General features: G+C 67.4%; 47 protein-coding genes and 5 pseudogenes (1 of these 52 only partly in view). 27 read left to right on the top strand and 25 right to left on the bottom strand.

Annotated elements, in window-relative coordinates:
- Positions 1–427, bottom strand: partial view of a single-stranded DNA-binding protein gene (locus OHB41_RS48515; RefSeq protein WP_266708623.1) — the 5' portion only. The gene continues 50 nt to the left of window position 1, outside the view; only the first 427 of its 477 coding nucleotides appear in the window; it begins with the start codon at positions 425–427; its stop codon lies off the left edge, out of view.
- A 73-nt stretch (positions 428–500) separates the two neighbouring features.
- Between OHB41_RS48515 and OHB41_RS48510 the strand changes: the two genes are divergently transcribed.
- Together OHB41_RS48510 and OHB41_RS48505 are read left to right on the top strand one after the other, a co-directional pair.
- Positions 501–713, top strand: a complete 213-nt coding sequence (locus tag OHB41_RS48510) for a hypothetical protein (RefSeq protein ID WP_266708621.1) — start codon at positions 501–503, stop codon at positions 711–713.
- A 442-nt stretch (positions 714–1,155) separates the two neighbouring features.
- The gene (locus OHB41_RS48505; RefSeq protein ID WP_266708619.1) at positions 1,156–2,499 is read left to right on the top strand and encodes an endonuclease domain-containing protein; all 1,344 of its coding nucleotides are present in this window, start codon (positions 1,156–1,158) and stop codon (positions 2,497–2,499) included.
- Between the two features lie 628 nt (positions 2,500–3,127).
- Here the strand turns inward: OHB41_RS48505 and OHB41_RS48500 are convergent.
- On the bottom strand, positions 3,128–3,535 hold the full coding sequence (locus OHB41_RS48500) for a helicase associated domain-containing protein (protein ID WP_266708617.1): 408 nt from the start codon (positions 3,533–3,535) through the stop codon (positions 3,128–3,130).
- Positions 3,536–4,288: 753 nt separating this feature from the next.
- Here OHB41_RS48500 and OHB41_RS48495 point away from each other — a divergent pair.
- Together OHB41_RS48495 and OHB41_RS48490 are read left to right on the top strand one after the other, a co-directional pair.
- Positions 4,289–4,525, top strand: a complete 237-nt coding sequence (locus OHB41_RS48495) for a plasmid mobilization protein (RefSeq protein ID WP_266708615.1) — start codon at positions 4,289–4,291, stop codon at positions 4,523–4,525.
- Positions 4,522–4,896, top strand: a complete 375-nt coding sequence (locus tag OHB41_RS48490) for a fic family toxin-antitoxin system, toxin component (RefSeq protein WP_266708613.1) — start codon at positions 4,522–4,524, stop codon at positions 4,894–4,896. Before OHB41_RS48495 ends, OHB41_RS48490 begins: the two co-directional genes overlap by 4 nt.
- A gap of 284 nt (positions 4,897–5,180) precedes the next feature.
- Here OHB41_RS48490 and OHB41_RS48485 read toward each other — a convergent pair whose 3' ends face one another.
- The gene (locus OHB41_RS48485) at positions 5,181–9,185 is read right to left on the bottom strand and encodes a LamG domain-containing protein (protein ID WP_266708604.1); all 4,005 of its coding nucleotides are present in this window, start codon (positions 9,183–9,185) and stop codon (positions 5,181–5,183) included.
- Between the two features lie 255 nt (positions 9,186–9,440).
- On the opposite strand from OHB41_RS48485, the gene OHB41_RS48480 reads away from it, so the two are divergent.
- Entirely contained in the window at positions 9,441–18,137 is an 8,697-nt protein-coding gene (locus tag OHB41_RS48480; RefSeq protein WP_266708602.1) for a ricin-type beta-trefoil lectin domain protein, read from the top strand.
- Between the two features lie 1,019 nt (positions 18,138–19,156).
- Here the strand turns inward: OHB41_RS48480 and OHB41_RS48475 are convergent.
- Positions 19,157–19,696, bottom strand: coding sequence for a hypothetical protein (locus tag OHB41_RS48475; RefSeq protein ID WP_266708600.1), 540 nt, complete (start codon positions 19,694–19,696; stop codon positions 19,157–19,159).
- Between the two features lie 97 nt (positions 19,697–19,793).
- On the opposite strand from OHB41_RS48475, the gene OHB41_RS48470 reads away from it, so the two are divergent.
- Positions 19,794–20,504, top strand: coding sequence for a PP2C family protein-serine/threonine phosphatase (locus tag OHB41_RS48470; RefSeq protein WP_526025116.1), 711 nt, complete (start codon positions 19,794–19,796; stop codon positions 20,502–20,504).
- 137 nt (positions 20,505–20,641) lie between these two features.
- On the opposite strand, the gene OHB41_RS48465 is transcribed toward OHB41_RS48470, so the two are convergent.
- Positions 20,642–21,553, bottom strand: a complete 912-nt coding sequence (locus OHB41_RS48465) for an IS3 family transposase (protein WP_266708596.1) — start codon at positions 21,551–21,553, stop codon at positions 20,642–20,644.
- Positions 21,550–21,879, bottom strand: a complete 330-nt coding sequence (locus OHB41_RS48460; RefSeq protein WP_123972376.1) for a transposase — start codon at positions 21,877–21,879, stop codon at positions 21,550–21,552. The genes OHB41_RS48465 and OHB41_RS48460 overlap by 4 nt, the downstream gene beginning before the upstream one ends.
- A gap of 581 nt (positions 21,880–22,460) precedes the next feature.
- Here OHB41_RS48460 and OHB41_RS48455 point away from each other — a divergent pair.
- Entirely contained in the window at positions 22,461–23,333 is an 873-nt protein-coding gene (locus OHB41_RS48455) for a helix-turn-helix domain-containing protein (RefSeq protein ID WP_266708591.1), read from the top strand.
- 751 nt (positions 23,334–24,084) lie between these two features.
- Complete coding sequence (locus tag OHB41_RS48450; protein WP_266708589.1) at positions 24,085–25,464, top strand: FG-GAP and VCBS repeat-containing protein; 1,380 nt, start codon at positions 24,085–24,087, stop codon at positions 25,462–25,464.
- 788 nt (positions 25,465–26,252) lie between these two features.
- Here OHB41_RS48450 and OHB41_RS48445 read toward each other — a convergent pair.
- Complete coding sequence (locus OHB41_RS48445) at positions 26,253–27,392, bottom strand: PucR family transcriptional regulator (protein ID WP_266708587.1); 1,140 nt, start codon at positions 27,390–27,392, stop codon at positions 26,253–26,255.
- Between the two features lie 86 nt (positions 27,393–27,478).
- Here OHB41_RS48445 and OHB41_RS48440 point away from each other — a divergent pair, with 86 nt between their 5' ends.
- The 3 genes and pseudogenes from OHB41_RS48440 to OHB41_RS48430 all read left to right on the top strand — a co-directional run.
- Positions 27,479–28,534 (top strand): ferredoxin reductase, encoded by a 1,056-nt coding sequence (locus OHB41_RS48440; protein ID WP_266708585.1) that lies wholly within the window; start codon positions 27,479–27,481, stop codon positions 28,532–28,534.
- 7 nt (positions 28,535–28,541) lie between these two features.
- A complete protein-coding gene (locus OHB41_RS48435; protein ID WP_266708583.1) occupies positions 28,542–29,660 on the top strand; it encodes a fatty acid desaturase family protein in 1,119 nt (372 codons plus the stop codon).
- 259 nt (positions 29,661–29,919) lie between these two features.
- Positions 29,920–30,423: pseudogene (locus OHB41_RS48430) on the top strand (transposase); the annotation flags it as partial.
- Between the two features lie 36 nt (positions 30,424–30,459).
- Here OHB41_RS48430 and OHB41_RS48425 read toward each other — a convergent pair.
- The gene (locus OHB41_RS48425) at positions 30,460–31,950 is read right to left on the bottom strand and encodes an ISL3 family transposase (protein WP_526025122.1); all 1,491 of its coding nucleotides are present in this window, start codon (positions 31,948–31,950) and stop codon (positions 30,460–30,462) included.
- Between the two features lie 170 nt (positions 31,951–32,120).
- Here OHB41_RS48425 and OHB41_RS48420 point away from each other — a divergent pair.
- Positions 32,121–32,834 (top strand): annotated as a pseudogene (locus OHB41_RS48420) (IS256 family transposase); the annotation flags it as partial.
- 1 nt (position 32,835) lies between these two features.
- Here OHB41_RS48420 and OHB41_RS48415 read toward each other — a convergent pair.
- Positions 32,836–33,129 carry a hypothetical protein gene (locus OHB41_RS48415; RefSeq protein ID WP_266708864.1) on the bottom strand — a complete coding sequence of 98 codons (294 nt, stop codon included), beginning with the start codon at positions 33,127–33,129 and terminating at the stop codon, positions 32,836–32,838.
- On the opposite strand from OHB41_RS48415, the pseudogene OHB41_RS48410 reads away from it, so the two are divergent.
- Both OHB41_RS48410 and OHB41_RS48405 read left to right on the top strand, forming a co-directional pair.
- Positions 33,088–33,267: pseudogene (locus OHB41_RS48410) on the top strand (ISL3 family transposase); the annotation flags it as partial. The gene OHB41_RS48415 and the pseudogene OHB41_RS48410 overlap by 42 nt on opposite strands.
- A 45-nt stretch (positions 33,268–33,312) precedes the next feature.
- A pseudogene (locus OHB41_RS48405) lies at positions 33,313–33,846 on the top strand (transposase); the annotation flags it as partial.
- A 73-nt stretch (positions 33,847–33,919) separates the two neighbouring features.
- On the opposite strand, the gene OHB41_RS48400 reads toward OHB41_RS48405, so the two are convergent.
- From OHB41_RS48400 to OHB41_RS48385, 4 genes are read right to left on the bottom strand one after another with little or no spacing between them, the layout of a single operon-like run.
- Positions 33,920–34,255, bottom strand: coding sequence for an integrase core domain-containing protein (locus OHB41_RS48400; RefSeq protein ID WP_266708579.1), 336 nt, complete (start codon positions 34,253–34,255; stop codon positions 33,920–33,922).
- Positions 34,236–35,654 carry an IS30 family transposase gene (locus OHB41_RS48395; RefSeq protein WP_526025121.1) on the bottom strand — a complete coding sequence of 473 codons (1,419 nt, stop codon included), beginning with the start codon at positions 35,652–35,654 and terminating at the stop codon, positions 34,236–34,238. The genes OHB41_RS48400 and OHB41_RS48395 overlap by 20 nt, the downstream gene beginning before the upstream one ends.
- A complete protein-coding gene (locus tag OHB41_RS48390; protein ID WP_266708576.1) occupies positions 35,651–36,358 on the bottom strand; it encodes an IS3 family transposase in 708 nt (235 codons plus the stop codon). Before OHB41_RS48390 ends, OHB41_RS48395 begins: the two co-directional genes overlap by 4 nt.
- Positions 36,346–36,636: a transposase gene (locus tag OHB41_RS48385; RefSeq protein WP_266708574.1), complete on the bottom strand. Its 291-nt coding sequence runs from the start codon at positions 36,634–36,636 to the stop codon at positions 36,346–36,348. Before OHB41_RS48385 ends, OHB41_RS48390 begins: the two co-directional genes overlap by 13 nt.
- Positions 36,637–36,746: 110 nt before the next feature.
- Between OHB41_RS48385 and OHB41_RS48380 the strand changes: the two genes are divergently transcribed.
- Positions 36,747–37,199, top strand: coding sequence for a DUF5959 family protein (locus OHB41_RS48380; RefSeq protein WP_266708572.1), 453 nt, complete (start codon positions 36,747–36,749; stop codon positions 37,197–37,199).
- 39 nt (positions 37,200–37,238) lie between these two features.
- On the opposite strand, the gene OHB41_RS48375 is transcribed toward OHB41_RS48380, so the two are convergent.
- The gene (locus OHB41_RS48375) at positions 37,239–37,928 is read right to left on the bottom strand and encodes a hypothetical protein (protein ID WP_266708570.1); all 690 of its coding nucleotides are present in this window, start codon (positions 37,926–37,928) and stop codon (positions 37,239–37,241) included.
- Between the two features lie 229 nt (positions 37,929–38,157).
- Positions 38,158–38,610, bottom strand: a complete 453-nt coding sequence (locus OHB41_RS48370) for a PASTA domain-containing protein (protein WP_526025115.1) — start codon at positions 38,608–38,610, stop codon at positions 38,158–38,160.
- A gap of 67 nt (positions 38,611–38,677) precedes the next feature.
- Here OHB41_RS48370 and OHB41_RS48365 point away from each other — a divergent pair, with 67 nt between their 5' ends.
- Positions 38,678–38,938, top strand: a complete 261-nt coding sequence (locus tag OHB41_RS48365; protein WP_266708862.1) for a hypothetical protein — start codon at positions 38,678–38,680, stop codon at positions 38,936–38,938.
- Between the two features lie 167 nt (positions 38,939–39,105).
- Here the strand turns inward: OHB41_RS48365 and OHB41_RS48360 are convergent, their stop codons facing one another.
- Positions 39,106–39,411 (bottom strand): hypothetical protein, encoded by a 306-nt coding sequence (locus tag OHB41_RS48360; RefSeq protein ID WP_266708568.1) that lies wholly within the window; start codon positions 39,409–39,411, stop codon positions 39,106–39,108.
- A gap of 85 nt (positions 39,412–39,496) precedes the next feature.
- Here OHB41_RS48360 and OHB41_RS48355 point away from each other — a divergent pair.
- Positions 39,497–40,734, top strand: a protein-coding gene (locus OHB41_RS48355; protein WP_266708566.1) for an IS3 family transposase whose coding sequence is annotated in 2 segments (ribosomal slippage) — positions 39,497–39,770 and positions 39,770–40,734 — 1,239 coding nt in all. Because the reading frame shifts where the segments join, the coding sequence is not laid out codon by codon here.
- Between the two features lie 197 nt (positions 40,735–40,931).
- Here the strand turns inward: OHB41_RS48355 and OHB41_RS52205 are convergent.
- Positions 40,932–41,402 carry a GNAT family N-acetyltransferase gene (locus OHB41_RS52205; RefSeq protein WP_323138634.1) on the bottom strand — a complete coding sequence of 157 codons (471 nt, stop codon included), beginning with the start codon at positions 41,400–41,402 and terminating at the stop codon, positions 40,932–40,934.
- Positions 41,403–41,971: 569 nt separating this feature from the next.
- Here OHB41_RS52205 and OHB41_RS48345 point away from each other — a divergent pair.
- The 4 genes from OHB41_RS48345 to OHB41_RS48330 all read left to right on the top strand — a co-directional run bounded on the left by OHB41_RS48345 (position 41,972) and on the right by OHB41_RS48330 (position 43,251).
- Positions 41,972–42,265 (top strand): hypothetical protein, encoded by a 294-nt coding sequence (locus tag OHB41_RS48345; RefSeq protein WP_266708564.1) that lies wholly within the window; start codon positions 41,972–41,974, stop codon positions 42,263–42,265.
- A 4-nt stretch (positions 42,266–42,269) separates the two neighbouring features.
- On the top strand, positions 42,270–42,719 hold the full coding sequence (locus OHB41_RS48340; RefSeq protein WP_266708562.1) for an HNH endonuclease: 450 nt from the start codon (positions 42,270–42,272) through the stop codon (positions 42,717–42,719).
- Between the two features lie 115 nt (positions 42,720–42,834).
- Complete coding sequence (locus tag OHB41_RS48335; protein ID WP_266708560.1) at positions 42,835–42,999, top strand: DUF8636 domain-containing protein; 165 nt, start codon at positions 42,835–42,837, stop codon at positions 42,997–42,999.
- Positions 43,000–43,002: 3 nt separating this feature from the next.
- Positions 43,003–43,251, top strand: a complete 249-nt coding sequence (locus OHB41_RS48330; protein WP_266708558.1) for a hypothetical protein — start codon at positions 43,003–43,005, stop codon at positions 43,249–43,251.
- Between the two features lie 826 nt (positions 43,252–44,077).
- On the opposite strand, the gene OHB41_RS48325 is transcribed toward OHB41_RS48330, so the two are convergent.
- Positions 44,078–44,554: a hypothetical protein gene (locus OHB41_RS48325; RefSeq protein ID WP_266708556.1), complete on the bottom strand. Its 477-nt coding sequence runs from the start codon at positions 44,552–44,554 to the stop codon at positions 44,078–44,080.
- 361 nt (positions 44,555–44,915) lie between these two features.
- Between OHB41_RS48325 and OHB41_RS48320 the strand changes: the two genes are divergently transcribed.
- The gene (locus OHB41_RS48320; RefSeq protein ID WP_266708554.1) at positions 44,916–45,248 is read left to right on the top strand and encodes a histone-like nucleoid-structuring protein Lsr2; all 333 of its coding nucleotides are present in this window, start codon (positions 44,916–44,918) and stop codon (positions 45,246–45,248) included.
- A 172-nt stretch (positions 45,249–45,420) separates the two neighbouring features.
- Here the strand turns inward: OHB41_RS48320 and OHB41_RS48315 are convergent, their stop codons facing one another.
- Together OHB41_RS48315 and OHB41_RS48310 are read right to left on the bottom strand one after the other, a co-directional pair.
- Positions 45,421–46,095 carry a nucleotidyl transferase AbiEii/AbiGii toxin family protein gene (locus tag OHB41_RS48315; RefSeq protein ID WP_526025114.1) on the bottom strand — a complete coding sequence of 225 codons (675 nt, stop codon included), beginning with the start codon at positions 46,093–46,095 and terminating at the stop codon, positions 45,421–45,423.
- Positions 46,092–46,334: a hypothetical protein gene (locus OHB41_RS48310; RefSeq protein WP_266708552.1), complete on the bottom strand. Its 243-nt coding sequence runs from the start codon at positions 46,332–46,334 to the stop codon at positions 46,092–46,094. Before OHB41_RS48310 ends, OHB41_RS48315 begins: the two co-directional genes overlap by 4 nt.
- Positions 46,335–47,166: 832 nt before the next feature.
- On the opposite strand from OHB41_RS48310, the gene OHB41_RS48305 reads away from it, so the two are divergent.
- Positions 47,167–48,531 (top strand): IS701 family transposase, encoded by a 1,365-nt coding sequence (locus OHB41_RS48305; RefSeq protein WP_266708550.1) that lies wholly within the window; start codon positions 47,167–47,169, stop codon positions 48,529–48,531.
- Here the strand turns inward: OHB41_RS48305 and OHB41_RS48300 are convergent.
- The 4 genes from OHB41_RS48300 to OHB41_RS48285 form a co-directional block, all read right to left on the bottom strand.
- A complete protein-coding gene (locus OHB41_RS48300) occupies positions 48,446–49,630 on the bottom strand; it encodes a hypothetical protein (protein ID WP_266708548.1) in 1,185 nt (394 codons plus the stop codon). The two genes, OHB41_RS48305 and OHB41_RS48300, sit on opposite strands and share 86 nt — an antisense overlap.
- 1,240 nt (positions 49,631–50,870) lie before the next feature.
- Positions 50,871–51,143, bottom strand: a complete 273-nt coding sequence (locus OHB41_RS48295) for a DUF3761 domain-containing protein (protein ID WP_266708546.1) — start codon at positions 51,141–51,143, stop codon at positions 50,871–50,873.
- Positions 51,144–51,337: 194 nt separating this feature from the next.
- Positions 51,338–51,547 carry a DUF6207 family protein gene (locus tag OHB41_RS48290; RefSeq protein WP_323138630.1) on the bottom strand — a complete coding sequence of 70 codons (210 nt, stop codon included), beginning with the start codon at positions 51,545–51,547 and terminating at the stop codon, positions 51,338–51,340.
- A gap of 110 nt (positions 51,548–51,657) precedes the next feature.
- A complete protein-coding gene (locus tag OHB41_RS48285; RefSeq protein WP_266708542.1) occupies positions 51,658–53,061 on the bottom strand; it encodes a tetratricopeptide repeat protein in 1,404 nt (467 codons plus the stop codon).
- 317 nt (positions 53,062–53,378) lie between these two features.
- Here OHB41_RS48285 and OHB41_RS48280 point away from each other — a divergent pair, with 317 nt between their 5' ends.
- The 4 genes and pseudogenes from OHB41_RS48280 to OHB41_RS48265 all read left to right on the top strand — a co-directional run bounded on the left by OHB41_RS48280 (position 53,379) and on the right by OHB41_RS48265 (position 56,975).
- Positions 53,379–54,683, top strand: coding sequence for an MFS transporter (locus tag OHB41_RS48280; protein WP_266708541.1), 1,305 nt, complete (start codon positions 53,379–53,381; stop codon positions 54,681–54,683).
- A gap of 196 nt (positions 54,684–54,879) precedes the next feature.
- A pseudogene (locus tag OHB41_RS52885) lies at positions 54,880–55,008 on the top strand (IS5/IS1182 family transposase); the annotation flags it as partial.
- Positions 55,009–55,222: 214 nt separating this feature from the next.
- The gene (locus OHB41_RS48270) at positions 55,223–55,672 is read left to right on the top strand and encodes a hypothetical protein (protein ID WP_266708540.1); all 450 of its coding nucleotides are present in this window, start codon (positions 55,223–55,225) and stop codon (positions 55,670–55,672) included.
- A 595-nt stretch (positions 55,673–56,267) separates the two neighbouring features.
- Entirely contained in the window at positions 56,268–56,975 is a 708-nt protein-coding gene (locus tag OHB41_RS48265; RefSeq protein ID WP_266708539.1) for a hypothetical protein, read from the top strand.
- Between the two features lie 208 nt (positions 56,976–57,183).
- Here the strand turns inward: OHB41_RS48265 and OHB41_RS48260 are convergent, their stop codons facing one another.
- The gene (locus OHB41_RS48260; protein ID WP_266708537.1) at positions 57,184–57,420 is read right to left on the bottom strand and encodes a hypothetical protein; all 237 of its coding nucleotides are present in this window, start codon (positions 57,418–57,420) and stop codon (positions 57,184–57,186) included.
- Positions 57,421–57,671 lie beyond the last annotated feature (251 nt).

Below are 57,671 nucleotides of genomic sequence, written 5' to 3'. Positions count from 1 at the left end.
AAGCGGAATCGGGTACTGACCTGGCCGTCGGCGTGGGCCCGCTCTGGGACGGCATGCCTTGGCCGTAGGCCTTGGTGACCTGGGCGGTCGCGTAGGTCAAAGAGGCTGCGACCTCGTCGGCGTCGATCTCCACGGTGATGCGGCGGACGCCCTCTTTGTCGTCGAAGGTGCGCTGCCTGAGCCGTCCGGTGACGATGACCCTCATGCCTCGGGTGAGGGACTGCGCGGCGTTCTCGCCGGCCTGGCGCCAGAGCGAGCAGCGCAGGAACAGCGGGTCCCCGTCGATGAATTCGCTGCGCTCGCGGTCGAACACGCGGGGAGTGGAGGCGATGGTGAAGGCTGCCACGGGGATGCCGGAGTTGGTGTGCCGCAGTTCGGGATCGGCGGTCAGGTTGCCTACCACCGTCACCAGCGTCTCGCCTGCCATGCCGTCACCCCTTGCCTCTTGCTGGAACATGCCACCGTATCGGCCCTGCGTGGGCGCTGGCACGATGACCGCTATGGCAAGCGAGGAGAACGACCTGGAGACGGCGGCCGTCGCACTGCGTGAGGCGCAAGCGGCGGTTCACCTGGCCCGCCGGAAGCTGACCGCGGTGGTGGTCAGCGCGTACCAAGCCGGGGAGCCGGCTGCCCGCATCGCTGAGCGTACAGACATGAACGTGATGGAGGTTCGGAACCTGCTGGCTGCTACTGGCACCTCGCGCCGCAGATGAGCATGGATGCGGAGTCTCGGACGCATACTCACACAGGACTACCAGCGGGCCGTCTGTCCGGGGCTGGGGCTCATCAAGGGCGAGATCGGCGCAGGGACGGTGTCCGGTGTGCGGTGTGTCCGTCTCGGTGCGCAAACAGACCGAGACGGTGTACTGCTCGCCGAAGTGCCGTACGAGCGCGTGGCGAAAGCACGGCCTTTCTCGTCGGTGATGACAGCGGCTTTGGCCCGGCCCGCGACTCCGTTGCTCAATTCGTCCGGGCTCGGGGACCGCTGATGCGCGAGGGTGACTTGCCCGGTTCTTGACGTTCTGATGGTGAGGCTGCGGGCACGGGAGGTGCTGACGAACCAGATGCTCAGGAATATGGAGTTGCGGGCGGCGGCCCGGCTGACCGAGGAACTTGGAGACCCGTTGCCGCGTTGCAGGCCGTTAGCCTGCCGGTATGTCAGAGCGTGTCATGCCCGGTCGCACGGACGGCCTGATCACCCTGGGTACAGCGGACGCTCTGTGGGTCGACTTGACGGCCGACAGTGCTGTGCCGACGGTTTCTGGGGCATTCACCTGCTCTCCTACCCATGCCCGGGCGGGCTACGTCCTGCTCGGCAGCCATGTGGTGGCGACGGTGAGGGCGAGCGGCGGTCAGTGGAGTGTCCCGGAGGCTGAGGTGCGCCGGGCCGCCGCGGAACTGAACGCAGTGGGAATGGACCGGCAGGACCTGGTCCGCATCGGTCCGTTTCGTGGGGCGCCGAGGCAGGAGTGCAACGAGGAGACGCCGCTGCGTTGGCGCCGGCGCATCACGCGGGAACTGCAGGAGCCGGGCGGCCCCGCGCGGGCAGCACGACGTGAAGTCGGCCGGCCGTACCATCTGGCGGGGATCGACTGGCGACAGATACTCGTGGAACAGACCCGCGACGGGACGCAGCGCACGTGGTGGCTGCCGCGCGCTGTGGTCAGGCTGCTGGATGCGGCCGAGCACACCGAAACGCAGTGGGTACAAGCCGCGCGGACCCGCCAGGCAGGCGCAGCCGCAACCGAGCCACCCTCCTACCCCCGGCAGGCCCGAGACGCCGGCGGTCGGCAGACGACGAGCCCCGAGGACCCCACCGCCTCACCGCGCCCGTACAACAAAGAGCTGGAAGGCCAGCGGTACTCGGTGCTCAGCAGGAAACCCGGTACCTCCCGCAGGGTGGCCGGGTGGGCATGCGCCGTCTGCCGCACTGCGCCCGCCACCGTCCTCGACCACTGCCACGAACACGGCTACGTCCGCGCCCCCCTCTGCCAGTCCTGCAACACACTGGAACGCCCCGACCACCTGTACAGCAACGACATCCGCGTGGCGAACCGTTACACACGCCTCTTCCACACCGCCACCGACGACTGGCTCCGCCACTGGCACCGCTGCCCCGGCTGCCGCGCACGCACCACCCTGCCCCTGCCGCACCTCGCCGCATGGACCGCCCACACAGCCTGCCGATCGCTGCGCCCGACCCACCGCGCCCCCCGCGGGCGCAAGCCCTGCGGTGTCCTGCGCGTGTCCTGGACGGGCAGTCACCAGGCGCCCCGTTCCTGCCTGCTCACGGTCGCCGTCGACTTCTGCCCCTCCGGCGAGCACCGTGTCCTGGCGCGAGTCCCCTACCGCGAAGCCGCCGAGCGGTTTCGCACCTGGCTGGCCGAGACGGCCCCTGCCGTGGCCGCCGCGGCCGGTCCTGACCGCCTGGACGGCCTCCCTGCCCAGTTCCGGCCAGTCATCGTGGACACCAGCGGCGAGGGCCCAGCACTGTTCTGAGCGAGCACCGGGAGACCTGACGCCCCCACGTCACCTCGCAGCTGCCGGCCCCGACAGGGTCACCCCGCACGCCCCAGCGAAACGCGCAGCAGAGTTACCCCGGACCCTGCTGCGCAAATGCAGGACGTGGCCGGTGATGCGACGGGAGGCGCTCCTTGAGGCCCAGGCGCCCGGTCGTGCGGGCCGGATTCCGGCACCCGCTTTGATCGGCTAAGGAATAGCGCAACAGAGTCACCCGCCAGCCTCGGCACGCAGCGGCCGCGGCGTTCACGCAGCTGGGAGTCCTGCTGAGCCATCCACCGCGACGCCAACTCGGCGCTGGGAAACCCAAGTCGGCGCTGGGAAATACCCGTGCAGATACGATGCGAGACAGCCGTACGGGCAAAGGATCGCTTCACAACCATCCAACCCGTACGGCTCTCCTCACGTTCCCGACGCTCACGCCAATCTTCTGCGTCAAGCGAGAGTCCATCACTTCTTGTGGATCAGGCGTGCACAATGGGCGACCCACCTTCCTCCCCGTGGACGCGTTTGCGGGAGGTGGCTTCCTGCTGCGGTCACCGTGGCAGGCCAGGGCGGTCGCCTTGCCGTTCCCTCGCCGGGGCGGCCGCCTACCGTCCCGGCGGCCCTACCAGCGCATGCCGAGAGCGTCGAGTTCCGCGCGGCGCTCGAGGGGAGTTTCGAGGCCCCTACGGCGGGTGTTGTCGAGGAACCCACCCAGTTTGACCGGGACGCCCCCGACGTCTTCGACGTGCTTGCGCGGCACGTTCAAGTGCCCCTCGCGGGCGTGGAACTGACGAGCCACAGCGAGATGGCCGGCCCACCGGTCGGCTTGCGTGCGGCGTGCAGGCGGCTGCTCCGCCTCGCCGGCGGGCTCCAGTCCCAGGACGCTGTCGAGCATCCACTGCTGCGCGGGCGTCAGCGCATCCCAGCCGACCCGCTGCGCCATCGTCCAGGCTCCGAGGTCCTCGCCCTGCACGAGCACCTCGCCCGCACGTACGGGCAGCGCCCCGCCGGCCGGAGGTGGAAGCCCCACTGCCGGTCGATTCCCCAGGCAGGGCACCACGCCGGATCGAGCCCGTCCAACGCCTCCGTACGGCTCTCCGGCAGTTCCCCGGCACCGGGCCCCCTGCATCGCCAGTTGCGCGCCGTTCAGCGCTGTTGCCAGACGGAGGTGAGCGCTGCGACGGGGTCGGTGTCGGCTGGTGCCGCGGGCCACCATTCGCCGTCGTCGTCCTGGAGGTAGGGGTACCAGCGAGCGTCGGGGCCCAGACGCAGCTGCTCCCCGCACGCGCGGGGATGGCCCCGCGCTGCAAGACAACGTTCACCGGCCGGTAGTCTGCTCCCCGCACGCGCGGGGATGGTCCCAACGAGCACTACGGAATCTGGGGCGGACTGGACTGCTCCCCGCACGCGCAGGGATGGTCCCGGGTGGAGCTCGTCGCCGGTGTAGAGGAGGCGCTGCTCCCCGCACGCGCAGGGATGGCCCCATCGACGCAGTGCCCACTGAGCTGTGACCTCGTTGCGGTCATCTCGGTGGGTGCGGCTGTCATTGTCGTCCTCGCTGACTTCATTTACAGCCAGACCGACGCCACCGAGGGCACTCCTCGGCCCACGCCGTCCTTCTCCGCCACCGCGAACCGGTGACCGACAGGGTGACGTGACGCGGTTTCACAGCCTCAGCCGTGCCACCTCACCCCCTCACCCCCTCACCCCGTCCCGGGCGGCCCGGAGACCGGCATGCCTCAAAGCGGTTGTAGCGCCCAGTACAGAGCGCTACGCTCCCCGTATGAAGCAGATCAATGTACGAGTGCCCGACGAGATCCACGCCGGAATCGCAGAGCGCGCCGAGGCCGCAGGCCTGTCTGTGCAGGAGTACGCCAAGCAGGTGCTTGCTGACGAGTCCAACGACCTGCGGCACCGCTTCCTCCACGCGGGCGCGCACTTTGCGGACGCCTTCGGGGACGCCTTCACCGAAGAGTTCGGAAGCCCGGCCGCCAACCGTGGGCCGGCGGCCGCCGCGTGATCGTCCGCATCGACCGCGCATGGCTCCTCGACCTTGCGCACCGGCATATCCCCGGGGACCCGGACGTCTCCGACTTCGGCACACTCGCGGCCGCGGCCACACGGCACGCCGACACGGTCATGGACACCCCCGTCTACAGCGAGTCCCACCACCGGGCAGCGGCGCTCATGCACCAGCTCATCCGCTGCCCGGCCCTTGACCACTCCAACGAACTGTTCAGCGCGGTCGTCGCTGCCTCCTACCTCTCGGTCAGCGGCGAGATCCTGGACGTCCAGCCCAAGCAGGCCGCCGGCCTCGCGGCCCGTGCCAGCCACGACGGCTTGGACGTACGAAGCATCGCCTCCGAGATCAAAACGTGGATCGCCCGCTGAGCGGAGGCAGCGCCGTCACGGCCTGACCTCAGCGACGAGGTTGTCGCTCCCTGCAGGGGAGCTGTCCGCAACGGGCTGAGGTGATGGGTCACTGCACGACGGTCTCGTGTTCGGTTCGGGGCGGCGCTTTCGCAACGGATGCCTGGCGTGCGAGCAACGGCCTCGGGTGGTCGACGCGACAATGGACAGGTCCTTTGGCCTAGTCACCCTGATCCTCAGAGGCGCTACCGGGTGTGCCCGCACCCGGATACGCCAGGTGCGGGCACGCCAGGGGAGGGAGTTCGTCAGTCGAGCTGAGCGACCTTGGGAAGATCACCATCGGCCGAAGCGTCTGCAGGAGGCAGGGCGGTGGGAAATATGCGGACGTTGCTGATCGCGCCGTTGCTGAATTCGCCGTAGGTCCCGGATGCGAGTTTCCGGCCGATCTGGACGGGGCCGGTGGCGTTCCAGGGCGTGTATGTCCAGTCGTTGGTGGACACGAGTTTCCCGTCGACGTACAGGTGGATCTCCTTGGCGGAAGCGTCGTAGATGCCGACGAGGTGGGTCCAACGGCCAGCCACCGGTTTGCCGCCGTAGGTTGCTCGCCAGACGGCGCCGGTGGCGTCGGTGCTGTGCCGGCCGAACGCCCAGGCTTGGGCGCCGGAGGAGTAGTAGAGCTGGAAGCCGTTGTTGGTGGTGCCGTTCTGGGAGAGGAAGGTGCTGTTGGCGGTGCCGAGTGAGGTGAGCTTGACCCAGGCGGAGACGGTGAAGCTCTTGGAGGTGTCTACGGCCGGCCCCGTCGTATTGCCGTAGCCGGTGGTGCCGTTGAGGGTGACTGCGTTTCCTCGGCCGGTGTCGCTGGTCCAGGAGTAGCCGCCGGACAACGTGGCGTTGAGCGTGCCGGTGCTGTCGGCGGTGGTGGTACCGCTGCCTTCGGCGAGCTTCCACCAGTGGGTGGCGGTGTCTGTGACCGATCCCAGCATGACCGGTGAGGCGAAGCCGTAGGTGGGCGGCGAGGTCAGGACCGGGCTCTGGCGATAGTTGTACTCGACCAACTGTCCGAAGGGGCCCAGAGCGTAGAGGTCGGGGTTGCCGTCCGGGGCGCCGGGGTTGGTGTCGCCGGTCTGGACGGGGCTGTTGACGTCGCCGGGGGAGGCGACCACGGGGTAGAGGGTCGGTGACAGGGTGAGCCCGAGGCTGGTGCGTGCGGTCGGATGGAGCAGAGCCGGAAGCAGGGTGGTCGGGTCGACAGTGACCGGGTAGCTGTACAGCTGGCCGGTGGTGTTGTCGCGGGACCACAGGACCGGCTTGCCCTTGAAGGTGCCGGCTGCGATGAGGGTCTGGGTGGTCCAGTCGCCGTCGCCGAGCAGGATCGGGTTCTTCAAGTGGTATCCGCCGTCGGACTGGTATATCCAGAGTTCTTTGTTTTCGACGGTGATGACGGCGGGATAGTCGTCGGTGTTGCCGAAGACGTTGCCTGGGGCGATGAGTTGGCTGATGTTCCAGCTCGTGCTGTTGTAGTCGGTGGTGCGGCAGCGTGTGTCGTCCGCGACGACGTCGGAGGGTGCGCAAGCGTCCTTGGCGACGCGGTCGAAGCGCTTGTCGACGAAGCCGCCGAAGGTGGACCAGGGCTTTCTCGGAATGGCCGCGTCATCGACCGGGTCGAGGTCGTTCTTGACGATGTAGAGGTTCTGACTGGTTTTGTTGTATGCCCAGAGGTCGTCGCCGTTGGCGCCGTGCAGGTTGCCGCGGTGGGTGATGAGGTAGTTGTTCCAGCCGGTGCCGTCGGGTGAGTCCTCCTTGGTGGACACGGTGACCGGGCCGGTGACGGCCGGTGGGGTGTCGGTGACCGGGTCGCTGTGGACCGGGGCGGTGGCCTGGGCGGGGTCCTGGTTGCCGGGGACGAGGTCGAGGTCGCCGGTCTTGGTGGTGGCGAGCAGGTCCGGTACGCCGTCGCCGGAGATGTCACCGGGTTTGATTTTGGTCGCCGGATTCCACGGCACCGTGAAGGTGTAGCCGGCGGTGCTGGTGGAGATGTTGCCGGCCTTGTCGACGCCGGCGACGTACAGGGTGTGCACACCCCAGTCCTGGATGGGGACCGGGATGGTGGCGGTGGAGCGTCCCTGGCTGTCGGTGCCGGAAACCGCGGCGGTCTGGCCGTCGGCGTCGGTGGGCGGCGAGTCGAGCTGCCACAGGAAGGACTTCATGCCGCTGGACTTGCACGTGCCAGGGTCGCAGGTGTCGTCGCTGGCGGGGGCGTCGGTGCCGGCCACGGTGAAGGCGGTGGTCTTACCTGGGCCGGCGTAGACGGGGTCGCCGTCTCGGGCGGTTCCGACCTGCGGGAAGGCGGGGTTGCCGGTGATGTCCGGGGTGGGCGGCGCGGTGAAGTCGGTGGTGAACCAGCAGTGGTCGGACTTGCCCGAGGTCAGGTTCTGGTCGGGAGAGTCGTCCTCGGCGTAGACGTCCCAGCCGTACTGGTGGCCGTCCTTCAGCGTGGCGCCGAGCGGCATCGCTGCGTCCGTGCCGGAGGCCAACCAGCCGCTGTCCGGGGTCGAGACGGAGGCGCCGTTGCCGTCGCCGTCCGGGTCGATGGTGCGGTCCCAGACGTAGTAGTGGGCTTTGACCTTCTCGCCGGAGATCTGGCTGGTGACGGTGGAGTGCAGCGTGATGTTGCTGCCGGCATCGGAGTAGGTGGTGGTGCCGATCCAGCCCACGCCGTTGGTGGTGCAGGCGGCCGATGCGTCGGTGGCGGCCGGGGTGGTGTGCAGACTGGTGGGGATGCCGGGCGGGATGTCGAACTTGGTGGTGAGGGTCAGCGTGGTGGACAGGCGCAGGTAGTCGTCGTTGCTCGACGATTCCGATTCGTTGCCGTACAGGCCGATGGTCCAGTAGTTGGTGCCATCGCCGAAGGTGCCGTCGGCGTCGTAGCCGTTGCCGTCCTGGTCGGCGATCTTCTGAGCCTGGTCGGTGACGTGGAAGGTGGCGGTGCTGTTACTGCAGGAACTGCCGGAGTTGGCACCGCTTGGCACCGTGTCGGTCACCGGCGGGAAGGCAGTGTCGTGGACGCCGGGACGGGACAGCCAGTCGGTGCTGGAGCTGATCGCGTTGGTGGTGTGGAGCGTGAGCGGCTGGTCCTGGCTGCAGTTGTAGCTTGCCGCGTAGGTGGTGGAGATTTTCACGTAGGCGTCGTAGACGACGAACGAGGAGTGCAGCCCACTGGTGTTGACCGCCCAGTACGAACGCTCCAAGCCGACACCGCAGGCTCCGCCCCATCGCTGGTAGCCCGCGCCCTGACCATTGGTCTGCGCCTTGTCGTACTGCGGGGAGTTGTCGCAGGTCGAGCTGGAGTAGACCTCTGTGTAGTGGCCGGCGGTGGAGGTGACCGGGTTGGTGTAGGGGTCGATGTACACCGGGTAGGTGGTGTCGGGATCGGTGAGCATGTCCGCGTCCGGGGTTAGCGTCACGGCTTTGCTGGTGGCGGTCATGGAGACCGGCTCGGTGTCGGCTTGCGGACCTGGGCCGTCCACTGAGGACTTCACGCCGGCGACCGGTTCGTCGGCCTTGGCCGGGGTGGTGGAGGAGTCCCACATCAGCGGCTGCGGGCTGGTGTAGGCCAGGTCCCCGTCAGCGGTGGTCGCCTTCATGGTGTCGGAGTCGGTGGTGGCCAGCGTCAGGTCGTGGGCGTCGACCGCCAGCTTGAGTTGCTGCAGCTGGGGATTGGCCGCGGCATCCGCGTCATGGACGACCAGGACGTCGCTGAATCCGCCTTGGTCGGTGACGGATACCGACAGGTCGACGCCGGGCAGTACCGAGGGGTAGAACGCGGTGTCGTCGTCGATGGTCGGTGCGGGCAGCCTGAAGGGCAGGGTCAGAGCCATGCTGGGTCCGTCAGCGTGGGTGAGGGTGACCAGCGGGCCGTTACCGCCGCCCGAGAGGGTCACGGCGTTCGGCGTGGCCCTGGGTGCGTAACCGCCGTGGCCGTCGGCGACCAGTGTGGAGTCCACCGGAGCCCATACGCCGTCTTGGAAGACCCGGGTGGGCAGTGCGCTGGTGGTGTTGGTGAAGGTGCCGTCCGGAAGTGCTTCGGTGGTGGAGACCTCGGTGGTCAGTGCATCGACGGGGACGTTCTTTCCGGTCGAGAGGGCCTCGGCCCGGGCCGCGAGGAGCGGGTCCGACGGAGCGGGGGCGGAGTCGTCGGCGACGGCGGGGAATTGGGGGAGGGCTACAACCAGGCTTAGTGCGGTGGCGATCAGGGCCAGTCTGCCGGCCGCAACTGCGCGTCTGTGGCGGTTGCGTATCGGAGGTCTCAACACCGGGCGGGCTTCCTTCGGTTCGCGGGCAGCGGGGTGGGGGGAAGCCCGATTGCCACAGAGGTCTGTGAAGTGATCAATTTCGACACAGAACCTACACAGGATCCGTCATGAACATGCATGGCCTTTCCATGGAAATGGCAAAGGGTCTTGAGTGGCGATCATGGCCGTACCTAGCCTCCACACGATCACTCACCTGTGGTCTAGCTGTAAATGACGACCCCCCAAGAGGGGCGTCCTGTTGGGGGTTTACACGTGAGTGGCAGACGGCGCTGGTTCGCGGGCACGTGGCACCGGAGATTCCTCGGCGGGCTGGGACTGTGGACCATTCCGGTGGCTCTGTTCTCACTGCTGCTACCGGTGGCGATCGCCTCGGGATTCGGTATGCCGGGCTTCCTCGCCGGCCATTCCGACGACGGCTTCGGCCACCACGGCGGCTTTTCCTTCGACGGCAAGGTGTGGCGGCCCAAGACGCTTCCCGCCACCAAAGCCGTAGGAGCGCACCTCCTGCAGCCCAAGACGTCCAAACACCCTAAGGGCTACAAGGCGCTGGGCACGTACCAGGCGCAAGCAGCCCACTGGCCCAAGGCCGGCACCGCCGTCGTCGACCTCAGCCCCCAGACCAAGTCCAAGCCGGTCAAGGCCGGTTCACTGCCCGTCTGGGTGGCGCCCGCCGACACGAAGCACGAGGTCGACTCCGTCCGCGTGCAGACCGCATCACACACCCAGACACTGCGCACCGGCGCCAACGGCATGCTCCTGGCCATCACCCCCTCCAGCACGACGTCCGCACGCGGCCAGGTCAAGGTGGTCATCGACTACTCGGCGATCGCCCGCCAGTATGGCGGCGGTTACGGCTCCCGGCTGCAGCTGGTGCAGCTGCCCGGCTGCGCGCTGACCACCCCGCAGAAGGCGGGGTGCCGGAAGGCCACCCCGCTGAAGTTCACCAACCGGGCCTCCGCCGAGCAGCTGACGGCGACCGTCACCATGGCCTCCGCGTCCGGCGACGACGCAACGGCTGATCCCGAGCCGACCGGCAACACGGCCAGTTCGACGCCGACCGCGAGCGCCAGCCCCTCGCAGCCGCCGAACGCCACCACCGACACCGCCAAGCCGACCACCGGTACGGTATCCCCGAAGCCTGACCAGAGCACCGCACCTGCTGAGCCGTCCGAGAGCGCGAACGGGCCGCAGGCGATGTCGGAGCGCACCGCACCGCTGAGCGCCGTCGGCGCCGCCGGCACCACGGCGCTTGCCGTGACTTCCGGCACTTCCGGCTCACAAGGTGACTACGGGGCGACGCAGCTGTCGGCCGCCGGTACCTGGCAGGCGTCGGCCACCGGCTCCTTCACGTACTCCTACCCGATCTCCGTGCCCGCTGCGATCGGCGGCAACGCGCCTTCCGTGGGCCTGGGTTACGACTCCCAGTCCGTCGACGGGGAGACCACGGCCCGCAACTCCCAGGCCTCTTGGGTCGGCGACGGCTGGAGCTACCAGGTCGGTTATGTCGAGCGGCGCTACCGTAGCTGCAGCTCGCTGCTCGACTCCGACGGCAAGAAGCTCGTCAAGGGCTCGGCGGACGAATGCTGGGGCGGGGACAACGCCACGCTCTCCTTCGGCTCCCACTCCGGTGTCCTGGTGCCCGACGGCGTCGACTCGAGCGTGGCCGGTGAGATCCGCCAGTGGCGCATCCAGGGTGACGACGGCACGGTCGTGCAGGAACTGTCCGGTGCGGCCAACGGGCTGCACGACGGCGTCTACTACCGGGTGCTGACCACGGACGGCACGGCCGCGTACTTCGGTGCCGACCACTCGCCGAAGGACCCCGGCACCAGCACCACCGTGCCTGCCGATCCAGCCGATGCCTCCACTCACTCCGCCTGGGGTGTCCCTGTCCTGCACCCGCGCTCCACAGATCCCTGCCACGACGACGCCAAGGGCAAGGCGTCGCAGTGCGACAAGCCCGAAGGGTGGCGCTGGAACCTCGACTTCGTCGTGGCGCCGGACGGGTTCGTGCAGCGCTACGACTACACCACCGAGTCCAACTACTACGACCTCGGCGGCGGCCAGGCGTCTGCGACCGACGACCCGGACGACACCGGCACCCTCACCTCCTACACCCGCGGCGGCGCGCTGACGTTGATCTCGTACGGCTACACGCTGGACGACGAACAGGCCGGCCGCACCCCGGCCGCCGAGGTGGACTTCGGGCTGGCCCAACGCTGCCAGACGACCAGCACGTTCACCGACTGCTCGGCCGACAACCTCAAGGACAGCACCGCCACCCACTGGCCGGACGTGCCGTGGGACCTGCACTGCGACTCCACCGACAAGACCAAACTGCCCGACGGCGCGACCACCGTCCCCGACGACGTGTGCATCACCGCCGGACCCAGTTTCTGGACCACGACCCGCCTGGACTCCATCACCACCAAGATCCATGTGAAGGCCACCGACCAGCTCACCGTGGTCGACAACTACAAACTGGGCCAGGTCTACTCGGACGCGGGCGGCACCGTCGACCCGGTCACCGGCACCACGGTAGACCCCAAGGACGCCGGAATGCTGCAGGCCGTGATGTGGCTGCAGTCCCTCCGCCACACCGGCAAGGGCACCTACGACAACGGCAACAGCGATATCGCGCTGAACCAGGTGTCGTTCACCGGCACCGAGATCGACAACCGCGTCAACGACGACTCCCCGTCCGCACCCCCGCTATACCGGCCGAGGATCTCCAGCATCCAGACGGAGACCGGCGAATCGATCGCGGTCGAGTACAACTCGGCCCCCTGCGCTGGCAAGACACTGTCGATCGCTCACGCCGACAGCAACACCGAGTCCTGCTACCCCGCCTACTGGAACGTGCCCGGCGCCTCGAAACCGATCGCCGACTGGTTCAACAAGGTCACAGTCGACAGCGTCGTCACGTCCGACCTGACGATCGCCGGCCAGTACAAGCCGGACGCCCAGAACAATCCGGCCGGCTCCGAAGCCCAAATATCCCACTACAGCTACGCAGGTCCGGCCTGGCACCGCGACGACGACGCACTCACCGACGACCAGTACCGCACCTGGGACCAGTTCCGCGGCTTCCGCACCGTCACCGTCCAGACCGGGCAGGCCCCGGAACCCGTCACCCAGCAGACCACCACCTATCTACAGGGCATGGACGGCGACTACCAGGCCGACGGCACCCGCCGCTCCGTCACCGTCGACGCCAAGGTCGATGGCAACACCGTCCTGAGCGTCACCGACGCCGACCAACTCGCCGGCACCGACTTCCAGGACACCAGCTACACGCAGGCCGGCGGCAAGGCCGACGCGGTCAGCATCAACGGCCCGTTCACCTTCACCACCACTGCCTCCTCCGCCCAGACACCCTGGACGGCATGGACCCAGGACGACAACCCCGGCGGGACCAAGCCCGACGCCTCTACCCTGCCCGACCTCACCGCACACCGCATCAAGGCCAGCAGCTCCCTGCAGTACGAGCTCCTCGCCAACGGCACCTGGCGGCACACCAAGAACGACACCACCTACGACAGCCAGGGACGGCTGTCCACCGTCAATGCGCACGGCGACGGCGTCGACCCCAAACAGGAGAAGTGCGCCACCACGACCTACGCCGACCCGCCATCGTCGAACACGATGATGCTGTCCTACCCCGACCGGGTCACCTCGGTCGCGGGTGACTGCTCCACCGCGGCGAGCGCGAGCAGCCTGCTGACGGACAAGAAGATCTACTACCTCGGCGACGGTACCCCCAGCGGGCTGGGCACCTTCGGAACGGTCTCCGCCTCCGGCGAGTCGACCGCCACGCAGACGGCTACCACCTTCACCGGCGCGACGGAGAACTGGCTGACCACCTCCGCCATGGACTACGACGGCGCCGGCCGGGTCACCGACTCCTACGACGCCACCGGACAGAAAACACACACCGACTTCAGCCCTGCCTGGAGCAACGCGGGCGGAAACACCAACGCCCTCAGCGAGACCTCCACAAACAGCAAGGGCTGGAAGGTCACCTCCACGCTCGACGCCCTGCGCGGCGCCACGCTGGAGAGCGTCGACGCCAACGGCCGCAAGACCGACACGACCTACGACGCGCTCGGCCGGCGCACCGCGGTGTGGCTGCCCGGCCGGGACAAGGCATCCGGGCAGAGCGCGGACCGCACCTTCACCTACTCCATCAACCCCGGCGCCATCCCCGCACCGGGAGACACGATCACTCAGCCGGGCGCACCGACGTCGGTCACCACGAAGTCCCTGCGGGACGACGGCACGTACGCGACGTCGGTCTCGATCTACGACGGCATGCTCCAGCCCCGGCAGACCCAGGCCACCGCCATGGGCGACTCCAACTCAGGCCGGGTCATCTCCGACACCTTCTACGACTCACACGGTTGGCAGGTCGCCTCCTACGCGCCGTACTCGGAGCCGACCACCTTCCCCTCGACCACGCTGTACGCGGCGAACGAGAACCAGATCCCCTCGGAGACCACCACCACCTATGACGGTGAGGGCCGGCCACTGAAGGAGACCCTCTGGCACCAGGCCGTCGAGCAGTGGCACACCTCCAGCGGCTACCCAGGCGCCGACGAGGTCGACACCACAGCACCGGCCGGAGGCCGCTCCACCGCCTCCTTCACCAACGCCATCGGCCAGACCACCAGCACGGTCGTGAAGAACACCGGCTCCACCGTCACCCTGACGGGCGGCTCGGTCATCCCCTCGGGCACGTCGCTGACCTCCGACAGCGTGCGCCTGACGATGCAGTCCGACGGCAACCTCGTACTGTCCGCCCTGGCGACCGGCGCCACCATCTGGTCCTCCGGCACCTCCGGCCACGCCGGCGCCTGGGCGAAATTCGGCACCGACGGGAACCTGGTCGTCTACACCACGGCCGCGGCCCAGGTGTGGACCACCGGCCTGACCGCGACCACCGGCGCCACCTTCCAGGTACGCAACGACTCCACCGCAGCCGTCGTCGCCTCCAACGGCACCACCCTGCTGTGGAAGCAAGGCACGGCAGGCGCCGCCGCGGCAGCAGACGCCACGACGAAGTACACCTACACCTCCGCCGGCCAGGTCGACACGATCAAGGACAACGCGGGCAACACCTGGTCCTACACCTACAACCTGCTCGGCCAGAAGCTGACCCAGACCGACCCGAACACCGGCAAGACCACGTTCGACAAGTACGACGTCGCCGGCAACCTGCTGCAGACCACCGACTCCCGCGGCCAGGCGATGTCCTTCACCTACGACTGGGACAACCGCCCCACCGCTGAGTACGCCGCTCCGTGGTCCTCCACCCCTGACCAGTCCAAGCTGCTGGTCTCCCACGTGTACGACACGCTGGAGAAGGGCTACCCGACCTCCGCCACCCGCTACGTCGGCGGCGCCTCAGGAACCGCCTACACCCAGGCCGTCACCGACTACAACACGGCCTACCAGCCGCTGGGCACCACACTGACCATCCCGTCGTCCGACGGCTTCGCCGCCGCAGGGCAGACCAGCGCACCCACCTCCGGCAGCGTCACCTACACCACCACCAACCGCTACACCGACACCGCCGGACTCCTGTCCACCACACACTTCCAGGCCGACGGCAACCTGCCGGCCGAGGACATCGACTACGGCTACACCCAGCAGGGCAACCTCGACGGCATCGGCGGGTTCATCAACTCCGCCAACACCCCCGCCTACCTCGACACCGCAGTCCACGACGCGTTCGGACGCGTACTGCAGGCAAACTACGGCCACACCGGCAAAGAACTGGCGACCTTCGCCCAGTACGACGCCACCACCGGACGCGTCACGCAGACCAGCAGCATGCTGCAGACCTCCACGACCGCTCTGGACGTCACCAACCTGCGCTACAACCAGGCCGGCGAACTCACCGCGATCGACGACCTGCAGGACAACACCACCCACGACACCCAATGCTTCACCTACGACTCCTTCCAGCGGCTGACCGACGCCTGGACGGACACGGCCGGCATCACCGACCCCGGCGCCACCACGCCCGGAGCGATCGGCGGCTGCACCACCGCACGGGTGCAGACCACCACCACGTCCCCCATCAAGACCACCACCGTCGGCGGCCCGGCCCCCTACTGGCAGACCTACACCTACGACCAGCTCGGCGACCGCACCGGCACCGTCAACCACGACTCCACCGGCAACGCCCTCAACGACACCACGCAGGCCATCACTTACCCCGGCGCGAACGGCACAGTGCCCGCCACCCTGCCCGACCAGGCGGGAACGGCCACCCTCACCAACCCGGCCGGTACGGCCTCCATCGCCTCGACCTACACCGACCCCGCATACGGCAACGTCAACGCCGGCGACACCATCAGCCGCAAGGTGACCACCACTGGCCCGCTGACCAGCTCCTTCACCATCTCCGGCGGCGGTAAGCGGTGCATCGACGACGCGGGCGGCTCCACCACGGCCGGCACGAAGGTACAGGTCAACACCTGTAACGGGGCCACCAGCGAGAAATGGACGATCGGCACCGACGGCACCGTGAAGGTCCTCGGCATGTGCCTGGACACCACCGGCAACGCCACCACCAGCGGCACCCTCGTGGTGATCGACACCTGCAAGACCGACGCCACCCAGAAGTGGAAGGTAACCACCACCGGCACCCTGGTCAGCAACGCCAACACCGCGATGTGCCTGACCGACCCGGCCGCCTCCGCCACCACCGGCACCCAGCTGACCCTCGCCACCTGCAGCGGCACCGGCCAGACCTGGACCAACGCCGCCACCGGCGCCATCCCCGCAGGCCAGGGTCAGACCTTCACCTACGATGCCGAGGGCCGCACCGCCACCGTCGCCACCACCTCCGGCAGCCACACCAACACCAGTAAGTACCTCTACGACGCCCAAGGCGACCTGCTCGAGCAGACCGCCGCTGTCGACGGCGTCGACAAGACCCGCATCCTCTACCTTTTCGGTGGCGCCGAGCAGATCACCCTCAACGTCTCCGCCAAGACCTGGACCGGCCTGCGCAACATCACCGGCCCCGACGGCACCACCGTCACTCGCTCCAGCACGGGCACCGTTACATACCAGGTCGCCAACGGCCAAGGCACCGCCATCACCGCCGTTGACGCCTCCACCCTGGCTGTCACCCGCCGCGCCTACGACCCATGGGGCAACCCACGCGGCACCAAACCCACATCCTGGCTCACTCCGGACGAAAACCACGGCTTCCTCGGCCAGCCCGCAGACCCCACCACTGGTCTCAACCTGCTTGGCGCCCGCAATTACGACCCCGTCACCGGACGCTTCCTCACCCCCGACCCCGTCTTCGAACCCGGCGATCCCAACCAGATGGGCGGCTACACCTACGCCGGTGACAACCCCGCCAGCAGCGCCGACCCGAGCGGCCTGATGCTGATGATGGACGGCGTCGGAGGAGGGTGTAAATCGGATTGTGCCGCAGCCAACGACAAGGCCGCAGGCGTCACCACCACGTCCAGTGGTAAGCAGAAGCACCACCACAGCAGCGGAGGCTGCTCGGGTTTCTGGGGATGCGCCGGGCACTACTTCCACAAGGCCCTCCCGGTTGCCGAGAAAGTTGCGACCGTGGTCGCAGTCGTCGCCGTGGTCGTGGTGGTGGTCGTAGCGGTCGCCGCGTGCACTGAGACCGTGGTGGCAGCCCCTGCATGCGTCATGGCGGCAGGCGAAGCAGTCGGAGCGGTCGGCGGTTTGGCCGGCGGCGCGGACTGCATGGCCATGGGCTGCGGTGGAGGCGAACCGATAGGCGGAGAGGAAGCCGACTCACCACCTTCAGCGGGCGGTGCCGGTGAGGCCGGTGAGGCTCCGAAGGCTTCCGCCGACGCAGCACCGCACGACGCGGGCAGCGGCTCGGGTGACGCGGCTGCCGCCTCGGGCGCGGGCAAGGAATCCAGCAAGGACTCCGCAGGCACGAATGCGGCGGCACCCAAGAAGGCCAGCTCCCAGGACGAGGCCGCGGCATCAAGTAAGGCAGCAGCCGCCCCGGACGAACCCAGCACGGGTAACTCGGGAACCACGGACAAGGGTTCGAGTAGTGGTGGTACGCGCTGCAGCTTCTCGCCCGAGACGCCTGTCCTCATGGCAGGCGGCAAGACCAAGGCAATCGGCAAGATCAAGGCCGGAGACAAGGTCGAGGCAGCCGACCCCAAGACAGGCAAGCACCACGGCGCTCGCACCGTTCAGCACATCTGGATCAACCACGACAAGGACCTGCTCGACGTCACCGTCCGCGACAAGCACGGCCACACCGCCACCCTCCACACCACCGCCAACCACCCGTTCTGGGACGACACCACCCACAGCTGGAAGCAGGCCGGCAACCTCCCCTACGGAGACGCCCTCAACACGGCGGACAACGGCCACGCCTACGTGGTCACGACCCGCGTCACGCCGGGGACGGCGAACCGCTGGAACCTCACGGTCCAGGAACTCCACACGTACTATGTCGTGGCGGGCGGAACGCCGATTCTGGTCCACAATGTCGACCTCTGCGATCTGAATGCAGGCGAAACCAGCAATACAACTCACTGGGCCTACGCAACGATTCATGACGCGACCGGAGATATAGTCCACCAATTCGCTATACGGAGTGGTAATCAGACGCCTTCCGAAAAGTCCATGGGGCGCGGTGGGGAAACTCTCAGTCATACGGAAAATCGAATCGCCAGGATGATCGGTGGCGTTCCGATGTACGGACGAAAGGTTGTAGGCGACGACGAGTTCTACAATGACACGCCTGTACCTGAGGGAGGGTTCGTGGTCATCCGTGGCACGAGGCCTCCCTGCAGCAGCTGTCGTGGCGCCATGACCCGAGGCGCTGAAGACACGGGCGCAGTCATCGCGTACTACTGGGAGTCTGCCCCCGATGTTGTCGAAGGATGGTGGCAGACGGACCTTCCCCTGTCCTGGCGAAAATAATTTTCCAAAGTGAGGGCCGCTATGGTACCGGATGAGCGACGTGTGGATCCTGTCGAGATTCTTGCGCGAGTAGGAGATGTGCGGCCTGGTTCACCTCGACGGGCGTTCGAAGTGTGGGTCCATCTCGCCAGCAAAGCAGGGTGGGAGGTTGACGCGGTCTCCGATTCATCCTCAGGCGGCGAAGACTCCGTCTGTGGGGAGGTCCGGATCGAAGGGATCACTTACACCATTCGCTATGCACTCCGCGTTCGAGGAAGTGGATTGGACGACAGGACCGTACCGCCGTCCTGGCGTCCGGTGCTCAACTATGCGGCATGGGCCGAGCCGCGACTCGACGCATATCGGTTCGAATGAATTCCGTTGGGCGCTCAATTTACTGTGAACGTTTCCGGGACGTGAGTGAGCAACGTATCCATGAGTAATCTGCCGGCTGCATTCTAGTTTGATGTCGAAGCCGGTGTCGTGGCTCGGAAATTCCGCGAGATAGAGAAGAAGGTTCGGAGAACTTGCCATACATAATAATTGGACTCATGAGTCTGCTTGCTGGCCGCAGAACGCTCGTACTGCGCCGACGGCGCCTCGAACCAGATGTCGCTCCGGCCTCTTCGGCACTCTTCCGGCCCGGAGTGCTCGCTGGGCTCGCAGGGGTCGCCATCATTTGCGGTCTCTTTCTTCTGATGGTCGGAATTGGTGCCCTTTACCTGGGCTGAGTGGATCACGCGATCATCTTGACAGTGCCCCAGGTCTCGTCATCGGCATCCAGAGGCGGAAACTCGGAGATGTCGCGAAGGATCATTCGCACCCGATCCCCGCCCGCCGAGGCCAGCTCCCGCACGGCAGGCAGGCGGCGACCGCGGCGCGTGAGGTGGGGGGGCAGCGGCCTGTCCATCCGAGCCACGCAAGGAGACCCGCGACACAACCACACTGTTCCAGCGCAGAGTTCGGGCCACATTGCTGCTGTGTCTCATAGGCCCTCTTCCAGTGCCACATGCCGTCGGATGCGTGGCCAATGGGGTGTTTCATACCGGGTACGGCATCAAGATCAACCTGAGCCACGAGGACAGCCGAACAGGACGCGCACGCCGACCGCGCAGGCAGATTTTTCGATCCGGCCTTGCTGCCACCAAGTCCCTCCGAAGCCCCTCGTTCGGCGTGTCCTTCCGCAGGAAGTACACCAAGCATTCAGTGAGCTCGGGGAAAACGAACGCTCCGGTCACGCCCGCACCGCACCCCCTCGACAGCTGCCGGGCGAGGTCTGAGGCGGCAGCGAGGCTCTCCGGGGCGGACGTGTAGGCGTGGACTCGGACCGTACGGGCACCGCGGTCCACAAGCGTCGGCACGAGGGTCTGCCGCCGGTGGTACTGGATAGCGCCGACCCGGACCTGCTCGGCTTTCCGATCGGACCACCTGCGGTCCTTGTCGTGGGGAAGGAAGCGGTCTGTCCCGGCGGCCTCCACCACGGCGTCGAACAGGTCGGCGAGCGGGGCGCCCGGATGTGCGGGGCCAAGGGTCGGTACGTACGGCACGGGCATCACGGGCTCTACCCAGTCCCGGCGCATGCCCGCACGCTACGCGCGCGAGTACGCCGGGAGGTCGTGCACGTGGCCCGCGGTGTGCCGGCCGGCTCCAAGGTGACGGCCCGCCCCATCGTGTCCCTTGGCGGCCTCCCCGTATCGACCGGTTCCTCCGGAAGGCTCCCCAGGGGCCAGATCGGCGATACCGGAGGACGCCCGCTTCCTCGACATCCCGGCAGGCCCCCCGCTGGGCGTGGGCGGCCTGCCCTTCGAGACCGCCGAGATCCACCTGCCGGAGGGCAGTCTGCTCGCTCTGTACACCGACGGCCTCGTTGAATCTCCCCGCCACGGCTTGGACGAAGGCCTCGAGCGCCTGCTCGAAGTCCTCTCCGAGCCGAAGCCCACGCTGCAGGAAGCCTGCGACCACGTACTGGACCTACTGGTCGACGACCGCACCCGCGACGACATAGCCCTCGTCATCGCTCGCACCCGGGCCCTGGACCACAGGCACACCGTCGCCTGGGAGCTATTGGAGGACCTCTCCGAGGTCGCCCGCGCGCGATCTGGCCTCGCTGCAACTGGCTCGCTGGGGGCTGCCGGAAGCGACATTCCTCGCGGAACTCGTAGTCAGCGAGCTGGTTACCAACGCCATCCGCTACGGCGCCGGCCCCATACAGCTGCGCCTGATCTGGCACGACACCCTGATCTGCATTGCGGGACTACCAGTGCAGGTGCAAGACGGTCGTCACCGGGTTCCCACAGGCCGACGTCACTCGCGGGAACACCAAGAGCTGCGGATGCCGACAAGATGCATCCCGTGCCCTCCCGCGAGGCCGGGTGGATCGGGAGCTGACCCAGGCGGCTCGCCAATGGGCGCGGAAGGCGGGAATCGAGGTCAGGGCAAATGGCGCGTTGGACGCTCGAGTCCTGGCCTCCTACCAGCTCCATGCTGCCGGCATGGTGTCAATCCCCTCGGACTGTGGAGATCTTCTAAGCGGCCAGCTCCGAGGCGGAGTTGGCTCGGTGGTCGTGTTCGTAGTCGATCGGACTCCGGTAACCGCAGACACTGTGTAGTCGGTGCGTGTTGTAGAAGCCGGTGATCCAGGTCGCGATTCTCAGGCGGGCCTCGGTGCGGGTGGCGAAGGTGTGCCGGTGGACGTACTCGACCTTGAGTACGCTGTTGAACGCCTCGCTGACGGCGTTGTCGAAACACGAGCCGACCCGGCCCATGGACTGCGTCACGCCCAGACGGCGGCAGGCCCGGCGGAAGCGCCGGGACACATATTCGCTGCCCCTGTCGCTGTGGAAGATGACGCCCTTGACGTCGCCGCCACGGGTGGCCGCGGCCATGTTCAAGGACGCAACGACGAGTTCTGCGTCGTGACGTGCACCCATCGCGTAACCGAGCAGGCGGTGTGAGAACAGGTCGATGACGGTGGCCAGATACAGCTTGCCCTCACCGGTGGCGATCTCTGTCATGTCGCCGCACCACACCTGGTCTGGAGCGTCGGCGGTGAAGTCGCGGCGGACAAAGTCCGCGAACGCGGGCCGTTTCCCGGGGCGGGTCAGCCCGCCCCGTCGGCGGATCCTCCGTCCGGCCAGGCCGAGTTCGGCCATGAGACGCGCGACGGTGTTCACCGAGACGCGCCAGCCGGCGCGGATCAGGAGGAGCCAGACCTTCGGAGAACCGTAGGTGCCGCCGGAGTTCTCGAAGATCTGCCGGATCGCGTCGGCCAGCTGTCCTCGCCGCACTTCACGAGCGGTGGTGGGCTTGCCGCGCCACTTGTAGAACCAGGACTCCGACACTCCCAGAACCCGGCAGGCCAGGCGGTGCGGGACGTGGTGCTCGGTCCTCTGGTTACCGATGAACGCGGCCAGGGCGGCCGGGTCCGTTTCGGTCACTTCACCCAGAGGACCATGCATCGCTTGAGGACATCACGCTCCATCTCCAGCTCGCGGATCCGCTTGTTCTTCTCCGCCGCATCCCGCCGCAGCCGCTCCAGCTCGGCCCGCTCGGCTTCGCGCAGCCGCCCGCCCGGTGCGGGCTCGGCAGGCTGGTCGGACGACGCCGACCCGTTGCGCCGCCACCGCGACACCCAGCTGTGCAGCGTGCCGGAATGCACACCGAGCTCCTCGGCGACCTCCGGGATCGGCCTGCCCGTCTCGATCACAATGCGTACAGCACCCTCACGAAACTCAGGCGTGTACGTCCGTTGCTTGGACCCCATGAACCCCAACTTCCCCTGCAATCAAGGACTCCACGCTACGAGGGGAGGGACATCGCCCAGGTCCACAACATTTGACAATTACTCTGACCGCCGACCTGCTCCACCCTGAGCGGTACGGAACCGTCATGCGCGACGTGCTGAGCGAGTGGACACGCCTTCTCACCACCGTCTTCCGCGACCTGGGCATGGCCGAGGTCCGGGCCCGGGCCCGGACAGAAGCGTCCCGCCTCCTTCGGCCTGGTCCTCGCACCCCTGGCCGACGGCGACTGGGACCAGGCTGACGCGGCCTTCCACGCCTCCTGGACCACATCGAACCCGGCTGGCTCGAGACCTTTGCGGCGCTCTCCAGCCTTTCCGTCTCGGGCGGAAATCCCGGAGGTGGCGCCATGTTCACGGGTGTGGTGGCGAGTGCCGGTTCCACTGTGCGGAGAGGGCTCTCGCACCGCTGGACGTTGGCAATTGCCAACGGAAGAGTCCGTTCCGGCTGCCTACGATCACGACGGCATGGCCCGTGATCAACGACGGTTGTCGCATGGCAACCTGCGTTCCATCACAGTGACTTGGAACCGGAGGCATCGCGCGTGGCGGCAAAGAACAATCCCACCATCAGGAGGCGCCGTCTTGGGGCTGAGCTGCGGCGGCTGCGCATGGACAGCGGGCTGAAGAGCACGGAAGTCGCCGAGTGGCTCATGGTCTCCCAGCCCAAGATCAGCCGTCTGGAGAACGGCGAGCGCGCCATCAGCCCCCGCGATGTGCGCGACCTGTGCGTGCTCTACGGAGTGACGGATCCCCAGGTCATCGATTCGCTGATGGAGATGGCCAGGGAATTCGGCGAGTGTGGCTGGTGGCATGCCTACGGCGACATCCCGAACAGCGTCTACATCGGCCTGGAGACAGACGCCGCCTCCCTCCACGCCTACGAGCCCATGGTGATCCCCGGCCTGCTGCAGACCCCGGCGTACGCCCAGGCGGTCATCGAGGAAGCCCTCCCCGAGATCAGCGTCGAACAGGCTGCCGCACGTCTCAAGGTACGGATGCGCCGGCAGCACCGGATCTACGACCCGGGCCGCCCGTTGCGCCTGTGGGTCGTCCTGGACGAATCGGTACTGCACCGCGTTGTCGGCAGCCCTGAGATCATGCGTGAACAACTGGAGCACCTGAAGGCACTCGGCACAGAGCCGCATATCAGCGTGCAGGTCCTCCCCTACACGGCAGGCGCCCACCCGGGTCTGCCAGGACAGTTCTCCATCCTGGGGTTCGCCGACAGCGCCCAGACAGGAGTGGTGCACCTGGAACGGTTCACCAGCGACCTCTACCTGGAGAAACCCTCCGACGTGCAGTACTACAGCGTGATGCACGCCCACCTCCAGGCCCGGGCCCTCGAGCCCGCAGACAGCCGCGACTTCATCACCGACGCCACCAAGGCATTCGTCGACACAGCGGGCTCGCCCTGAGTGCCAGCCGCAGGAACCGGTCGCGGCCATCCTTCCGCCCCGCCGCCGGACGGCCGCAACTGCGCCGGCTGCCGACGAGGGCTGGGACCGGCCGCGCGTGCCCGCGCAGCCCGAACCCGCGCTCCCGCCCTGTCAGACCTGCGGCGGCCCGCTCGGGGGGCTGGGCATTGACGATCCTTCCGCCTCGCCGCCGGACGGCCGCAACTGCGCATCCTGCCGTGACGTCAACGCAACCGCACAACCCCCTATAGGACTTTTCAAAGCCCTCTTCGGCCGCCCCGGCAAGGACACCCCACCCCGGCCCCCAGCCGGGCCGTAAAGGGAGCCTTGAACTGGCCGCCGGCAGACGGCCGTTGAGCAGCACAATCACACACAAAGCCACGAAGAACGCCTCCACTCCGCACTCGACTACGTACCGCCCGCCGAGTAGGAGCAAGCCTTCTGCCGGAGCCAGGAAGCACATCCCGCAGTCCGCCTGAACCACCAAGATCGGACTCTACGAAACTCGGGGCAGCTCATCCTCGTCGGCGTCGATTGCTGGTGAGGCCGAAGCCCGGCCGGCCCTGCCACACGTGACCGCCAGGGCCGATCGACAGGTGGTAGTGGTCGTGGTGATCGAAGGGCATGGGGAACCCTGACACAGGGCCGTCTTGGCACCGCCGGATGCATGCGCCTGTGACCGCGTACAACCAATGTGCGCACCGAGCGGTCTCGTGCGGTGACCATGCCACCGTAACGGGAAGGTGTCCTGATGTTTTCCGTACGTTCGTACGTCCGTTTGGCAGGACCGCTCGCAGTGGGCCTGATCGCCCTGGGAGTCGGGTCGCTGGGCGCGGCGGCCGTGCCCGCCGCGCCCGTAGGCGACGACTTCAATGGCGACGGCTACCGGGACCTTGCCGTCGCCGCGAGCCACGCCACCGTCGACGGGAAGAGCGGGGCCGGCTATGTGGCGGTGATGTACGGCGGTCCGCACGGCCTGTCCGCGAGCAGACGGGCCGTCATCAGCCGAGCCACCACGGGCATCCCGGGCAGCCCTGCCAAGAACAAGTACTTCGGAACGCCGTCGGCCAAGGGTGACCTCGACGGAGACGGCTACGCGGATCTGGTCGTCGGCCCGGTCATCGTCTGGGGCGGGCACCATGGCCTGTCCGGGGGCACGTCGCTGCCCGGCGGGAGCGGCGGGACTGTCGCGTCCGGCGACTTCGACGGCGACGGCAGGCTCGACCTGGCGCCGTTCAGGATCACCGGAGCCGGCGGCGGTGACGACCCCGGCGACTCCATCGGCACCGTCTGGCACGGCCCGTTCAGCCGCTCGGGCACCCCGGCCCGCACGACCACGCTCGACCCCGAGAAGCTGCGCGGCATCGAGGTGTCGAGCGGCGCGAGCGGGGACGTCAACGGCGACGGCCGCGACGACCTCGTCGTCGACGGATACGGCGGCGACGGCAACTTCGGATCGAAGTTCTTCCTCGGCTCGCCCGAGGGCCTTGTCTACAGCGGCACCGCCGCTCCCGGCGGCGGGCGCGCCGTCGCGCTGGGCGACGTCAACGGCGACGGGTACGACGACATCGTCGCCGGACGCGAGGCGATGGACGAGATCGAGGTCGCCTACGGCTCGGCCTCCGGAATCGGCCACTCGGAGACCTGGAAGACGTTCACGCAGGACACCCCCGGCGTTCCCGGCGCCTACGAGGAGAGCGACGCCTTCGGGGCCTCGGTGGCCGTCGGGGACATCACCGGCGACGGCCTCGACGACGTCGCCGTCGGCGCGCCCGGCGAGAGCCTCGGCGAGACCGGTCGGCAGGAGGCCGGTGTCGTCACCGTCCTGCGCGGCAGCCGCTCCGGCCTGACGGGCACCGGCGCCCAGGCCATCACCCAGGACAGCCCCGGCATACCCGGCGCAGCCGAGGCCTCAGACCGCTTCGGCAGCTCCGTCCAACTGCTCGACATCAACGGCAACGGCTACGCCGACCTGTCCTGCGCCGCGTGGAACGAGGACAAGAGCAACGGCGCGGTCTGGGAACTCCGCGGCCGCCCGACCGGGATCGTCCCCGACGCGGCATTCGTCTTCGGCGGGAAGACGCTCGGCGCGCCCTACACGAAGGCGGAATTCGGGGCCCGCATCAAGTAGCCGGAACTCGGTGGAAACGCGGTGCGGGCAGAGTGCGTTCGGCGCACTGGGACTTGAGCTTCACGGTCGGCGAGACTTCCGAACACGAGGCCTGCCGGGACGCCCCGGCAGACCACCGCTGGGACGCATGGCGCGGGCTCCGGCCGGATTTTCGTGCGACTCGTCTGCGGCGATGGAAACGACGAGGGACTACGAGGCGCTGGAGCTGCTGGTGTTGGACATGGCGGCGCGCGGTCTCGGCTACGGCGGCTTCTTGATGCAACGGCGTCGCCGCTTCCCCCTGCTTCAGTTGGGGGAGATGTCAACGCCGCCTTTTCCGGCGGCCGGCCCCGCAGATTCTCGGACAGTTTTGATGGGGCTCGACCGAGCCTCTTCGGCATCTGTTGAACCGCCTCCTTGTGGCCGCCGCTTACGAGATGTCCATCCGGTCTGCCTCGCCGGTGCTCCCGTCAGGGCGCGCAGAGCCGGTCGCCGCGGCGGCGGGAGCAAGGTGCCCTCCAGCGTTGCGGCGACGCCGAGGCCGGCCGCCACCGCCATTGCCGCTCTGAAGCCGTCCCCGAAGGCAGCGGCCGAGGTGTAGCCACCGGTGGCGGTGGTCACAGCACTGCGTAGTCCCTGCGCAGCCAGTCCGGCGAGACACTGCGCAACGACCGGACGGGGGCAGAGTGACCGCCCCGGTGTGAGCTGTGGTGGGGCCACCCCAGAGCCCACACCACGCGCGCTCACCGAGAACGAGGCACGATTCCTGGACCGCTCGCGGACGCGGTCGTGGACGGTCGAAGTACGCGTCAGCTGACCCGAAGACCGACCGCCAGCGTCAGTTCAAGGACCCGGTGTGGCGATGCGAGATCCGGAAACAGCTCCCGCAGCTGCGACATCCGGTACCGGACTGTCTGGGGATGGACGAACAACGCCGCCGCCACCTCGTCCCGCCTGCCCCGGTGCAGCAGCCACGCCCGCAACGTTTCCTCCAGCCGCCGTGCGGTCGCGACAGGCAAGGTCCGCAACGGTGCGAGGGCTCGGGCACGCAGGTCTGCGAACGCGTCCGCATCGGCGCTCAGCACCAGCTCAGGCAGGTGGTCCTCGGTGTCGCGAATATCAGAGGAGAGGGAGCGCGCTCGTACGGCTCGTGCGTACGAGGCGGACGCACGAGTCCATGGCCGGGCCGGGCCGACCACGGCGGTGCGGTCGGTCAGCTGCCGCAAGAGATGTGATCGGTCGGCATCGGGGACGAGCAACAGACCGGTGGCATCCGGCAGATCGTCGAGGACGAGGGTGCTCGGGTCGAGCGCGCGGTAGGCCGGCCGGGCCTGGGCGGCGGGCAGCAGGACCGCGGTCAGCGAAACCGGAGGCTGCCACCCGGCCCGTTGAACAGAGGCCAGCAGCACGTCCGGGCTCGCGCCGGCGAGGAGGTCGCGGGCCAGGTGTTCCAGGCGGCGCTCGTGGGCCCTTCCCCGGGCGGCCAGTTCGTCGGCGTGGCCCGCGGCGCTCGCGGCGGAGAGCTCGTCGATGTAGGCGAAGGTCAGCTCGGCGAACTTGGCGACCTCGGCGGCGGGCAGACCTGCGGGTACGGCACCCGCTGCCAGGCATCGCCAGGCCACGCGGGCGCCGACGCGGTAGGCGCTGAGCAGGGCGTCCATCGAACGGCCGTCGCGCACCTCGCCGCGGCCCAACTCGTAGGCTGCGTCACCGGCGTCACCGCCTGTGGCGTTCCCGCTCGCGAGGTCCAGGTAGTGCCCCAGGGCGGTACGGACGGCTCGGCGGATGGTGACGCCCATGTGGCCCGAAAGGGCGTTGGCGTAGGAAGGGACCTCGTCGATGATCGCCTGGACGACCTCGTCGGCGGTGGTCTTCAGCGCGGCCCGAAGTGCGGTGACCGTCGTCTCATCCAGGGCCAGTTCGCTGGCCTTCCGGATTGCATGGCTCACGTTTTGTTCCCTGCGAACAATTCAGTCGACCAGATTTACGTCCTGCGGTCAGGACTTTACGCCTTGAGGCGCAGCAAGCTGGAGTCATGACGAGTGCAGCCCTCCGCAGCAGGGCGTGGAAACTGCTGGAGATGGTCACGACGCCGCTGCTGCCGTCGGACTACCTCGACCTGGTCAGCCCGTTGCGTGCGGGCGCTGACCTGCGTGGGCGTATCGAGGCCGTGCACCCCGAGACGCGTGACGCCGCGACTGTCGTGATCAGGCCGGGACGGGGCTGGCGCGGCCACACGGCCGGTCAGTACGTGCGGATCGGGGTCGACGTCGACGGGGTGCGCCTGTGGCGTGCCTACTCCATCACCTCGCCGACAAGCCGCCAAGACGGCCGCGTCACGATCACCGTGAAGGCGATCCCGGGCGGCAAGGTCAGCAACCACCTTGTCCGCAGGGCGAATCCGGGCACGCTGATCCAGCTCGACCAGCCGACCGGTGACTTCGTGCTGCCGCAGGCCAAGCCCGCCAAGGTGCTCTACCTGACGGCCGGCAGCGGCATCACGCCCGTGATGGGCATGCTGCGCGACATCGAGTTCGCCGACGTCGTCATGGTCCACTGCGCGCCACAGCCGCAAGACGTGATCTTCCGCAACGAACTGCACGACCTGGTTGCGGACAAGAAGCTGCGGCTCACCGAGGTGCACACCGACACAGACGGCATGCTCGACATCGCCCATCTCGACGAACTCGTGCCCGACTGGGCAGAGCGCGAGACCTGGGCTTGCGGGCCCGCGGGCCTGCTCGACGCCGCCGAAGAGCACTGGACCGAGCACGGCGTACAAGAGCGCCTGCACACCGAACGCTTCCGCCCCAGCATCGTCGTCGCCGGTGACGGCGGCGAGGTCACGTTCAGCGTCACCGGCAAGAGCGTCGACGCGGACGGCGCCACGCCGTTGCTGGACATCGGTGAGGAGGCCGGCGTGCTCATGCCCTCCGGGTGCCGCATGGGCATCTGCTTCGGCTGCATCACGCCGCTGAAGGCGGGCGCCGTCCGCGACCTGCGCACCGGCGAGATCACCGGGGCCGAGCCGGGCGTCCTCATCCAGACCTGCGTGTCCGCCGCGGCGGGCCCCTGCGACATCGAACGGTAGGAGCACCTTGACCGCCATCGACCCCACCGCCCACCTGACCGCGGAGCATATCGAGGAGCTTGGCCGCGAGCTGGACGCGATCCGCGACGAGGTGATCGCCAGCCGCGGCGAGAAAGACGCCGCCTACATCCGTAAGGTCATCTCGGCGCAGCGCAAGCTCGAGCTGGTCAGCAGAGGCGTTCTGCTGTTCTCGATCTTCCCGCCCGCGTGGCTGCTCGGCACCGCCGGTCTGTCCGTGGCGAAGATCATGGACAACATGGAGATCGGCCACAACGTCCTGCACGGCCAGTGGGACTGGATGCGAGACCCGAAGATTCACTCCACCACCTGGGAGTGGGATCACGTCTCGCCGTCCGAGCAGTGGAAGCACTCGCACAACGAGCTGCACCACACGTACACCAACGTGATCGGCAAGGACAACGACCTCGGCTACGGCATCATGCGCGTCGACGAGGACCAGAAGTGGCACCCGTTCCACCTCGGCCAGCCGCTGTGGAACTTCATCAACGCCTGCTTCTTCGAGTACGGCATCGCAGCGTACGACCTGGAGCTCGGCAAGAACCTGCACAAGCGCCGCCGCAAACACCCGGAGTTCCGCGCGCGGGCCAAGGCCGTGGGCCGCAAGATCCGCAAGCAGGTGCTCAAGGACTACGTGATCCACCCGCTGCTGTCGGGCCCGTCGTTCCTCACCACGCTCGCCGCCACGTTCACCGCGAACCTGGTCCGCAACATCTGGTCCCACTCGGTGATCATGTGCGGGCACTTCCCCGAGGGCGTGCAGGTCTTCGAGCGCCGGTCGATCAAGGGCGAGACGCGCGGCCAGTGGTACCTGCGCCAGATGATGGGCTCGGCGAACATCAGCGGCAGCAGGGCCATGCACTTCATGACCGGCAACCTGTCGCACCAGATCGAGCACCACCTGTTCCCGGACCTGCCGAGCAACCGGTACGCCGAGGTCGCAGTGAAGGTGCGCGCGCTGTTCGAAAAGTACGAGCTGGAGTACGTCACCGGCCCGCTGCCCAAGCAGGTGGCCTCCGCGTGGCAGAAGGTCTTCCGGCTCTCACTGCCGAACAAGAAGTCCAAGGTCAAAACGCCGGACCGCGAGCAGGAGCCCGTCGCCGCCTGATTCCCGGTATTGGTTTCAGATCTCTCGGCCGTACCGGCGGCACCGCCGGGGACGAGACGCGTTCGCCGCCGATGGTTCGGGGAGCCGAAGAAGGAAATGGGGCCGCGCGGCCGTCGGCGGTACGGGAGTGTCCAATAGACGGCGGATCCGATGATCAAGGAGACGCCTGATGAGCGAGACCATCACGGAGCACGAGGCCGCGGAGGAGCCGGTCGTCGAGTCGGCCGCGGAGGCGGTCTCGGACGAGCAGTTGATCGCGATGCTGGTCGACCGAGCCCGCTCCGACGGGCTCCAGCTGACCGGGGAGGGCGGGCTACTGCAGCAGCTGACCAAGCGGGTACTCGAGTCCGCCCTGGAGGGTGAGATCACCGATCACGTCGGCTACGACAAGCACGACGCGGCAGGCAGGAACAGCGGCAACAGCCGGAACGGCACCCGCTTCAAGACGGTGCTGACCGACGTCGGCCTGGTCGAGGTGAAGGTGCCCCGCGACACCGCCGGCACCTTCGAACCGCAGATCGTCCGCAAGCGGCAGCGCCGTCTGACGGGCGTGGACGAGATGGTGCTTTCCCTGTCCGCGAAGGGCCTCACGCACGGGGAGATATCGGCTCATCTGGCCGAGGTGTACGGGGCAGAGGTGTCCAAGCAGACCATCACCACGATCACGGACAAGGTGATGGAGGGCATGGCGGAATGGCAGGCCCGCCCGCTGGATCGCGTCTACCCGGTCGTCTTCGTGGACGCCATCAACGTGAAGATTCGGGTTCTGTCGACGATCTTGTGATCCGGACGGTTCTGCTCATCGTGCGAGCAGGACGCGTTTGCGAAGGAGATCGAGGCTGGCCCGGCCGAACATCTGGCGCTTGAGCATCTTCAGCCGGTTGATGTTGCCCTCAACTGCGCCGGAGCTGTGGGGCAGGGACAGCCCGTTGCGGACGGCGTCGAAGTCGCGGCGGAGGTTGCGAGCGAAGCCTGTGAGCGGAGCCAGGCTGTCCTGTTCGACAGCGGCGATCCAGTCCTCGAGGCGGTCGCCGTGGCGTCCGGTCATCATCGCGGCGAACTTCCTGACATGACCGGTGAGCTGGTCCAGCTCGGGGTCGCGCTCGCGCAGACGGTGCAGGTTGTCGGCGTCCTTGTCCCGCAGGTGCTCGGGGTGGGTCATGATCCAGGAGGTGACCTCACGGACCGATGGAGGCTTGGGGCCCGTGGCAGGCGCGTGTCCGCGCCCGGTTCGGTAGCGCCGCAGGTGACGTTGGACTGCCAACTCGCCTCCGGAATAGCCAAGTTGTCGGATCTCGCGGTAGAGCTGTGTGGCGTTTCTGACGCCTTCGTTCCAGCGCCGGTGCAGGTAGTCGATGTACGGGTCGATGATGTGCGCCCGCTGCAGGCTCTTGGCCACGACATCGTCAGCGGAGCGGGCGCCCACCAGCTTGCGGACGGTGGCCTGGTGCAGCCCGAGTTTCCGGCCGATCGCCGCCTTCGACATCCCCTGTTCCCAGAGCTCGTGAGCGGCGGCATGCTGCTCCCGCAGCCGGGTCACGATCTTCAGCTCTTTCGGTGGCTGGACCACCTCGGGCTCCGTTTCCGGGTAGTCGGGTGCGTCTTCCTGCCCAGGAGGCGGTTCGGCAAGGCGGGAGTGATAGGCGTTGACCGTCTTCTCGACTGCCTGGCCGAGGTTGGCCCACAGGTGGTAGCGGTCGGCGACCTGCTCGGCCTGCGGTGCCCCGGCCCGTGCGCCCTCTGCGTAACCGCTCGAGCGGTCGCGGCAGATCACCTTCACCTCGGGGTGGTCTTGGAGCCAGGCAGCCAGATCCTCGCCGTCGCGGCCGTCATAGAGGTGCAGCGGTCGATGGGTGGCCATGTCGATCAATACCGTGCCGTAGTGGCGGCCCTTGCGGAAGGCGAAGTCGTCGACACCGAGTACCTCCACGTCGCCGATCTCCGGTTCGGGCAGGGCCCTAACCAGCCGCAGGAGAATGTCCTTGCCGACGGCGATGCCGGCCGCGGCCGCCAGGCGGGCTCCTGCCCGGCCGGCCAGGGCCAGCCCGATCTGCGTCAACAGCTGGCGCAGCAGAGGGGTGCAGCGGCTGTGCGGGGTGGTCAGTCCTGCGATCTGTTCGGCGAACGTCACCGCCGTGCAGGCGGTGTTCTCGCACCGGAAGCGGCGTACACATAACTCGATCACGACACCGAGACCGCACACGGCGACGTCCCGCAGCTTGCGTATGTATCGGCCGTGCACCCGCGACGAGCTATGACCGCACCGGCAGGCAACCGTCGTCGACCGCACTCGCGTCCTCAGTACCACCTTGTCCGGCCGTCGCTCGACCTCCTCGATCAGCAGCGCGGACAGATGCGGGAACAGCTCCGAGAGCACATCACGAGACCATGCAATTCATGATCGCGAACAGTCGGCGTAACTCGCTCAACCGTCCGGATCACAAGATCGTCGACAGAACCAAGATCCGCGATGGCAAGGTCGCCAACCGGCCCATCTACGTTGCGATGGCCGTCACGGTCGAGGGCACCCGGGACATTCTCGGGATCTGGGCCGGTGACGGCGGCGAGGGCGCCAAGCACTGGCTCCAGGTCTTCACCGAGCTGAAGAATCGCGGAGTTGAAGATGTCTTGATGCTCGTCTGCGACGGGCCGTAGGGCCTGCCGGACGCAGTCGAGACGGTCTGGCCCCGCACGGTCGTCCAAACGTGCATTGTTCACTTGATTCGCAACAGCATCCGGTACTGCGCCCGCCAGGACTGGGGCAAGGTCGCCAAGGACCTCAAACCCGTCTACACCGCTCCCAGCGAGGCGGCCGCGACCGAACGGTTCTTGGAGTTCTCCGAGAGGTGGGGCACCAAGTATCCGGCCGTGATCAAGCTGTGGTCCGACGCCTGGGCCGAGATGGTGCCCTTCTTGTCCTTCGATGTCGAGATCCGCAAGGTCATCTGCAGCACGAACGCGATTGAGAGTGTGAACGCCCGGATCCGCAAGGCGGTTCGAGCCCGCGGCCACTTCCCCTCGGAGGCCGCCGCATTGAAGTGCGTCTACATGGCACTGATGAGCCTGGACCCGACCGGCAAGGGCCGGCGCCGCTGGACGATGCGCTGGAAGGCACCCCTGAACGCCTTCCAGATCGCCTTCGACGGCCGCCTGACCCCCACCGACCAGCGATAATTCAAAAACCAAGATCAGCCGTTAAGTTGACACACCCCCCGTACTCAAGCCGCAGCAGGTCACTAACTGGATCATGTGGAACCCCCAGCACCTGCGCGACGACGAGGAACGTTAGCTGGGCGAAGTACTCAGCCGATGCCCGGAGCTCACTGCTGTCCGCAACCACGTGCATGCCTTCGCGCGGATGGTCTGCGACCTCGGGGGCCACAGACTGCCGGCATGGACAGACGCCGTTCACGCCGATGATCTTCCCGCGCTGCACGCCTTCGCCGACGGCCTCCGACGTGATCACCATGCTGTCACTGCGGGCCTCACGCTGCCCTGGAGTTCCGGCCCTGTCGAAGGCCACGTCAACCGGATCAAGATGCTGAAACGACAGATGTATGGACGAGCCGGTTTCCCACTACTACGCAAACGGGTCCTCCTGACCTGACCCAAACCACACTCTGTCACCCCGTCACGGAAATCTTGACAGAGCCAGTCACTGACTCCGCCGCGCGCCAGGACTTGGGGGCGTCGGGGCTGCACACCGGTGGTGCGGGTGCGCGGCCGGGGCTCCGGACGGGTGTCGATGGTGGGCATGACCTGCTACAAGCCTGGTGAACGGTCCCGGTTGTTCTACGCGGTCCGGGAATATACCGGGCGCAAGGACCAGCCGAAGGGCTTCGGCTGGCGCGACTTCCGCGACCTGATCGTGCGGGCCCGCATCCAGCTCGGCGGCCCGATCGTGCTGGTCTGGGACAACGTCCGGATGCACCTGACGAAGCCACTTCGCGAGTTCATCGACGCGAATGCCGAGTGGTTGACCGTCGTCCAGTTGCCCACTTACGCACCCGACCTCAACCCGACCGAAGGCGTCTGGTCTCTGGTCAAGCGGGACATCGGGAACCTCGCCGCTGCCAACCTCGGCGAGGTCACCCGTGCGGTCAAGCATCGGCTCAAGGGGCTCCAGTACCGGCCGGACGTGATCGACGGCTGCCTTGCCGGCACCAGCTTGACCCTGAGCACGTGATTCTCTCAACGAACGCGTGGCTCGTCCGGCGATCGGGGAGGATGTCAATCCCCAGATTTCGTAGAGACGTTGGTTATGCGGCCCGGTCTTGTTGATCGGGCCGAGCTCGCGCTTGTTGGATGATCCGTTCGAACTCGACGGGTGGTTGCCCGCTGGCCGCGCTGTGGCGTCGTTTGGTGTTGTAGAAGTCCGCGATCCAGGTGGCGGTCTTCAGTCGCGCCTCGGCGCGGGTGGCGAAACGGTGTCGGTGGACGTATTCGACCTTGAGGACCGAGTGGAACGACTCCGCGGCAGCGTTGTCCAGGGCGGAGCCGACACGGCCCATCGACTGCACCACGCCCCACCTGCCACAAAGCTGCCTGAATGCCTCGGAGTTGTACTCGGCGAGTTCAATTGGTCGTTGCAACACCGGGCTGTTGTAGTAAGCGTAGTTGCTCTTCGAAGACCTCGGCGGGTGTCCGCCAGCCGAGGGTCTTGCGGGGCCGGTTGTTGATCGCCATGGCGACGGCTTCGAGGTCCGTGGACGACCACCGGGACAGATCGGTGCCCTTCGGGAAGTACTGACGCAGCAGCCCGTTCGTGTTCTCGTTCGTCGGTCGTTGCCAGGGCGAGTGGGGATCGGCGAAGAACACCTTCGTCCCGGTATCGATGGCGAACTGGGCGTGGCCGGAGAGTTCCTTTCCGCGGTCCCAGGTGAGGGTTTTGCGTAGTTGCTCGGGCAGCTGCGTCATCGACGTCGTGAGCGCCGCGTTCATCGCGATCGCGCCATAGCCCCCGAGTGAGGTGCCGTTCTTCACTGGCGGCTTCTCGCCCCAGCCCTCGAGCCGAGGCAGGTGCACGAGGAGCGTGGAGCGGCTGCTGCGCTCGACGAGCGTGCCGATCGCGGAGCGACCCGTCCCGATGATCAAATCGCCTTCCCAGTGGCCGGGGACGGCGCGGTCCCCGGCCTCGGCGGGCCGTTCGCTGAGGATGACGTCCGCGGTGACATGCCCCTGCGGTTTGTTCTGTGACCGTGCACGGGGAGTCCGCAGCGCCCGGCCGGTGCGCAGGCACGTGACCAGTTCCCGCTTGAGCGCGCCACGGCCCTCGATGAACAGTGCCTGGTAGATGGCTTCGTGGCTGATGCGCATGGACTCATCATCGGGGAAGTCGGCATGGAGACGGTGTGAGATCTGCTCCGGGCTCCATGCCGTCGCCCATCGTCGGTCCTGCCGGTGCGGCTTGTTCAGCCCTTTCCATGCGGGCGTCCTGGGTCCGGGGACGATCGTGTTGTCGGGGCGGCGGACGCTGCCGGCGAGCCGGTCCTGCACGTACTCACGCAACCTGTCGTTGCCTGTGAGTTTCGCGGTCTTCGGGCGCTTGGCGGCCTGCTGTGCTTTCCACTGGGCGACCGTCGCGCGGTACTCGTGCTTGCCGCTGCGCGTGGCGGCGTTGCGGCGTAGTTCGCGAGAGATCGTTCCGGGGTCTCGCCCCAGGGCGCGGGCGATCTCGCGCACGCCCTTGTTCATCGCCCTGAGGATCGCGATCTCCTCGCGCTCCTCGAACGCGAGGTACCGGCCCGTGGGCTCGGCCAACGAGATCGGAGGCATGCCGCCAGCGTGACGAAACCACCTCGCACCCACCGGCCACGACACGCCGACGGCCAACGACGCCTCCACCGTCGTGACTCCCGTCGCGATCAGCCGCCAGAACTGGCGCTGCACGACTCGAGACGGATCAGGCCGCCCCGGCGAACGCCTCGCCGGCCGCAATGCACGATCAGCGCGCCACTGCCGACGCCGACCCTCCGGAACATCGCTGGTCTTCAAACTCCAGTCCGCCGTGGCCACGTCACACCTCCGAGATCAAAGTGTTGCGACGACCAGTTGAATCCACCCTCCGATCCGCGGTCGGTGTGGAAAATGACGCCGTCCACTTGGCCGCCTCTGGTCGCGATCGCCATCTGCAGGGCGGCGCTGACCAGCGTCGTGTCGTGCCGGTCGCCCATCGCATAGCCCAGGGCCCGGCGGGAGAACGCGTCGTGCACGCTCGCGAGGTAGAGCTTGCCCTCGTCGGTGTCGATCTCGGTCATGTCGCCCCACCACAAGATGTTCGGCGCGATCGCGTCGAACCTGCGCAGCACCAGGTCACGTGCCGTCTTCCGCTTCCCGGGACGGGTCAGCGAACGCCGGCGGCGTGGTGGCTTGCGGCCCTGCAGGCCGAGCTCGGCCATGATGTCGGCGACGGTGTTCTGCGATACCTGCCAGCCCTCCTCCCACAAGTCCAGCGTGATCCTCGGCGAGCCGTAGGTGCGGCCCGACCGGTCGAAGAAGTACGAGATCCGCTCGGCCAGCAGTGCCCGTCTGACCTCGCGTTTCGTCGGCTCGGACGGTCTGCGTCGCCACTTGTAGAACCACGCCTCCGACACCCCCAGGGCTCGACAGGAGGTGCGATGCGGAATCTTGAAATCGGTCCTCTGGTCGCTGATCACCCCGACGAGCGCCGCCGGGTCCGCAACAGCTACTTCACCCACAGGACCATGCAGCGTTTGAGGACATCACGCTCCATGACCAGCTCCTTGTTGTCCCGCTTGAGCTGGGCATTCTCCCGTCGCAACCGCGCAAGTTCCTCGCTCTCACCCGTCGGACCGGCCTTGCCGGCCGCCCGTGCCCTCGACACCCAGGTGGCCAGCGTCGTCTCGTTGATCCCGAGGTCCTTCGCGACCTGTGGGATCGGCTTGCTGGTCTCCGCGACGATCCGCACAGCCCCCTCACGGAACTCCGCGTCGAACTTCCGCCTCTTGCCCGCCATGACCCTCAACTTCCCCTGCAGTCACGGTCTCTACGCTACGAGGGGAAGGTCAAGGATGCAGCCCACACCAGCGCACGAAAGCGAGCGACGAGATGGCGGAGCCTGCCCCGGTGGACCTGATCCACCTCGCCGATGCGGAGGGGAACCGGTGCATCGTGCGCGTGACCGGACGCTTTACGCCAGGTGTGCTGACCGGCCACGACATCCTGCGCGCAGATGTGCTCGCCTCCGCGAGCTTCGTCGACGCCCGGCTAAACCTCTACCTCTTCCAGCAGGACCTGGACGCCTGGCAGCGGAAGCTGTGCGATTTGGTCCCGGGTCGGGAAGCCAGCATCGGTGGAGACCGTGGTCTGAGCCTCGTGCTCCGCATGCACGAGGATGGTTGGCTGTCGATCACGGTCGACGATCCGGACCGTCTCACGGCACTGTTGGGAATCCGACCCGAGGGGGACTGGGTCAACGAGCACCACGAGCGTCTGGAGCAGGTGCGGCTGGCCTGGCCTCGAGAAGTCATCGAGAGGACCCCAAGCGCTTACGAGTGGAGCCCCAACCGCAAGCGTTGAGCCTGTCCGTTCCATGCGACCGACATCACGAGTTCAAGTTCAGTACCTCAAGACGACATAGGAGGTCACGGGACACGTTTGTTCGTGCTTACAGACGCCGAATCTGTCCAGCCGAGCCGTCGCGGAGTGTCGGAAGACAGCCCGAACGGCCACGAGGCTCGCGGTCTCACGGTTCGACGGTGAGGACTTCTGTTTGGCGGATGACTCCGAGCGACGCCAGACTCTCGGCCGCGCACAGCCAGTCCGACGCACCGTCGACCGCGGTCTGGAGAATCTGGAAGGCCGCACCATGTTCGTGTTCCCCAGTGCATCGCTGCGCGCCACAGACCGCCTGTTGCCGCCGCCGCGGTACTGAGGGAGCACGCCGAAGTACTGCGGTAGGAGGCAAACGATCCCGGTGGCGTCGGGCATGGTCTCCATCGGTCCGGCGGCGCCGGCCAGCCGGCCCTCGTGCAGCACGGTGAGGAGAGGGCCGGTCTTCCCGGACTGCATCTGCGCGCGCAGGAACGCGAACCTCTCGGCAACCATGGCGGCGAACTCTTGGATGGCGCGGGCTCTTGACGACGCTGCCGCCGACAGCTCGTCTGGCGGCAGCGTCGAACCGCGCTGTACCGGTGAGGAGATGGCCTTGATTCTCGGCATCGCCCGCGCCCGTGGCCTGGCCCCCGCCACGCGGTTCAATGTCGAAGGCCTTACCACGGCTACCGGCGCACGCTGGTCGGAGAACACAGTCTCGAAGGTGCCTAGGCGCCTACTCGCAGCCTGAAGACGCCCGCCGAGTCGTCGTTCGGCAGGTACCACCCGTGCTCGCGATGCCTGGGGTCTGGTGGGTTCGGGTTCTCGCGGCTGGGCGAACTCGCCCACGCCGTCCCAGGGGTCGTCCTGCTCCTGCCACTGCGCCCTTTCCCGTTCCCGCCGTTCGGCGGCCGCCCGGCCTTCGGACAGATGTGGCTCGCCGTTACGGGCAGGTCTCCTCGAACTTGACAGCGCCGAGCGTCACAGGCTGCCCCTTGAGAGCAGTACCGGTGGCCGGCGACTGCGTGCACACCTTCCAGTTGCTCTCGACCAGGATCCAACGCCTCGCGTCGGAAGCGTCCTTGACCGTGAAGGACGTGCCCGGGTCGAGCGCGGCCCGCGCCGCCTTCACGGACCTTCCCGTGAAGTCCGGAATCTTCCCGCCCGCCGTGGACGGCGCCTTCACGTCTCTCGACGGGCATGTCTCGGTGAGCTTCACCGAACCGAAGTCCAGTGTCGTGTCGGTGCCGGCCGCCGTGCCGGCCTGCACGTTCTGCGAGCAGACCTTCCAGTCGCGGTCGAGGATCTGCATACGGTCCCGGCCGAGCGAGTCGTGCGACTTCAGCGAGTAGAAGCCCTGCTCCTGCGCCGCATCCTGCGCGGACTGCAGTCCCATGCCAACGAAGGTGGGCACCGCCTTACGCCCGGCCGCAGGGGGCTTGTCGTCCTTTGACGCTGACGTGGTGACGCCTGACGCCGGGGTGCTGGTGGCCTTGCCGCCTGCGGCGGTCGCGGTGACGGTGACGCGCGGTGCCGGCTTCGAAGACGCGGTGTTCTTCTGGTCGTTGCCGGAGGAGCCGATACCGACCCCGATGAACAGGATGACCAGGGCGGCCGGGATGACGATCCGCTTCCGCGCCCACTTCGGGCCGCTGGCCGGCTGCGGCGGCATCGGAGGCGGCGGCGGTACCTGGCCCCAGGCGGGCCCGGACGGCGGCGGCTGATTCTGCGACATGTGTCCCCCCAGGGAAGATCCGTGAGGGATGAACGTAACGGTGCAGGTGAGAAGTTTGTAAGAGCTGTGGAGGCGCAGTGATGAAACCGTGACGAAATGTGAACCTTCAACGAACAGAGCAGCCCGCCCGAAGCGGGGGTGGGGCTGCCTGCCGTATCAGGCCAGCTCGCGTGCCCGCTTCTCTGTACGTTCCAGCAACTCGCGGTCACCGTCACGCAGATCGTCGAGGGTCTGGGCGCTCAGCCTGGCAAGAAGGGTGCTGGCCTGCCGGGAGACGTCGCGGGTGCCGGGCGTCTCGAGCTGGTGGGAGCCGTTCAGTTCGGGCGGACGCCTGAAGATCAGCTCGTGCCGCAGTTCTCGAGAGGAGCGGTCTTCCAGCGCTTGGAGGAGGGTTTGCCTGGAGCCACGAACGGCGCATCTGTTTTCACGTGCGACAGACTGCCGGTGCTGCTCCGCTCCCACGCCTGGCCAGAACTGTCCGTGAAGACCAGAGTGAACCGTTCCGCGTTTGATCGAGACTCGATCTTTTGGAAGGATCGAGTCCGTTATGGCGAAGCAATACCCCAAGGAGCTCAAGGAGCGGGCCGTGCGTCTGGTCCTGGAGACTCGTGATCAGTACAAGACCGAGTCTGCGGCGATCCGCTCGATCGGGGCGAAGCTCGACATCGGGCCGGAGTCCCTTCGGAACTGGGTGCGTCAGGCTGAGGTCGACGCCGGTGCCCGGACCGGGACTACGACTGAGGAATCCGCCCAGCTCAAGGCCCTCAAGAAAGAGGTCGCCGAGCTGAAGCGGGCGAACGAGATCCTGAAGGCCGCAGCAAGTTTCTTCGCGGTCGAGCTCGACCGGCCACACACACGCTCGTAGCGTTCATCGACGAGCACCGGGACCGCTTCGGCGGAGTCGAGCCGATCTGCAGGACGCTCACCGAGCACGACTGCAGCATCCACCCGTCCACCTATTACGCCCACAAAAAGCGCCTGCCATCGGCCCGCTCACTGCGGGACGCGGAACTGGCACCGCTGATCGTCAGCATCTACCAGGACAACTACAGCGTCTACGGAGCCCGCAAGATCTGGGCCGAACTCAGACGCCAGGGCCATCAGGTAGCCCGGTGCACCGTCGAGCGACTGATGAAGGCCGAGGGCCTGGTCGGGGCGGTGCGCGGGAAGAAAGTCGTCACCACGGTGACGGACAGGGAGGCCGAGCGAGCCCCGGACCGGCTCAGCCGGCAGTTCGTGGCCAGTGCTCCCAACCGGGTATGGGTCGCGGACTTCACCTACGTGGCCACCTGGTCCGGCACCGTCTACGTCGCCTTCGTCGTCGACACCTTCTCCCGCCGGATCGTCGGCTGGTCCGCGGCGACGAACAAGCAGACCCCGCTGGTGCTGTCCGCACTGGAGGTGGGCCTGTGGCAGCGCGACCGGGCCGGAAACCCTGTTACCGCACGGGAGTTGATCCACCATTCCGATGCCGGATCCCAGTACACCAGCTTCCGTCTCGCTGCCCACCTGGCCGCCGAACAGATCGCCGCGTCCATCGGCACCGTCGGGGACGCCCTCGACAACGCCCTGATGGAATCGACCATCGGGCTCTACAAAACCGAGCTCATCAAGCCGCAGCGGCCCTGGAAAGCCCTGAGCGAAGTCGAGTTGGCCACCGCTGAGTATGTCGACTGGTACAACCACCGTCGACTCCACGGTGAGATAGGCCACGTCCCACCCGCCGAATACGAAACCACCCATTACCAGAACACACAAAAACCGCAGGTCACAGCCATAATCTAGAGTCTCTACCGAACCCGGAACGGTTCAAGGACATCTGCACTGCTGGGTCCGCGTCCTACGTCAAGGGCATCGACAGCCTGTGCGGGGGCCCGCCAGCCCTGCAGCGCGCCTGCTGCATTTCTTCGTCGCGAGAGTGCATGCCCGGCTGCATGAAGGACCCGGGGCCGCGCTCTTCCGAAGCGCGGCCTCTGCAGGACTCACGGTTCCCCGATGCGGGCTTCCGTCTGGAGGATGACTCCGAGCGACGCCAGGCCTTCTCCCGCGCAGAGCCAGTCCGAGGGACTGCCGACCGTGGTCTGGAGGATCTGGTAGGCCGCATCGTGTTCGTGTCCCCAGTTCATCGCTGCGCGCCACAGGGCCCTCCCGTATCCGCGGCCGCGGTGTTGCGGGAGGACGCCGAAGTACTGCGGTAGGAGGCGAACGGTCCCGGTGGCGTCGGGCATGGTCTCCATCGGACCGATGGCGCCGGCCACCCGGCCCTCGTGCACCACGGTGAGGACCGGGCCGGCCTTCCCGGATTGCATCTGCTCGTGCAGGAATTCGAACCCGTCCGCGGCCATCGCGTCGGCGAACTCCCCGAACCCGGCTCCCGGCGGCAGCCGGTGGGACTCTTGGACCGGGAGTCCGGGTGCCGGTCCAGGCCCGGCGGTGAAGTTCCTGAGCTGCACGCGGATTCCACCTTTGGCGAGCTCTTCGGGCCGGCCGGGGGCCAGGAACGATACGACCTGGGCCCGGACCGCGCTGTGTACGCGGGCGGCTGCAGGGCGAGGTCTGAGGCGGCGGCGATGCCCTCCGGGTCGGACGTATACACGTGGACGCGGACCGTACGGGCACTGCGGTCCACAAGTGTCGGCACGAGGGTACGCCGACGGCCGTGGCGGATCGCGTCGACCAGGACCTGCTCGGTCTTCCGGTCGGACCACCGGCGGTCCTTGTCGTGAGGAAGGAAGCGATCTGTCCCGGCGGCCTCCACCACAGCGTTGAACAGGTCGGGGAGCGGGTTGCCGGGGTGGACAGGGCCGAGGGTCGGTACGTACGGCACGGGCATCACCGGCTCTACCCAGTCCCAGCGAAAGCGCATGCCCGCACGCTACGCCCGCACGCCGGCCAGGACGTCGCGCACGCGGCCCGCGACGGTACGCCGGCTGGTTCCGCGGCGACGGGCCGCCCCACCGCGCTTTCACCTTTCAGCCACATATGATCGCGCCACGTGCGAACCTGTGGGGGGTACAGCTACATGCAAACGATCACCGAGCGCTACGGCAAGAAGCGCTCGACGATTTTCTTCGTCTGCTGCTTCGCCATCATCGGCGTGCTCGGCTTCATCAAGATCAACGGGGATGACGGGTCTCCTGACTGCGCGAGGCACTTTGACGCTATGCCGGACACCACCGTCGGAGGCCGTAACGCGATAGTGAATTGCATGGAAGCCGTTGAGAAGTGGTGCGCGTCGAGCCATTCAGAGGACCCGGTGGGGTGCGCGCGCAACGTCGAAATCGACGGCGACGATCGCAACGTCGGTAAGGAGTAAGGGGGTGCACGGGAGAAGGCGCAAGCGCTTCCGCGTGTGGGAGCACCTGTGTGTCTTGGAGGCCAACGGCGGCAACTGTGTGTATTGCGGCAACCCGGCCGAAGTAATGGACCACGTCATACCCTGGTCGCAAGGCGGCGCTGACGAACTGACAAACCTGGTCCCTGCCTGCAAGGCCTGCAATAACAGCAAGTGTGACAAGACCCCGATTATGTGGTACCTCGGTCGGCTCATGACTGACAATTGGGACGGTAGCGGCACGGTCCACAGCGGTGTTTCTTGGAACAGCAGTTGGGGACTGCGCGAGCTGTACATGAACCGACATGAAGAGGCGTTGGGCTGGCTAGACAAGATTGAAGAGGTCTTGGCTGAGATCGCTGACGAACGGCGCCGCTTGTGGTTCCGTGAGTCTACGATTTCGAGCTACCCGGCTGGTACGCAAGAGGTTTTTTAGTGGCGGAGGATCTACGGTCTGAGGATCGGAAGGGCTAAGGAAGGCGGCTGGGTTGCCGAAAGCCCTGAGAGCAGTTTGGAATACACCATGCAACTATTGAAGGAGTGGGAGATAGGTGGAGAACTTCAAGGTTGAGTGGGACGGCGCGGACGGCACACGGGTTCAGTCTGTGGTGTCCTACAGCAAGCGGGTTGCGGAGAAGCGTCGAGACGAGATGACGGCCGAGGCCAACGCCACCATCGTTGAGGTGCCGATCTTCAAGAAGAGAGGGAAAGGCTGAACTATGGGGAATCTTGGCGCGTATGAGGTCTTTTCGGCTGCGGCAAAGAAAGCGGGCGGTGTTGAAGCACTCCTCGGCACCATTAAAAAGGCCGCATTCACGAAGGGTGCCACTGCGGGGGCTGTAGGCGGTGGGTTGGTCGTCGGTACAGCTGTCATCGCGGCGACCCGTGCCCGAGAGGCGTACAAGGCTCGTCAGGCGAGAGCCGAAGCGGCAGAAGCGCAATTGAAGGACGCGATCCAGGACTCGTGAAATAAGAAAGAGCCTGCCCCCACGAAGGGGATCCGTACCTCGTCGGCGATGTGCTGAGCGCGCTGCGGGGGCTGGGGCGGACGAGCAGGTCACCGTCCTGCTGGCCCTCTGATCCCGCCGCGCACGCCATGCTCGACAATCCAAGCGAAGTCGCCGGGCTGCTGCGCGCTACGGGAGGCTCAGGCGCGCGAGCAGGTCACTGTTCTGCTGGCCCGCGACCCGGCCAGGCACACGGCCGTCGGAATCCAGTTTGCCGTCGAAGGTTAGATCGCTGTCCTGGCCCGGCGGCTCCCTGGCGCTGGACACTTCAGTCTGTCCCTCACGCTCGGAGGAAACCGGGAGGAATTCCGATTCGGACGTGAGCCTGATGGGAGCGCCGCTCCTCCGTGGACGCGGAATGACGTGGACTGATCCAATGCGGGCCCATGAGACAGGCAGCCACGGGGTACGCAGAATTCGTCCGCGGATGTCACGTCCACCAGCAGCCGTTCGGTGTCACCCTCACAGCGAGGCGTCCTCCTGTGCGTTGCACGGGAGGACGCCTCGCTGACGACCCTCACTCAGTTGCTGTCAAGCACCGTGATAGTCGCGCTGGGCCCTTCGACGATCCTGCGGTCGATCTCACCCTCAAACCCGCGCATTGCCCCCGGCGAGAACCCTTCGACGGGCACAGCCTGCCCGACCAACGACAGCACCGCTTCCCCAGCCGAGGAGTGTGGCAGGAGACCTACAAGCAACCTCTACGTATCAGGACCCTCTGACGGCGACGCGACTGCACAGCCACAACCGTACTGTTTTCCCGAGCGACCAATTGCGCTGTGCAGGTTTACGATCGCAGCTCACCACGGGAATCGAAAAACGATGAAGCCGTGTCGGCGAGATCAGCCAATTCGACATCAGCCAAAATCTCACCATCAGACGATGATTGCACAGAAAAGCGACCGTTACCCTGCGGTTCGATGCGTATCTCACCAGCATCCCTCTTAAAGGGATCAATAGCCAACCGCAAGACGTCGTGAGAGAAGAACGGAAACATGCCACTCAAGCGAGAGTTTGACCGCAGTGCGGCCAGCATCTCTTGAGAGATGCGGTTATCATCCGCCAAAAGGATACCCCAAGCGGTTTCCGCAGGTGCGCCGCACTCGTAACCTTCAGCCATTTTGGAAAACTCGATGAATGGAAAGCACTCACGCAGAGGCGCAAGAAGTACACCGCTCCGCCATGCGTCGATAACTTCTGCAACGTCTCCCAGAGTGGTCGTGCTCCCGTTTGCCCAGACGAAATCACCCTCGGCACTGTCCATGGAGATTGAAAAGGCTCTCCGGTTCAGGACCGTGCTAATTCTGATGAGTCCACGACTCGAAGCAGCCTCGGCAGTGCGATACACGCTGAGCCCTCGATCCGAGGCAGGTCGTACGTCTCCAAGGTCGAGACCACGGTCTTCCTCAAGGCGCCGAAGCGCCTGAGACAGACCACCATACGCCACTAGCTCTGGGTAGTACTTTGCGTCTGGAGCTTCAGCGAAGCTAGCCATCGACATATCCACGGCTCTCAGGCCTTTCCACGCTGTTCGTTACGATTCATCTGCAGGGCATCCGGTCTGGATCCGTCAGCTTCAGAAGGTTCGGGTTGGACGCCGGGAGGAAAGTCGGTACCATCCCCGTATGGCTCAGAAAATTGTTACCGTTTACACGGATGACCTCACGGGCGCAGAAACTGACGAGGTGCGTACGCACACCTTTTCCCTCGACGGCGTGAGTTATGAGATCGACTTGGTCTCGGACAACTATGACAAGCTGTTCGAGGCACTTGCCCCCTTCATCGAGAAGGGCCGTAAGACCGGTCGGGCGAGCGGAGCCGGTAGAGCACGTAAGGCGCCGGTCGACGGGCCGAGCTCTGAGGAGCTCCGGACCTGGGCCAGAGCCAACAATTACGAGGTCAACGACCGCGGTCGTGTCCCGGCCAGCATCCATGAGGCTTACCGCAAAGCCCACTGACTGCACATAATTCCCTCACCGAGACGCTCCCGGCCGTCCCCGGCCGGGAGCGCGGGCATTTCGCAGAGCGAAGTCAGCGGCGCATGACCCCGGCGCACTGCAAATTTTTCAGGCGATTGCGCCCCCAGCTGGCCTTTGAGCGGGCTGCGGGTCCGGGCTGCTGAGGCGATTGCTACTCGTCGAAAGGCTCTTGGTAGGGCTCGGCGAGCCGCTGTGCGAGATCCTCCAGCCACTTCTGGGCCCAGTGACGTAGTTCGGCGATCCCGGCGGAGTCCAATCCATACGCCTCGAACTCGGCATCACTGATCCATTCCAGGCTTTCCAGCCGGTCGTGGAGCTCCTGGAGGTCGAATTCTTCTGGGCGTCTGGCTGCGAGGTTTTCCAGCTGGGGGATGGTGTAGTGGTGGCGGGCGGCGTGGACGTCGATGGCGTCGCGGGCGAGACCGCGGTCTCCCAGAGCGCGTACTTTCGTCCCGATGAGGTCGTCCAGCACGGGTCCGACGTCCAGCATGACGGGAGGGCGCCAGAGGACTTCTTTGAGGAGATCCACTTCGCAGGTGGCTTCCGTGTCTGGGTCGGTGGCGAGGAATCGTGCCTTGAGCGGGGCCACGTCGATGACGGTGATGCGCCAGCCCCGGCTGCTGAGGGACTGGGTGATCTGGTCGATGATCTCGTGCATGGATGCCGGGTGCTCGGTGGCGAAGTCGAGGTCCTGGCTGGGCCGGTGCACGATGCCGTGCGCCTGGACCGCGTAGCCGCCCATCAGGGCGAGCCCGTAGGGGTGTCCGGCGGCAAGCGCGTCGGAGAGCAGGCGGCGATGATGGTCGGGCAGGCCGGACAGGGTCACGCTGCGGCCGCCGGCCGCAGCTGCGTGAAGCGGTCCTCCCAGGCGGTGCGTACGCCACGGCCCAGCATCTTGCGCAGGATGGGCCAGTGGGCTACCAGCAGCGCGGCGTCCAAGTAACGGGTGTAGTCCTCGTACCTGCCGTTGAGCAAAACGATCCGGTACATGCCCAGAAGCAGCTTCTCGTCGCCAAGATCGAACGCGCGCAGCCCGGACCACGCCAGATGCAGCGGAAGTTCCACGACGCCGCGGGTAGGACCGGTGAGTACAGCAAGATCACCAGGCAGCTGACCCTCGGCAGGAGCCCAGCGAGAAGAGACCGATACCCCCGATAGCCCTTCACCCATGGCCCCAGCCTCCCCGCTCCCTGTAACCGGCCCGCACAGAAGTCAGCCTAGTCTTTCGAAGCGATGGAGGTCGCGAGGCCGATCATCGTTACACGCCTACTCACCAGATCCGACTACCTTCCAGGGGCCGAATCGTTCTGGCGGGCCGCCACTACACACCGATTCGCACCCGGTGCATGATCCCGCAGATCACCTGCCGGTGATCCCGCACCCGTCCACAACGCCGGTTGCTGACCGGTGGGGAACGGCCGCAGCTGTTCCCCACCCGGGATCGCCTCAGACCACCGCGACCCCCACCGCGTCAACGACTCGGGTGGTACCGAGCAGTCTCATGATCGGCAGGGGCAGTTCCCAGGTGTGCTCGCCGTCCGCGTGCTCAGTTTTCAGGCGGCCAGCAGTCGCGGTCGACCAAGGGAAGCCCGAGGTACGCGCGCAGCCCAGCGTGAGTGGCCGGAAGCCCGTAGGTGGTGAGTTTCTCGCCGATGTCACCCGCGGTGTTCCACCAACCTTCGCTGAGGTCGGCGAGGGCGTACAGAAGCTGCTGCTGGGATCTGGGGAGGCTCGCGTACGGGGGACGGGGATCGGGCAGGGGGCTGGGGAACAGGTCCGGCAGGACCGCCTTCGCCTTACCGGTAGTTCGTTAAATCCGGTGGCGGTGTGGGTTGACGACTGGTCGGGTTGGTCGTAGGCCGGTGGTAGGAGTCAACTGCTCTGTTGGGGGCTGAGGATGACTGCTCGCCGTCCGTGTCCGCCCGCGCCCGGTCCGTTGGAGGAGTACGCGGCCCGGTTCGACGACCTCTTCTTCAGCCTGGCCCAGCGGCGGGGTTTTCGGGAGTATCTCACCGGGCTGCTGGCGCCGCGGGAGCGAAACAAGACGATCACCTGCCTGGCCGGGGCGGAGCCGGTGGCCGGTGCGGGGATGCCGGGGGTGCAGCGGCTGCAGTTCTTCCTGTCCGAGTCGCCCTGGGAAGCCGAACTGGTCAACGACCGGCGGCTTGAGCTGCTGCGTGAGGATGCGGCGACGGCTCCGCACGACGGCGGGGTCATCGTGATCGACGATTCCGGAGACCGCAAGGACGGCACGGCGACCGCGCACGTGGGCAGGCAGTGGCTGGGCCGGCTGGGCAAGACGGACAACGGCATCGTCACGGTGACCACGCTGTGGACCGACGGCCGCGTCTACTACCCGCTGCACGCGAGGCCCTACACCCCTGCCCACCACTTCACCCGCGGCCGCTGCGACCCGGCCTTCCGCACAAAACCGCAACTGTCAGCCGCCCTCGCGGCCCGGGGGAAGGAGGCGGGCTTCGGCTGCCGGGCGGTGATCGCCGACTGCGCCTACTCCGTCAGCGACGACTGGTATCTCGCACTGCGCGAGGCCGGCCTGGCCTACGTGGTGGCGCTCAAACCACACCGCGGCACCTGGGCCCGGGCCGACCAGCCGCATACCCCCATCGAAGCGGCACAGGCCCTGACCTGGCGCGATGCCAAGCGTCCCGGCGACTGGACACCCGTGGAGCGTCACTTCCGCGACGGGCACACCGAGACCTGGTGGGCCGCCGATGCCCGGCTGGGCGGCTACGGCCCCGACTCACCGTGCCGGCTGGTCGTGGCCACCACCGACCCGGCCCGGCTGCCCGAGAAGGCCACCTGGTATTTGGCCACCAACCTGCCCCACCCCGACGCACCCCACGCCTCCACCGGCCCGCACCAGCCGGCCGACCTCGCCGAGATCGTCCGCCTCTACGGCCTACGGCCGTGGATCGAGCAGAGCTACAAACAGATCAAGGACGAACTCGGCTGGGCCGACTTCCAAGTCCGCTCCGACCGCGCCATCCGCCGCCACCAGACCCTGGTCAACTGCGCCTTCTCCTTCTGCTGGGATCAATGGTTCGCCCCACCCGGACCGCTGGATGCCACCGCGCCGGACCCCTGTCCCGGGGAGGGACCAGAGAGGGGGACCAGACATACCCCTCCAGGCCCAACAGCCCTGTTGGCCCAGGGCCTTACGCGCCATCCGGTCCTGGCTCACCCCAGCCATCACCCTCACCCGCTGGTGGCAAGCATGGACGGACACGGACCCACCCCATGAACTCCAGGCCCTGATCGACGCGGTCACCACCGGACAGGGCATTGACCTCTACCTCCGGATTTAACGAACTACCGGTAAATGCTCTTTGTGACGTGCTGACGGACGGCAGGCAGGCGGCGACCGCGGCGCGTGAGGTGGGGGAGGGTGGAAGGGCCAGCAGGACGTCAGCGGTGTGGCCGTGGAAGTCGCCCTGGCTGTAGTCGGTTGCGGGGACAGGCGCAGGGGCCGCGGCCGCGGCAGCGAGTTCGGCTACGGCCCGGTCGAGGAGCGGACCGTCGAGTTCCGCGGCTGCGCCACGGGCGGTTTGGGCGATGGCGATGGCGGCCGCCCAGCGTACGAGGCCGTCCTCGGCATCCAGATCGTCGGCGAGGGTCCCCGGGAGAGCCGTCGTACCGAGGATGCCTACAGCTACAAGCGAGGTGGCCTTCGCGACGACATTCGCCTCGTGCGCAGCACGGCCAAGCAGGCGAGGTAGGGAAGTGTCCGCCAGTTCGGGAAACCAGGCCAGCAGGTAGGCGGTCCTGGTGCGGACCCGGGGATTCTCGTCATCCAAGAGATCGAGCAGGGCGGGAAGTTCGGCAAGGACGGCGTTGTACGAACGCATCGAAGAGTCACGGGCATCGACCGGATTCCCGGCCGCCACCCAGTCCCGGATGTCTTGTAGGTTCCGGCGCCGCTGCTCGTCCTGCTCGGTGGCCAGAGCCTCCTCGTACAGGGGGAGAAGCTTGTCGGAGGAGTTCTCGGCGGCCTCCGCGCGCCAAGCGGCGATGTCGGCCCCGTCGATGATCTCGCGCTCCTCGTCCCAGTTGACCGCAAGGCCGGTCAGGAGCTCCAACGCGTCCTCACGCGCCCGGTCCGGGCCGGCGAGAGCTATCCGGGCAAGGAACGGCACCGCGTACGGAGATGCCTGACAGCGACTGCCCTGGTGCGCGAGATGATCGAACAGGCTGCTGACGGCCTGCTGTCGTGCCAGCTCGTCGTCTCCGCACAGGGCGCGCAGTTGGCCGGGGACATCGGCGGCCGTCCCGTAGGCATGGTTCAGGTTCGACCACTCCACTTCGTCGAGGCCGGTCAGCAGGTCGTCGTCCGCAGTGATCACGGCCGCATGATGTCAGAGTCCTCCAGGCACCAAGCAGGACACAACAGCCCCGCGTCACAGAGAGGGCCGAAGAAGCGCATCCCCGCGCGCTACGCGCGCTCAACGACGAGGGGGGGTAGGTGAGCCGGTTGCCGTACAGGAGCCGTCGCGGTGTCCACTTGAGCCGATGAGACACCCGCGAGGACGGGAGACCTGGAGAACGCGCTGCGGCGCAAGGCCGGCATCTTTGGTGAGGTCGGACCTTCGGAGCCGCTCGGGCAGGGCGGGGGCCGGGCGACACAATGTCGCGCCGGCCCTCGCTCGGATACTCGAAGGCTTGCCGGCTCCCCGGGATCCGTTCGCGCGATGTCTCAGACGAAGGTGATGTCCCAGTGGACGCCGCCGCGCCTGGGGGTTTCGTAGACGTAGTCGAGGGTGATGCCGTTGAGGTTGCCGTACCAGCGGGGGTCGTTGCCGCGCGGGTTGCCCTTGTGCTGGGTGGTCTTGATCCAGCGGGTGAGGCAGGCCCCCTCGTGGTGGGTGCGCAGATCGAGCTTGTATCCGCGGGCGTGGGAGCGGGGGCCGGCACTGTGGCCGGACTCGGTGCCGCCGGTGATGGTGATCGTGCAGCGGCTGGCCCTCTTGAGTGCGATGACCCCCTGGATGGTGCGGGCACGTACGCCTTCGAGGGAGGTACGGCCGACGGGGCGCTGGATGCCGGCGGCGGCGAGCCGGGCGAGTGCCTGGCGTCAAGCGGGCGTGACTGGCGGGCGAGCTGGGAGTCGTGGCGGTGGCGATGGTGCCTGCGGTCAGCGGCGTCAAGGATGAGGCCGTGGCGGATGCCGGCGAGGCTCCGGGCAGGGCGAACACGCCCGCGAGCACGGCACCGACCGTCAGGTCCTTGATCATTTTTCGCATGGCTTGATCAACGATCTTGAGCGGGGGAACGGTCACGCTGAACTGGGCCAGTCCACCCCAAATAGGGATGCCGCGTTGCACGCGGGGTGTCCTGGTACGGCCGTGGAAGTGCCCGGACCAGCGCCTGGGCTGGGAGCAGACGTCGGCCAGGAGCTTCAGGAGTCGGGAGCGGACGCGGTGGTCACGTGAATACGGCGTCGCGGGCGACCTCGGAGCCGACTTCCGCGATCAGCCCAGGTTCCGTCGGCCACCGGGGGGCCGACCACCTGGCCAGCGGGTCAGTGGATGCGGGCAGGTCGCCTGCTCTGGGTGTGGAGCAGGCGACCTACCTGGCCTCTGGGGCCTACTTGAACCAGTACTTGACGCCGTGGTGGTGGGAGCAGGTCCCCTGTGAGTGCCGCGAGTAGGACAGGGAAGCGTCCTTGCACTTCGCCGTCTCGGTCTTGTTCTTGGGCTTCTGATGGTGGGTCCAGCCGCACAGGCCGGTCGTGTGATGGACGCAGTGGTGTGAGGTGTTGGTGGACGGCAGCGCGGCCGCTGCCGAGGCGGCCGGTGCGCTGAAGACGAGGCCGGCGACAGCGACCACGACGGCCGAGGCGGCAAGACGTGCGTACAAGGAATCCCCCTTGAAATGGTGCGAGTTGCGCGATGAGTGTAGAGCGGTTTATGCAACCTTTTGGACGTTATGGGAAAGTTCCCTGCGGGTCGCCTGCAGGCGCCGCGGACCTCGCCGGCCGCAGGCTCCGGTCCGGACGGCGTCATGCAGCCGTACGGCGGCACGGCGAGGCGGGCGTGGCCTGGCACCCCGAGTCAGGGGCTGAGGCGTTGGCGCATGTCGAGGTAGCAGCGCAGTCGTACGCCGGGCTGTCCGGGGTCCCGGGTCGTGCGTTCCACCGAGGTGGCTGCCCACATTCCGGTCAGGGCCGCCTGGAAGGCGAAGGCGGTCTGGTCGTCGGCGGCTGCCACGTCGACCACGACCAGACCGGACTCCGATACGTGTACTTCGTTGATCGCTTCCACACCCGGCACGACGCACGGCCGCAGGCAGAGGGTTCTCCCGCCCGCGACAGTTCACCCGATCGGCCCACAGGGAGGGCCGGAGCGAGACGAACGTCCGCGGCGCACGACACCTACAGCGGGGGCTCCTGGGCAAACTCGCCCACGCCGCCCCAGGGGTCGTCCTGCTCCTGCCGCTGCGCCCTTTCCCGTTCCCGCCGTTCGGCGGCCGCCCGACCTTCTGCGATCGTGGGGATGGCGGCGAGGGCCTCGGCCGGACGGCCGTGCTGGATCAGCATGTCGGCCAAGTCGAGGTCGGCCAGATGGTGGGTGGATGAGCGCAGAAGCGCCAGGGCAGCTTCCAGTTGGCCGTCGCGCTCCAGCAGTCGCGCCAACGCGGTGTCCCACTCGCCGGGCTCCTCCTCGTTGAGGGCGATGGCCTGAGCGATGCCCTCCGGGCAGCGGCCCGCTTCGCCGAGCAGCCAGAGCCTCAGGTGCAGGACGCCATCCGGGTGTCCCTCGGCGTATGCGCCGGCGAACTCTTCCAGGAGTTCGAGGGCTCGGCCGGGGCGGCCGTCGTCGACGAGCAGTTCCAGCGCCCAATGGAGCAGGTTCCAGCAGTCGTAGTAGCCATACGTGGGCCGGCCGGTCTCGACGGCCTCGTCGATCCTGTCCTGGCGGACAAGGAGGTGTATCAGCGCCACACGGTCCTTCGGGTGATCGTGGGCTCCGATACGTTCGCGCAGCAGGGCCTCGGCCTCGGGCGCCCGCCCGGCGTCTTCCAGCGCTTTCGCATACACGTCGAAGGTGGCGTAGTGCTCGTCGGCGGCGAGGGCTCCCAGCTCCTCGATCAACCCCTGCCGGGCCAGGAGTTTCGCGTAATACTCCGGGAAGTTGAGCGGATGACGCCGGCCGGAGGCCATTTCGGTGCGCAGAACGTCGACGGCCTCGTCCGCACGCCCGGCGCGTTCCAGGACCTGGGCGATCCCAAGCAGCACCTGCCACCCGTCCAGCCGGCCCGTCGACTCGCCCTCTGCGCGCTCCGCCGCCCTGGTGAGGAGGTCCAGGACCTCGTCGTCCCGTCCCTGGCCCTCGGTCACCTTGATGAGGTGCGACAGCAGCCACGCCTCCCCGAGATGGGGCGTGAGCACCCCGATGGCCTCGTCGCACCGCCCGGCCATCACCGCAAGCTCGGCGTATCGCGCGCACGCGTGGCCGTTGGCCCTCTCGGCCGCGTCCGGGCGGACCATCGCGAGCGCCTCATCGCCCTCGCCCCGCCGGATCATGATCTCGGCGGTGGTCCACTCGGCGGCCCGCCAGCCGACATCGGTGAAAGGGACCAACAGCGCCAGCGCCCGCTCGAACTCCGCGGCCGCGCACAACTCACGCGCCGCCGCCTGCGCGCAGTTCCAGTCCCCGCGCTCCTGCGCCGCCTGGATCAACAGCTCCAACTGCCCCAGGTCGAGGAGGGTTCGCACCATCCGCGGGGATACGCCGCCGTGATGGCGCGCCTGCCAGTAGAGATCGTCGATGTTCACGCGCGCAGCCTACGAACCGCCACCGACAGCCCCCGTTGAAGAGAGCAACGCCCTGTCCAAGGCACGGCCGGGGCCGGACCGCGCGGCGCCCCACGCGTGTTGTCCACGTTCGTTTGCCGACACGCGGGACGGGTGGTGGACCTCATCCGAGGCGAGTCGCGACTGATGCTGGATTGCTGCGCGGCCGATCGAGCTGTTTAATGACCGACATGTCTCTCCCTGTATCGCACTAGAAGGTATGCCGACCGCACCGCGCCACTCGGCCGGGCGGTACCGCGATTCCTTCTGACCTCGTGCGTTGAACTCGGAGAATCCCCATGCCACGCCCTGCCGGGGGCGGCGCGTCCTATCGCGCCGCCCTCTCCCTCCCCCATGCCCGCGGCCTGTTCACCGCCGCCATCCTCGCCCGGCTCTGCTACGGCCTGCTGAGCCTCCCACTGCTGCTGACCCTGCGCGACGCCACCGGCTCCTACGCCGTGGCCGGGTCGGCGGCCGGACTGTTCGGCCTGATCTCCGCCCTGCTCGGACCGGCCCGGGCCCGGCTGGTCGAGCGCCGGCCCCGGGCGCTGATGCTGCTGGCAGCCGGCTACGCCGGGATGCTCGCGGTCATCGCCCTGACCGGCGAACTCGGCGCCGCACCCTGGCTCGTCTTCGCGCTTGCCGCGGTGGCCGGTCTGTTCCCGCCTCCGGTCGGACCGCTGATGCGATCCCTCTGGAGCGACCTTGCCGCCGACCCGCAGCAGCAGCAGTGCGCGCTCAGCCTGGACACCGTCTCTGAGTCCACAGTCTTCGCGGTCGGACCCACCCTGGGCGCGGTGCTGATCGGCGTCTGGTCCGCCCCGACGGCACTCGCCGTATGCGCGGGCCTGGTGCTCGTCGGCTTCTGCGCGCTGGCGCGAGCGCTGCGCCGCACGTCCTCCCGACCGCACTCTCGACCGCGGTCAGCCACCGACCCCGACCGGAACAACGGGGCAACGGGACAACGCCCGTTGCGCAGGACCGGTTTCCTCGGTCTGCTGCTGCTGGTTCTGGGCTCGGCCTGCGCCCTGGCCGTCGAGGAGATCGCCGCGGTGCCGCGCTGGGGTGCCGCAACGACCGGAGCGCTGCTGACGCTGTGCTCGGCCGGCGGGGTCGCCGGCGGACTACTGTACGGGCGCCGGGTCTGGCGGGCCGCCCCGGGACAGCGGCTGCTGGTCCTGGGCGCGACCGGGACCACCGCCCTCGCACTCCTCGCCGCCGCGCCGCTGCTCCCGGTCGCCGCAGCGGCCCTGTTCGCACTCGGAGCCTGCCTGGACATGCTGCTGATCACCGCGTACCTGCTGGTGGACCAGCTCTTCCCGGCCGGCACCCGGATGGAAGCCGGGGCCTGGGTGAACACCGCCTACAACCTGGGCTCCTCCCTGGGCTCAGCACTCGCCGGCGCCCTGCTGGACAGCCACGGCTCCGGGGCTGCTTTCACCGCCGCAACTGCGGCGGCCGGGTCCGGCGTACTCGCGGCAGCGGCGGGCGGACGCTGCTCGCGCCGTCGGCCACGCCGATCGCCGGCCCTGGTCGGGACCGGGTCAGCCGTGCACCACGGTGACCTCGCCGAGACCGAGCTCCTTGAGCCGATCGACAAATGATGCCGCGTCATCGGCGAGCACGGTGAAGCAGCCGGTCCGCCGGACGGCGGCGGGAGGAGATGGGCGGCATACCGCAGAGCGCGGGCCACTCGGGTGCGACGCACCCGCACGCACTGGGGTCAGCGGAGCGTATGCCAGATGCGGGTGACGCCTGGTGCGGACGTCAGGGTCATGATGGGAAGCGGGGACCATAACCAAACGCAACACCGTCGAACGGGCCATCAACCCTCTGAAAGGCTTCCGCGCCGTTGCCACACGCTACGAAAAGCGGGCCTATATCTATCTCGGCACCGTCACTCTCGCAGCACTCATCATCTGGCTCCGCACGTGTCCGAGAAACAGCGCCTGGGGGTCAACTGAGTTGCCTCATGGGATTGTTGTACCTTGTGTTGCGAGTGGGATTTCCGTACCGTGATCAAGCAATCCCTCAAACGCCGGGCTGAACGAACGGCCCCGCTCCGGGGGGAACGATCGCCCCTCGTGCCCGCCCCGCGGCGCGCGGGCGGCTGTCGCATGCACTGTGCTCGGGGAGGAAATACGTGATCCGCATCCGCACCACCATGACCGCTGGTGCCGCCTTCGTCGGCGCGCTCGCGCTTGCGCTGTCCGCCGCCAGTCCGGCCGCCGCCGCCGACGACTCCTGGCAGCAGGGGACCAGGACAAGCAACCCGGGCAGCGCTGCCCTCTGCGTGGGTTCGCCCGACAAGGCCAGGGTCTGCTTCAATCCGACCGGCGACAAGATCTACGTCTACGACGGTGACGCCGACAGCGCCTCCGCGGTCGCCGACTGGGAGAACTACAAGCACTGGAACGACACCAGCGTCTACCGGACCGGCCAGTGTGTGAACTCGGAGGGCGCCGGCACCTGGGTGGTGTGCAACAAGGACTTCTACGAGGACGGCCTGCTCCTCATGAGGGCCCGCACCTACGACCGCAGCGCCGGCCAGTGGACCGGCTCCTACGGCTACGAGTCCTTCAGCACCAGCTGATCTGATCCGTCTCCGGCAGACGCGTCCGGCCGCGCCCCGATCACTGGGCGCGGCCGGACGCGTCTGCCGGAGACGAACATCGTTGGCGGCTGCGCGGGTTCGATCGTGGAGGCCGGGATCTGCTTCTATCCGACCGGCGACAGGATCTACGTCTTCGACGGCGACGCCGACAGCGCTCCTGTGGAGGAGCTGCAGCACCTGGCGGCGGGAACCGCGCCGGTGGGAACAGGTTGCCGTACGCCACCGTGTCGCGCGTGCTGCGTGGTCAATCCCGACCGAGTCGCGATCTGCTGCTGGCACTCGTGGAGGCCTGCGGACGGGAGCCGTCGGCTGGGGCGAGGACTACGACGCCGTTCTTCCTGAACTTGACACGCAAACGAACTCGTCGCTGAGTTCCGAGGGCGTGAGAGTGGTGTCGGCTTTCCTGGTGCGACGGCGCCTTCTACGGCACCTGGCAACAACCACCGGACCTCACAACGGCCCCGCCGAGGACCAGCCACAGTGACCGACCACCCCCGCAAAGGCACCGTCGCAGCACCTGGCTCCCCCGACTTCGCCCTGCACGCCTTGGGCTGGCGCGCATTCCAGGACCTGCGTGCTTGCACTGCAGGACGAAGGGGCCGTCGGGGACGTCCTGGACGCCGATCGCGGGCCACCACCAGGTGCATGGCGTCCGCTGTGGCATACCCACTATTCGCCGACCGGCCGGCCGGGATATCCGCCGATTCTCGTGGTGTTCGACCCCGGCACCCGGCTGGGGGAGCAGGCGCTGAAGAACCGCATGAACCGCGTCCTGGACCTCACCCGGGACCACTGGACAGGCACGTACAAAGGGTTTGCCACCTACGGCAGCGAACAGCCGGACGGCTACTACGAGTACGACGACGCCATCCCGATCCTGTTCACCACTCTCGAGCGCATCCAGCGGTCGGGCCCGCTCGCTGAGGTGTGGTGGCGCTGCGGCCACCGCCGCTGGGAAACCCTCATCGACGCCCTGGACAACCCCAGGGACCACGGAGCCTGGCGCCGCCGTGGCGAGGAACGCCGCATAGCTCTGGAAGCCCAGATAGCGAAGGAGAGAGCGGAACGGACGGCCGCCGCCGACTGGTCCGCGCCCGCGCAGGAACCCGTACCCCCGCCGCCTCCCGCCTGCGACACCTGCGGCGAACCGCTCAGCGGAATGGGGCGGAACGATCCGTCCGCGCCGCCGGACGGACGCGCCTGCGAGGCCTGCCGCGCCATCCGTGCTGCGGGGCAGCCCACCGGACTGTTCAAAGCCCTCTTCGGCCGCCCCGACAAGTAGCCCCGGAGCGACAAAGCTTGGTAAGCCGAGCCCCGGGGCGGTCGGATCCGGGGCCCGGCTCGCGCGCCGTCCGGCGGGAGGTGGTCCGGCGCTGGCGTGTACAACCCGGCGATCGGACTTCGAGTCACGGCCCGCCCAAGCCGTCATCCGGTCGCCGTGTTCACCACGGCACGACCCGTCGGACGGCTCCTCGCGGTCGGACGGCTTCTCAGCTGCCCTTGTTGGTGGGTTTCTTTGTTTCCAGCGGGAGCTTGATGGCGTCCCGCACCAGGTCGAGGAAGCGTGGGTCGCTGACAATGGTCTGGAGTTCCCTGCCGGATACCGGGGAATCGACCTCGGCTTTCGGGTCCGACTCGACACGGAATGTGACGTGATGGTGTCGGCAGGAGAACTCGATCTGGGTGTGCACGAGCGGGACCGGATGGTCGGTCAGGCGGACCACCATTGCCTTAATGCCATTGGACAGCGTGACGTGCTCGCAGCCGCCTCGCGTGTTGTTGATGTACTTCAGGCAGGGACCCGGGCCGGGACCGCTTCGTGAGTAGTACGCGCTGAAGACGAGCGGGAAGACTTTGCCGTCTGCCGTCTGCCGTCTGCCGTCTGCCGTCTGCCGTCTGCCGTCTCGCCCCGATAGCTGCCCGCATTGGCGTAGGACGGCCGGACCAGGCCGACGCTGTCCGGCAAGAGCTCGTCAAG

Origin of the sequence: Streptomyces sp. NBC_01571 (genome assembly GCF_026339875.1) — a bacterium.
Classification (GTDB): domain Bacteria; phylum Actinomycetota; class Actinomycetes; order Streptomycetales; family Streptomycetaceae; genus Streptomyces.
This window is presented reverse-complemented; position numbering and strand designations above follow the sequence as displayed.

Bases quoted from the DNA above. Each gene is read 5' to 3' on its own strand.
- OHB41_RS48510 (WP_266708621.1), top strand. From the start codon at position 501: ATGGCAAGCGAGGAGAACGACCTGGAGACGGCGGCCGTCGCACTGCGT.
- OHB41_RS48505 (WP_266708619.1), top strand. From the start codon at position 1,156: ATGTCAGAGCGTGTCATGCCCGGTCGCACGGACGGCCTGATCACCCTG.
- OHB41_RS48495 (WP_266708615.1), top strand. From the start codon at position 4,289: ATGAAGCAGATCAATGTACGAGTGCCCGACGAGATCCACGCCGGAATC.
- OHB41_RS48475 (WP_266708600.1), bottom strand. From the start codon at position 19,696: ATGCGCCGGGACTGGGTAGAGCCCGTGATGCCCGTGCCGTACGTACCG.
- OHB41_RS48460 (WP_123972376.1), bottom strand. From the start codon at position 21,879: ATGGGGTCCAAGCAACGGACGTACACGCCTGAGTTTCGTGAGGGTGCT.
- OHB41_RS48450 (WP_266708589.1), top strand. From the start codon at position 24,085: ATGTTTTCCGTACGTTCGTACGTCCGTTTGGCAGGACCGCTCGCAGTG.
- OHB41_RS48440 (WP_266708585.1), top strand. From the start codon at position 27,479: ATGACGAGTGCAGCCCTCCGCAGCAGGGCGTGGAAACTGCTGGAGATG.
- OHB41_RS48415 (WP_266708864.1), bottom strand. From the start codon at position 33,129: ATGGTGATCACGTCGGAGGCCGTCGGCGAAGGCGTGCAGCGCGGGAAG.
- OHB41_RS48385 (WP_266708574.1), bottom strand. From the start codon at position 36,636: ATGGCGGGCAAGAGGCGGAAGTTCGACGCGGAGTTCCGTGAGGGGGCT.
- OHB41_RS48370 (WP_526025115.1), bottom strand. From the start codon at position 38,610: ATGGGACTGCAGTCCGCGCAGGATGCGGCGCAGGAGCAGGGCTTCTAC.
- OHB41_RS48345 (WP_266708564.1), top strand. From the start codon at position 41,972: ATGCAAACGATCACCGAGCGCTACGGCAAGAAGCGCTCGACGATTTTC.
- OHB41_RS48330 (WP_266708558.1), top strand. From the start codon at position 43,003: ATGGGGAATCTTGGCGCGTATGAGGTCTTTTCGGCTGCGGCAAAGAAA.
- OHB41_RS48325 (WP_266708556.1), bottom strand. From the start codon at position 44,554: ATGGACAGTGCCGAGGGTGATTTCGTCTGGGCAAACGGGAGCACGACC.
- OHB41_RS48320 (WP_266708554.1), top strand. From the start codon at position 44,916: ATGGCTCAGAAAATTGTTACCGTTTACACGGATGACCTCACGGGCGCA.
- OHB41_RS48305 (WP_266708550.1), top strand. From the start codon at position 47,167: ATGACTGCTCGCCGTCCGTGTCCGCCCGCGCCCGGTCCGTTGGAGGAG.
- OHB41_RS48280 (WP_266708541.1), top strand. From the start codon at position 53,379: ATGCCACGCCCTGCCGGGGGCGGCGCGTCCTATCGCGCCGCCCTCTCC.
- OHB41_RS48260 (WP_266708537.1), bottom strand. From the start codon at position 57,420: ATGGTGGTCCGCCTGACCGACCATCCGGTCCCGCTCGTGCACACCCAG.